This window comes from Marinomonas vulgaris, from assembly GCF_018145875.1.
Lineage (GTDB): Bacteria > Pseudomonadota > Gammaproteobacteria > Pseudomonadales > Marinomonadaceae > Marinomonas > Marinomonas vulgaris.
The window spans coordinates 1-56741 of sequence record NZ_JAGSSV010000012.1; the positions used below are offsets into that span (position 1 = coordinate 1).

The following is a 56741-nucleotide window of genomic DNA, read 5'->3' on the forward strand; positions in this document are numbered from 1 at the left end:
AATTTAATAACGGGTTGCCACCTGCCAAAGCAGAAGAGCAACCTAATTTACTGTCCGGAATTAGTTGACCACTACAGATTTGAGCGTCCTTTTGTTTTTGCTGTCGGCTCACGTTTTCGTGGATCATGCTCATTGTCATGTCGACGCTCCACTGTCAATGTAGGCTTATCAATGTCTTGGCCTATATCACCTATCTGTAATCCAACGACTTCACCTACGCGAAAACCTGTTTCATTGAGAATTTGTACTATCAGATAATTTCGAAAGCGAACTGCTTTATTTTTAAACGGATTATATTTGGAATAAGGATCGGCTACCGATACAAAGTCTTCAAATGCGTCGTCGGGTATCGTTGAACGATCAAACTTCAACTTTCTAGCTCTAAATTTTGGTAAGCCACTCTTAAGCAACTTAGACATTTTATCCAACTGATCAAATAACATTGTGGCTGTTGGCTTATGCTTGACTCTTTCTTGCCCGATGAAATGCAGATAATCTGTAATGTGGCCAATTCTAGTAACGTACTGTACTGTCCTCTACTTATTGTGGGAAGGTCTTCAACTGTTGATGAGCTGTATTTAGACATATCAACAACTTTACTAGCCTTATCAATTTCAAGCGACGTCGACCTTAGGTAACAGTGTTCTAGGATACGTTTAATATCTTCCCGATTAGGGACTTTTCCTTCATAGATCTCTTCAAGCAAATCCCTATCATTGATCTGTTCCCATTTTTTCAAGTGCCTGATGTTCGTCAAATATCCATCTATAGTCCGAGCAGCCGAGTTTTTTCGGAGCTTCTGGGTCACGAAATGCGTCACCCAAAAGTCAGGCGTACCATCTTCTTGTAGTAGAAAAGGATACCTCTCACCGCTTTTGAACTTGACCATCTCGATACGCATAGCCTAACCTTTTTTTACATTATTTTTTGTCTATGATCTCAATGGTAGTTTGTGAATTGTTATTTGACAAATTTTTTTTAACAAAAACAAAAAAGCCCCGATATACGGGGCTTTCAAGGATATTTTTTTACATCTTAGATTTTGTCTTTGATCAGAACGGAATGTCGTCATCAAAGTCATCAAAGTTTGGCGCCGGTTGAGGCTTAGACTCTGGTGCTTGCTGCTGAGGAGCGGCTTGCTGAGGCGCTCGCTGTTGCGGTGCTGGCGCCGTCTGCTGTGGCGCATTGCCTCCCCAACTACCAAAAGATTGCGGTTGTGCAGGCGCTTGCTGAGGTGCGGCTTGCTGTGGTGCATTGCCATAACCTTGCGGCTGATTAAAACCTTGAGGTGCTTGCTGAGGAGCTTGACCGTATCCACCTTGTTGAGGCGCAGACTGCTGTGGTGCATTGCCGTAACCGCCTTGCATGGAATCGTAACCGCCCTGTTGGCCGCCACCGTTGTTATTGTCGCGACCATCAAGCAATTGCATTTCGTTGGCGATGATTTCGGTCGTATAACGCTTAATACCGTCTTTTTCCCACTCACGCGTACGCAAAGAACCTTCGATATAGACCTTCGAACCTTTTTTAATAAAATCGCCCGCAATTTGTCCTAGACGATAATTGCCGCGGTCCATAAAGGCCACTCGGTGCCATTCGGTGCGCTCTTGCATTTGACCGCTTTGCTTATCGCGCCAGCTTTCTGTTGTTGCCAAGCTTACGTTAGCAACCGCTGCACCCGATGGCATAAAACGCACTTCGGCATCGTTGCCAGCGTTACCAATTAAAATTACTTTATTTATTCCACGTGCCATGACGTTGTTCTCCAACTAAAATTCGATAATTGCGTTTTTCAAAGACGCACTTGTGGGGCTATACGCAACAAAGCGTCTTTATCTAATAATTTTTTATCTACTTTCAGATAAGCCGTTTGCTCATCTTGAAATATCTGCATACCTTCCACTCCTTGGACGTCAGCAAGTTGATCCGACAACTTGGATAATGATTCTTTGGTCATATCAGGCAGGCTAAACGCAAGACTGGTTAATTGACGTGGGGCAGGTTGCGCCGCACACACCAAAGACCAAGCCAGAAAGGCGACACCTACTACCCAGAATAAGACACCGCCGTTTGGCTCGTACTGCAATAACCAGCCACCACCAACACCGCCGATAAATGACCCCATAAATTGGTGTGTTGAGAACACCCCCATTGCCGTGCCTCGATACCCAACTGGAGCCAGTTTACTCACCAAAGATGGCAGTAAAGCTTCCAGTGAATTAAAGCCGACAAAATAAAGCCACAAAAGCACACCAAATACCCATAAATGAGGCGCCCAATGCAGCAAGATTGCGCTTACACCTAACAAGACAAGCACAATGGTTAACACGCCTTTCATCTTGCCTTTTGACTCTGCAACAATCACCAATGGTAGCATACCTACAAAGGCAAAACCCATGATGAGCAGGTACAGCCAGCTATGCTCATCCAGTGATAATCCATAGGATTGAATCAACATATTCGGTACCGTCACAAACAACGCAGTAAGACTGGCATGCAACAAAAGTACACTGATATTCAAAAACCATAAGCGGGCATTTTTTAGCACAGCCCCCAAAGCTTGCAAGCTTGGCGTGGTGTCTCGTCGAAAAGCATGTTGAACGCTGTTAGGCACGGCAAAGACCACAAGCGCAATACCGAGAAAGGCCAAAATAAACGATAAGTAAAATAGCCCAGAAAAACCAACCAAGCCGAATATCCAAGGGCCAAGTACCAAGGACAGCATAAAAGATGCCCCTATGCTCACTCCAACCATCGCCATGGCTTTACCACGATTCTGCTCACGAGTAACATCACTAAGTAGAGCCATTAAAGTGCTGGCAATCGCACCAGCGCCCTGCACTGCTCGCCCAACTATCAGCGTATTAATGTCGTCCGCATTGGCACAAATTAAGCTGCCTACGGCAAACATCAAGAGACCAATCACAATGACTCGTTTACGGCCAATTTTGTCAGACCACATGCCCATTGGAATTTGCAAAGTGGCTTGCGTCAGTCCATAAATACCAATCGCAGTACCAATCAAGGCAGCATCTGCACCAGTCAGCCCATCGGCTGCCACACTGATAACAGGCATAATAAGAAACAGGCCTAGCATCCTGAACAAGTAAACAAGCGCCAAGGCAAGCACAGAACGTCGTTCGAGTAGATCCATAAGGAAGTTACAACCACTTGACTTAAAGGATTAGGAAAAAGATAGCCATTTTACAAAAAATACCGTTGAAGCTCCATTTCAACTACTGTAAAAATAGACAGTTATTTCATTTACTAGCAGATTTCTGTCTGTTGACCGACTTCACATGGGAGACTCATGGATACCATTACCATACGCGGGGCCCGCACTCACAATTTAAAAAATGTGGACCTAGACATTCCAAGAGACAAGCTGGTCGTCATTACTGGTTTATCAGGCTCTGGGAAATCCTCTCTCGCCTTCGATACGTTATACGCTGAAGGCCAGCGTCGTTATGTAGAATCGCTTTCGACCTACGCAAGACAATTTCTTTCCATGATGGAAAAACCCGACATTGATCACATTGAGGGTTTATCACCTGCTATTTCCATAGAGCAAAAATCCACCTCGCATAACCCAAGATCTACCGTCGGAACCATCACCGAAATATACGATTATTTACGTTTACTCTTTGCCCGTGCAGGACAGCCTCGCTGCCCAGATCATGGCGAGCCGTTGGAAGCGCAAACCATATCACAGATGGTTGATAAAGTTATATCGCTGCCAGAAGAAACTAAAATGATGCTGCTCGCTCCGATCGTCAAAGACCGAAAAGGCGAACAGCTACACGTTATCAGCGACTTGCTTTCAAAAGGCTTTATTCGCGCCAGAATAGATGGCATTGTCGTCGATCTGGACGATGCACCAGCACTTGAGAAAAACAAAAAACATACCATCGAAGTGGTAATCGACCGTTTTAAAGTACGCTCAGATTTGCAACTTAGATTAGCGGAATCCTTCGAAACCTGTCTTGGTTTATCCGATGGCATCGCCAAAGTGATCAACATGGACGATGACAAAGAAGAGTATATTTTTTCTAGCAAATTCGCTTGCCCCGTCTGTGGTTACAGCCTCACAGAGTTGGAACCACGCCTTTTCTCGTTCAATAATCCGAACGGCGCTTGTCAGACATGTGATGGCCTAGGCACCCATCAAATGTTCGACCCTGAGCGTATCATTCAGGATGAGACCCTGACCCTAGCCGAAGGCGCAATACGCGGCTGGGGGCGTCGAAGTATCTTCTACTTTCAGCAACTCAATGCACTGGCCAAACATTATGACTTTGACATCGAACTGAAATACCAAGACATACCGACTCAATTTAAAAAACGAATTTTGCACGGCTCAGGAAAAGACGACATAGATTTCGTGTATATCAACGAACGTGGCGACAAAATGACCCGCTCTCATCCTTTTGAGGGCGTTATTCCGAATTTACAAAGACGCTACCACGAGACGGAATCCGACAGCGTACGTGATGACTTATCTCAATACATCAGCGTGCAACCTTGTCCCGACTGTCATGGCTCACGTCTAAACCGATCTGCCCGTAATGTCTTTATTAACGAACAAACCTTACCAGAGGTCGTCACCTACCCTATTGCTGAATGTCTGCGCTATTTTGAAGCCTTAGATTTGCCCGGCGCTCGCGGTGAGATTGCATCAAAAATACTCAAAGAAATCCGCGATCGTCTCACTTTTTTGGTGAACGTAGGATTAGATTACTTAACTCTAGACCGAAAAGCCGATTCTCTTTCTGGTGGCGAAGCTCAACGTATACGCTTAGCAAGTCAAATTGGTGCCGGCTTGGTGGGTGTCATGTACATTCTTGATGAGCCCTCAATCGGGCTTCATCAGAGAGACAACGAGCGCCTGATCGCGACATTGACACGACTTCGCGACCTTGGAAACACAGTTATTGTCGTGGAACATGATGAAGATGCCATTCGTGTAGCTGACTTTGTCGTCGACATCGGCCCAGGAGCCGGTATTCATGGGGGTAAAGTAATCGCTAGCGGCACGCCTGAAGACATTATGAATTGCGCAGAGTCAGTCACCGGTCAGTATTTAACAGGCAAACGTAAAATAGAAGTTCCGAGTATTCGACATCCCGCAAAAGATCAGCAATTCTTGCGTTTAATCGGCGCAACAGGCAACAACTTAAATACGGTCAACTTGAACATACCGGTCGGCGTAATGACCTGTATAACAGGCGTGTCTGGCTCGGGTAAATCCACATTGATCAACGGGACACTCTACCCACTAGCGGCGACGGCGCTAAACGGTGCAACCACACTCAAAGCGGCACCCCATGAAAAAATTGAAGGTTTAGATTTATTCGATAAATGCGTCGACATAGATCAAAGCCCAATCGGAAGAACGCCGCGTTCAAACCCTGCAACCTACACAGGAATTTTCACACCGATGCGTGAACTGTTTGCCGCCACACAAGAGTCTCGTTCTCGTGGTTACAAACCAGGTCGATTCAGTTTTAACGTAAAAGGTGGACGCTGTGAAGCTTGCCAAGGTGATGGTGTAATCAAAGTGGAAATGCACTTTTTACCAGATGTCTATGTGCCGTGCGATACCTGTAAGGGCAAACGATATAACCGCGAAACCCTAGAAATTTCATACAAGGGTAAAAACATCCATGAATGTTTAGAAATGACCATTGAAGATGCCAGAGAATTTTTTGACGCTGTGCCATCTGTCGCTAGAAAACTTCAGACACTGATAGATGTTGGCCTTGGGTATATCCGTCTAGGGCAAGCGGCGACCACCTTGTCTGGTGGAGAAGCGCAACGTGTGAAATTAGCCAAAGAGTTGTCTAAACGTGACACAGGAACAACACTCTATATTCTAGATGAACCAACAACAGGATTGCATTTTGCCGACATTGAACAGCTTTTAAAGGTTCTACATAGGTTAAGAGACCACGGTAATACCGTAGTGGTGATTGAACACAACCTAGATGTCATCAAGACCGCTGATTGGATTATTGATCTAGGACCAGAAGGCGGCAGTGGTGGTGGCTATATTATCGCGGAAGGCACGCCAGAGGCGGTAAGTGAGGTAGCAACATCTCATACAGCACGCTTCTTGAAACCTATGTTGAGCTAAGATGTAGATTACTTTTCTAAAGCACAAAAAAAGCCGAGCTAATAGCTCGGCTTTTTTATTACAAACTGATATTACTCAGCGGCTTCTGTAACTGGACGATCGACCAATTCAACATAAGCCATAGGCGCATTGTCACCAGAACGGAAGCCACATTTAAGAATGCGAACATAACCGCCAGGACGAGCTTGGTAACGAGGACCAAGTTCAGAGAACAATTTACCTACTGCATCTTTGCTACGAGTACGAGCAAAGGCTAGACGACGATTCGCAACGGAATCAACTTTCGCCAATGTGATCAAAGGCTCAGCAACACGACGCAATTCTTTTGCTTTAGGCAATGTAGTCTTAATGACTTCATGCTCAAACAAAGAAGCTGCCATGTTTTTAAACATAGCTTTACGGTGTGAGCTAGTACGGTTTAAGTGACGTCCACTCTTACGATGACGCATTTTACATTCCTTACCAAACTACGGTGGTCAGGGAACAATGACCTAGCGAGCTAGAACTTTGCTATCGTCTTTCAAACTAGCCGGTGGCCAATTTTCTAAACGCATTCCCAAAGACAAACCACGCTGTGCTAAAACATCTTTGATTTCAGTTAACGACTTCTTACCTAGGTTAGGCGTCTTTAGAAGCTCAACCTCAGTGCGTTGAATCAAATCACCGATGTAATAAATGTTCTCTGCTTTTAAACAGTTAGCACTGCGAACGGTCAATTCAAGATCATCAACCGGGCGTAGCAAAATTGGATCAATCTCATCCTCTTCTTCTACAACAGGTGCTTCGCTTTCGCTTTCAAGGGCGACGAACACAGCAATTTGTTGTTGTAGAATAGTCGCTGCACGACGAATTGCTTCTTCAGGGTCGATTGTACCGTTAGATTCGATGTCTAAGACTAACTTATCTAGATCAGTACGTTGCTCTACACGAGCATTATCGACACTGTAAGCAACACGGCGAACAGGGCTGAATGAGGCATCCAGTTGCAAGCGACCGATTGGACGAGTCTCATCGTCGCCAGCAACACGAGCATCAGCAGGCTCATAACCACGACCACGAGCGACTTTGATCTGCATAGTTAACTCTGCAGTATCATCCAAGTGCGCAATTACATGATCAGGGTTAGCGATCTCTGCATCAGCAACCAACTGAATATCACCAGCCGTTACGATACCAGGACCTTTTTTACTTAAAGTAAGAGTTGCTTCATCTTGCCCGTGTAGAGCGATCGCAACTCCTTTCAGGTTAAGAAGAATTTCAATTACATCTTCCTTAACCCCTTCGATTGCGCTGTATTCGTGTAATACACCGTCGATTTCAACTTCAACAATCGCACAACCTGGCATTGAAGAGAGAAGAATACGACGCAATGCGTTGCCTAAAGTATGACCAAAACCACGTTCAAGCGGTTGCAGTGTAACTTTAGCGCGAGTATTGCCCAATTCCTGCACTTCAATGTTGCGTGGGGTTAACAATTCGCTCACTGAACGCTGCATAGATCCACCTATTTCTTAATCCTAATTACCGACTTACTTAGAGTAAAGTTCGACAATTAGGTTCTCATTAATTTCAGCTGATAAATCGGCACGTTCTGGAACAGCTTTGTAAGTTGCTTCCAGTTTAGTTGCATCAACTTCGATCCAATGGATCGGTGCACGACCTTTAGATAGCTCTAGTGCGCTTTGTACACGCAATTGCTTCTTAGCTTTTTCACGAATTGACACAACGTCACCAGCTTTCACTTGGTAAGACGGGATGTTAACCGTAGCGCCATTTACTAGAATGCCTTTATGGCCTACTAGCTGACGAGCTTCCGCACGAGTAGAACCAAAACCTGCGCGATATACAACGTTGTCTAAACGTGATTCTAAAAGTTGCAGAAGGTTTTCACCAGTTGCACCTTTGATACGAGCAGCAGATTTGTAGTAATTACGGAATTGCTTTTCTAGCACACCGTACATACGACGTACTTTTTGTTTTTCACGTAACTGTAAGCCGTAATCAGAAAGACGACCGCGACGTGCGCCATGCACACCTGGTACTGTCTCTGCTTTACATTTCGACTCAAGAGCGCGTGAACCGCTCTTCAATTGCAAGTCGGTACCTTCACGACGAGACAACTTACAAGTTGGACCTATATAACGAGCCATGTATCTGTCTCCTCAATTAAACGCGACGTTTCTTAGGTGGACGGCAACCGTTGTGCGGGATTGGCGTCACATCTGTGATGTTGTTAATACGTAAACCTAAAGAGTTCAATGCGCGAACTGCAGACTCACGACCAGGACCAGGGCCCTTAATCATTACATCAACGTTTTTAAGGCCAAATTCTTGTGCGACAGTACCGGCACGCTCCGCTGCTACCTGAGCTGCGAAAGGCGTACTTTTACGGGACCCACGAAAACCAGAACCACCGGCAGTAGCCCAAGACAATGCATTGCCTTGACGGTCAGTGATAGTCACGATCGTGTTATTAAATGAAGCATGTACATGAGCAACACCATCGACGACCGTCTTTTTGACTTTCTTCTTAGTGTTGCGCGTAGCTGGCTTAGCCATATTGCACTTTCCTATTTAATGCTCAGCTCTAGCGAACTTAGTGGCTAGAGCGAAACGCGTTCAAATTACTTACGAATAGGCTTACGAGGACCTTTTCGTGTACGGGCGTTCGTTTTGGTACGTTGACCACGAACTGGTAGGCTGCGGCGATGACGAATCCCGCGGTTGCAACCCAAGTCCATCAAACGTTTGATAGACATACTGACTTCACGACGTAAGTCACCCTCTACAGTATACTTAGCAACTTCGCCACGAAGTTCATCAAGGATAACATCACTTAATGAACCGATTTTCGCGGTTTCTGCAACACCTGTAGCAGCGCAAATAGCGCGTGAACGAGTGCGACCGATTCCGAAGATGTAAGTCAGAGAAATGACCGCATGTTTATTGTCAGGAATATTGACACCGGCTATACGAGCCATTCACTTTACTCCGTTGTTATTGATGATTAAATGTTAATTCATCATTTTACTTTCATGAGGGCGGCTGATTATGCCTATCTTTAGGCCATAAATCAACCACCCTTTCCTATCGTCGAGCTAACTCGCTATTAACCTTGACGCTGTTTGTGACGAGGCTCAACGCAAATCACTCGAACTGAACCGTTACGACGAACGATTTTGCAGTTACGACAGATTTTCTTTACAGATGCACGTACTTTCATGTTCAACTCCAACCTATGCATAGCGCTTTAGCGCATTAGGCCATTTGGACCATAACCAGTCAGATTTGACTTCTTCATTAATGACTCGTATTGCTGACTCATCAGATGACTTTGAACCTGCGACATAAAGTCCATGACAACTACCACTACGATTAACATAGAAGTACCGCCAAAGTAGAATGGAACATTCCACGCAACAACAAAGAATTGAGGCATCAGTGACACAAGCGTGATGTATAAAGCACCAAACAAGGTCAAACGCGTCATTACACCATCAATATACCGAGCTGTATGATCGCCTGGACGAATACCCGGCAAGAAAGCACCGGATTTTTTCAGATTATCTGCCACATCTTTAGGGTTGAACACTAGCGCTGTATAGAAGAAGCAAAAGAATACAATTGCTATCGCAAACAACAGCACATAGAGCGGTTGCCCCGGAGCTAGAGCCAAAGAGATATTTTGCAGCCATTCCATTCCTTCTCCTTGACCAAACCATTGGCCGATAGAAGCGGGGAACAAAAGGATACTTGAAGCAAAAATGGGCGGAATAACACCCGCCATGTTCACTTTAAGAGGCAAATGACTCTTTTGCGCGGCAAATACTTTTTTACCCTGCTGACGCTTAGCGTAATTAACCGTAATACGACGTTGACCACGCTCGATGAATACAACGAACGCGATAGTCGCGATGGCCAACACACCAATCAACAACAAAGCTAAAATATTGATATCACCTTGACGTGCCGATTCGAATGAACGACCTAAAGCAGAAGGAAGACCAGCAACGATACCAGCAAAGATAAGAATGGAAATACCATTACCAATACCTTTTTCAGTAACTTGCTCACCCAACCACATTAAGAAGACAGTACCAGCAACAAGAGTAACAACAGCGACAGCATAGAACTCTATACCACTACTGAACGAAATCCCTTGGCTTGCCAAGCCAACTGCCATACTGGCAGACTGAACAAGAGCAAGTAATACGGTACCGTAACGGGTGTACTGAGTAATCTTACGACGACCCGCTTCACCTTCTTTCTTAAGCTGCTCTAGCTGCGGACTCACAACGGTCAATAACTGCATAATAATAGAGGCAGAAATGTAGGGCAAAATCCCAAGCGCAAAAATACTCATGCGTTCGAGTGCGCCCCCTGAGAATACATTGAATAAACTCAGAATTGTGCCTTCATTTTGATCAAACAACGCAGACAATCTGTCTGGATTAATTCCAGGAACAGGAATATGCGCACCGATTCGGTATACAATAATTGCCAGAAACACAAAACGAATTCGAGACCAAAGCTCGCTTAATCCGTTTTGCATACCAGCGGGTAGTGAGCCACGCTTTGCCATTTATTCCTCGACTTTTCCGCCAGCTGCTTCAATAGCGGCACGAGCACCTTTAGTCACTTTAAGACCACGAACTGTGATAGCTTTGTCGATAGAACCTGACAAAATAACACGTGCTGTCTTAATTTGATGACCAAGAATGTCGGCGCTTTTAAGAGCAGCCAAATCTACAACTTCAGCATTTACAGCAGCAAGCTCGTTTAAACGAACCTCAGCAACATACTTTGCCTGACGTGAAGTAAAACCAAATTTTGGCAGACGACGCTGCAAAGGCATTTGACCACCTTCAAAACCAGGTTTCACTGAGCCACCAGAGCGAGACTTAAGACCTTTATGGCCACGTCCACCTGTTTTGCCCAAGCCGCTACCAATGCCGCGACCAACACGTTTAGGAGCATGTTTGCTACCTTCGCCAGGACGAAGTGTATTTAAGAACATGTTATTCTCCTACCACTTTAACCATGTAATAAACTTTATTAACCATACCGCGAACAGCAGGAGTATCTTCCAACTGACGAGTTTGGCCAACTTTACGTAAACCCAAGCCTTTAACAGTTTCACGGTGCTTTGGAAGACGACCGATCGGGCTGCGGGTTAGTTGAACTGTGATGGTATTATTCGCCATAACACATTACCCCAAAATTTGATCGACTGACTTACCGCGTTTAGCCGCGATTTGTTCAGGTGCTTTCATATCCTGCAAACCTTTGATCGTAGCGCGAACCACGTTTACTGGGTTTGTAGATCCGTAACATTTAGCCAAAACGTTGTGAACGCCAGCGATTTCAAGAACCGCACGCATTGCACCACCGGCAATAATACCAGTACCTTGTGACGCAGGCTGCATGTATACCTTAGACGCGCCGTGGTTTGCTTTAACAGGATACTGAAGAGTATCTCCGTCAAGTTTTACAGAAACCATGTTACGACGAGCCTGTTCCATTGCTTTTTGAATGGCTTGAGGAACTTCACGCGCTTTACCGCGACCAAAGCCAACTTTACCATTACCATCACCAACAACTGTCAAAGCGGTGAAAGAGAAGATACGACCACCCTTCACAACTTTAGCAACGCGGTTTACTTGAACTAGCTTCTCTTGGAGGTCGCTAGTTTGTTGATCATTAACTGCCATTTGCTACCCCTTAAAACTCTAGACCGGCTTCACGTGCCGCGTCAGCAAGTACTTGAACGCGACCATGATATTTGAAGCCAGAACGGTCAAAAGCGACCGAAGTGACACCTGCTTCTTTCGCGCGAGTAGCAATCAAAGTACCGACTTGTTGAGCCGCTGCTTTATTACCAGTCGCTGTAGCACGTAGAGCTTCTTCAAGAGTAGAAGCGCTTGCTAGCACTTTACTACCACAAGGAGAAATCACTTGAGCATACATATGGCGTGGTGTGCGATGTACAGTAAGACGATTCGCACCTAAGTCACGAATATGCAAACGAGCACGACGTGCACGACGAATCCGAGATTGTTTTTTAGTGTTCATGAATGCCTACCTACTTCTTCTTAGCTTCTTTACGACGAATAACTTCGTCAGAATAGCGAACACCTTTGCCTTTGTATGGCTCTGGTGGACGGAAACCGCGAACTTCTGCAGCGACCTGACCAACGGCTTGTTTACAAATGCCTCGGATCACGACTTCTGTTTGTGAAGCACATTCAGCTGTGATGCCTTCAGGAAGTTCGTAGTCAACTGGATGAGAAAAACCCAGAGACAGGTTAAGTACATTGCCTTTAAGCGCAGCACGGTAACCAACACCTTGAAGAAACAATCTTTTCTCAAAACCCTGACTAACACCAACAACCATGTTGTTAACCAAAGCACGAGTAGTACCAGCTAAGGCACGGCTTTGTTTTGCACCATCGCGCGCAGCGAAAGTGATTACATTTTCTTCTTTAGACACAACAACGCTTGTGTGAACATTAAACTCCAAAGAACCTTTGCCGCCTTTTACAACAACATTTTGGCCATTAAGAGTCAAATCTACACCACTAGGAAGCGTCACGGGACTATTAGCAACTCGAGACATACTAACTCCTAGAATACAGTGCAGATTACTTCGCCACCAATACCAGCAGCGCGAGCTGCACGGTCTGTCATCACACCTTTAGAGGTTGAGATGATTGCAACACCAAGACCGGCTTCTACTTTAGGTAGAGAGGCAGAGCCTTTGTATTGACGCAAGCTTGGGCGAGATGCGCGTTTAATTTGTTCAATAACCGGCTTACCTTCGTAATATTTTAATTCGATAGTAAGTGTAGGTTTCACTGCTTCGTCTACAGAAAAGTCACCAACGTAACCTTCTTCACGTAGAACAGCAGCAATTGATGACTTCATTTTTGATGAAGGCATGCTCACAGAAGTCTTTGCAGCCATCTGTGCATTACGAATACGTGTAAACATATCCGCAAGGGTATCTTGCATACTCATTTAAGAGCTCCTAATTTAAAAACCATTGTGCAGCAAATAGAGCTCGCGCATAGTACACAGCAGCGAGCAGAATGTCCAGTATTTAGACACCCCACTCACTGCAATGTATTATGATCGCGCTCTACTTGCTTACCAACTAGCTTTCTTCAAGCCTGGTACGTCACCACGCATCGCTGCTTCACGCAACTTGATACGAGACAGACCGAAGCGACGGTATACACCGTGCGGACGACCTGTAATTTGACAACGATTACGCTGGCGTGAAGAAGATGAATCGCGAGGAAGCGCTTGCAATTTAAGCGTCGCTTCCCACTTTTCATCGTCCGATGCATTAACGTCGCTAATGATCGCCTTTAGAGCAGCACGCTTTTCAGCGAACTTAGCTACTAATTTAGTGCGTTTTGCTTCGCGCTGAATCATTGATATTTTAGCCATGATTCCTACCTCTTATTTCTTGAAAGGGAAACTAAAGGCGGCTAGCAAAGCACGACCTTCTTCGTCGGTACGAGCAGTCGTTGTGATAGTAATATCCATACCACGTACACGATCTACTTTGTCGTAATCGATCTCAGGGAAGATGATCTGCTCTTTAACACCCATACTGTAGTTACCACGACCATCGAAAGACTTAGGGTTAAGTCCACGGAAGTCACGGATACGTGGGATAGCTACATCAACCAAACGGTCGAAGAAGTCCCACATACGCTCACCACGTAGAGTCACTTTACAACCGATCGGGTAACCGTCACGGATTTTAAAGCCTGCTACTGATTTGCGTGCCTTAGTTACTACAACTTTCTGGCCGCTAAGTGCTTGAAGATCATTAACCGCATGCTCAAGAAGTTTCTTGTCTGCGATTGCTTCACCAACACCCATATTTAGTGTGATTTTAGTGATTTTAGGCACTTCCATCACATTTTTGTAACTGAACTCTTCAGTAAGAGCCGCTACAACTTTGTCTTTATAAACTTGCTTAAGTCTCGCCATGGCTATAATTCTCGCTCTTAGGCGTCGATCGCTTCACTATTTGATTTGAAAATACGTACTTTTGTACCATCTTCATTCAATTTAAAGCCGACGCGATCCGCTTTACCCGTAGCATTGTTAAAAATGGCTACATTAGAAACCTGGATAGGTGCTTCTTGTTCAACGATACCACCAGTTGAACCCTTCATAGGGTTTGGTTTCTCGTGCTTCTTAACAGTGTTAATGCCAGAAACTAGAACTCGGTTTTCGTCTACTACCTTAACAACTTTACCGCGTTTGCCTTTGTCTTTCCCAGCAATCACGATTACTTCGTCGTCACGTTTGATTTTGCGCATAATGTCCCCTCTCTCTCTTACAGCACTTCTGGTGCAAGAGAAACAATTTTCATGAACTGCTCTGTACGCAATTCACGTGTTACAGGGCCAAAGATACGAGTACCAATAGGCTGTCCTGAAGCATTCAATAGAACCGCTGAGTTTACATCAAAACGGATAACTGAACCATCGGAACGACGAACACCTTTCTTAGTTCTAACGACAACTGCGTTAAGAACCTGCCCTTTTTTAACACGACCACGTGGGATCGCTTCTTTCACTGTGACCTTAATAATGTCACCGATAGCAGCATAACGACGATGTGAGCCACCCAGTACTTTAATACACTGAACACGCTTTGCGCCGCTGTTATCTGCAACATCAAGCATCGATTCTGTTTGAATCATTACTGCTCTCCAATCAAATTAGATAACAAGTCTCACGAAGGAAGGAGCAGCTTATACAGCTGCTGCTTTCTCAACAACTTGTACAAGATTCCAAGTCTTAGACTTAGAGTAAGGACGTGTTTCCACAACCTTAACGGTATCACCGATCTGACATTCGTTGTTTTCATCATGAGCGTGTAGTTTAGTCGAACGTCGTACGAACTTACCGTATAAAGGGTGTTTTTCTGTACGCTCAACTAGCACTGTAATGGTTTTATCCATCTTGTCGCTAACTACTTTACCAGTAGCTGTACGCGCTTTTGTTTCTGCCATCTTAGTTACCTGCCTTATCATTTAGCACGGTTTTAACACGTGCGATATTGCGGCGAACTTGCGAGAGCAAATGAGTTTGCGCTAACTGACCAGTGGCCTTCTGCATGCGCAGAGTAAATTGCTCACGTAGTAGTTCAATCAAGGTCGCTTGTAGCTCAGCTACAGACTTTTCTTGCAGTTCTTTTGCTTTCATCTACATCACCGTACGCGTTACGAAAGTTGTGGACAGAGGAAGCTTAGCAGCAGCCAACGCGAATGCTTCGCGAGCTAACTGTTCTGAAACGCCCTCAACTTCATAAAGCATTTTTCCAGGTTGAATCTGAGCAACCCAGTATTCTACGCTACCCTTACCTTTACCCTGACGCACTTCTAGAGGCTTCTGAGTAATCGGCTTATCAGGGAAAACACGAATCCAAATTTTACCACCACGTTTGATGTGACGAGTCATTGCACGACGCGCCGCTTCAATTTGACGAGCAGTAAGACGACCACGTTCTGTGGACTTCAATCCGAATTCACCAAAGCTGACTTGGTTCCCGCGAAGTGCTAGGCCGCGGTTACGGCCTTTTTGCATCTTGCGGAACTTAGTACGTTTCGGTTGTAACATGACTTACCCCCTACTTAGACTTCTTCTTTTGTGCGCCTTTATCAGCACGCACTTGTTCAATACCGCCCAAGATCTCACCTTTGAAGACCCACACTTTAACGCCAATGATGCCGTAAGTAGTAGCTGCTTCATAAGTAGAGTAGTCAATGTCAGCGCGTAGAGTGTGTAGAGGTACACGACCTTCACGGTACCACTCAGCACGTGCAATTTCAGCACCGCCCAAACGACCACTAACCTGAACCTTGATACCTTTCGCGCCTGCACGCATAGCGTTTTGTACTGCGCGCTTCATAGCACGACGGAACATAACACGACGCTCAAGTTGGCTAGCAATATTTTGCGCAACCAATTTCGCATCCATTTCAGGCTTACGAATTTCTTCGATGTTAATATGAACTGGCACGCCCATCATTTCTGATACAGCATTGCGTAGTTTCTCAACATCTTCACCTTTCTTACCAATCACAATACCTGGACGGGCTGTGTGAATTGTAATACGGGCTGTCTGAGCAGGACGCTGAATCTCGATACGAGAAACAGATGCCTGAACCAATTTTTTCTCCAAGTACTTACGAACCTGAAGATCGTTTAATAACAGCTTAGAGTAGTTTTGATTATTCGCATACCAAGTAGAAGTATGATCTTTAACTATCCCTAGGCGTATACCAGTTGGATGAACCTTCTGACCCATTGGGTTTCTCCTAATTAGTCAGCGACTTTAACTGTGATATGGCAACCGCGTTTTAGAATACGGTCAGCACGGCCTTTGGCACGTGGCATAATACGTTTCAGAGTCATAGCCTCATCAACGTAAGCCGTAGACACACGCAAGTCATCTACATCAGCACCTTCGTTATGCTCAGCGTTAGCAATAGCAGACTCTAGTACTTTCTTGACAATTACTGCCGCCTTTTTAGGACTGAACGTTAAAATGTTCAGTGCTTCGCTAACAGATTTGCCGCGGATTTGATCTACAACCAAACGGGCCTTCTGCGCTGAGAGGCGAGCACCCTTCAATGAAGCGCTTACTTCACTCATGTTAATACCCCTTATTACCGTTTGGCTTTCTTGTCCGCAGCATGACCACGATATGTACGGGTCGGAGCGAACTCACCCAATTTATGACCGACCATATCTTCAGTTACTAGAACTGGAACATGCTGGCGACCATTATGGACAGCGATAGTCAACCCTACAAAATCAGGGAAGATAGTAGAACGGCGCGACCAAGTCTTAATTGGACGACGATCTTTTTTCTCTACCGCAGCCTCTACCTTTTTCAACAAATGAAGGTCGATAAAAGGACCTTTTTTTAGTGAACGTGGCACAGTCGTTTCCTCTTATTACTTAGTACGGCGACGTACAATAAGTTTATCAGTACGCTTGTTGCTGCGCGTTTTGTAACCTTTAGTAGGCACACCCCATGGTGTAACTGGGTGACGACCACCTTTGCTACGACCTTCACCACCACCATGTGGGTGATCAACTGGGTTCATCGCCGAACCGCGAACGGTAGGACGAACACCACGCCAACGCGTAGCACCAGCTTTACCAAGAACTCGTAAGCTATGCTCAGAGTTTGATACTTCACCTAAAGTAGCGCGACATTCAGTCAAGACTTTACGCATTTCACCTGAACGTAGGCGAAGAGTAACGTAACGACCTTCACGAGCAACTAGCTGAGCAGAAGCACCAGCGGAACGGGCAACTTGTGCACCCTTACCTGGCTTAAGCTCGACACAGTGTACGGTACTACCAACTGGGATATTTTGCAGAGGCAAAGTATTACCCGCTTTGATAGGCGCATCTGCACCACTAAAAACAACATTGCCAGCTACCATACCTTTGGAAGCGATAATGTAACGACGCTCACCATCAGCATACATAATTAATGCAATGTTTGCAGAACGGTTTGGATCATATTCCAAACGCTCAACTACCGCAGGAATTCCGTCTTTATTACGACGAAAATCAACCATACGATAATGCTGCTTATGACCACCACCTACGTGACGCGTAGTGATGCGTCCGTTATTGTTACGTCCACCCGATTTGCTTTTCTTATCAAGCAAAGGTGCATATGGTGCGCCCTTGTGCAAATCGTTGTTAGTAACTTTAACAACGTGACGACGGCCTGCAGACGTTGGCTTACTTTTAACAACAGCCATTGACCTATCTCCCCTTATTCAGCGACCATGAAATCAATGTCTTGACCTTCAGCCAAACGTACATACGCTTTCTTAACGTCGTTACGCTTACCTAGGCCACGTACTGTGCGCTTTGTTTTACCTTTTTGGTTCAACGTACGGACAGACTCAACTTTGACTTCAAACAGTGCTTCGATAGCTTGTTTGATTTCAGGTTTTGTTGCATCACCTGTAACACGAAAAACGTACTGACCATTACCTTCGGCTACGATCGTTGCTTTTTCGGAAATATGTGGACCCAACAGAACTTTATAAATACGTTCGCCGATCATGCTAGTGCCTCCTCAACTTGTTTCAGGGCACCAACTGTCACCAACACTTTGTCGTAAGCAATCAAGCTAACAGGGTCGATAGACGCTGCATCACGTACATCTACGTTAGGAATATTGCGAGCCGCTAGGAACAAATTATCATCCAAGTCATTAGAGATAATCAAAGCGTTCTCAAGATTCAATTCAGCCATTTTTGCAATGAAGAGCTTAGTTTTTGGAGCTTCCAATTTAAGTTCTTCAACCACAACAAGACGGTCTTTACGTACAAGTTCAGACCAGATGGTGCGCATTGCTGCACGGTACATCTTCTTGTTCACTTTCTGAGAGTGATCCTGTGGTTTCGCAGCGAAAGTAACACCACCAGAGCGCCATAGAGGGCTACGGATAGTACCTGCGCGTGCACGACCAGAACCTTTTTGTTTCCAAGGTTTGCGTCCACCACCTGCTACTTCAGAGCGAGTTTTTTGAGCGCGTGAGCCTTGACGAGCGCCAGCCAAGTAAGATGTCACTACTTGGTGAACTAGTGCTTCGTTGTATTCACGAGCAAAGGCTACATCAGAAACTTCTACTGTTCCTTCTGCGCCTGTTAGATTCAAGTTCATTGTCTACCCCTCTTAGCGAGCTTTAACAGCTGATTGAAGAATAACATCACCATTTACTGCACCAGGTACGGCACCTTTCACAAGGATAAGGTTACGTTCTGTGTCTACACGAACCACTTCTAGTGATTGTGTAGTAACTTGTGCAGCACCCATATGGCCAGCCATCTTCTTGCCTTTCCAAACACGACCAGGTGTTTGACATTGGCCGATGGAACCAGGTGCACGGTGAGACAATGAGTTACCATGTGTAGCGTCTTGCATACTGAAATTATGACGCTTAATGGCACCTTGAAACCCTTTACCCTTTGATTGACCAGTTACATCAACCATTTGGATAGATTCGAAATCAGCAACAGTCAGCTCATCACCAACATTGATTTCTTTTTCGTCACCCGCCAGGCGGAACTCCCACAAACCACGACCTGCTTCAACGTTTGCTTTTGCGTAATGACCTGCAGCAGCTTTGTTAACGCGGCTCGAACGGCGAGAACCTACAGTAACTTGAATAGCTTGGTAGCCATCAGTTTCTGCTGTTTTCACCTGAGTAACGCGGTTCGGTTCAACCTCGATGACGGTTACTGGCACGGATACACCATCTTCATTGAAGATGCGTGTCATTCCGGCTTTGCGTCCGACTAATTGAATAGTCATTTTTTACCTCATTTGCCAGTTGTGTATGGGGCTATCACCCGCTACGGCTGACCATTCCAGATCATTCCACTAATGTGCATAAGCCGACTGATATCCAGCCGGTTCTCGCACCCCAAACTTTAAGCTATTAACCTAAAGAAATTTGTACTTCCACGCCTGCCGCAAGATCTAGCTTCATCAATGCATCAACAGTTTTTTCTGTCGGCTCAACGATGTCTAGAACACGTTTGTGTGTACGGATTTCATACTGATCACGCGCATCTTTGTTTACGTGTGGAGAAATCAATACTGTATAACGCTCTTTGCGAGTAGGAAGTGGAATCGGTCCACGTACTTGCGCACCTGTACGTTTCGCTGTGTCCACAATTTCTTGTGTTGAAGCATCAATCAGACGATGATCAAATGCTTTCAGACGAATACGGATTTTTTGGCTTTGCATTTCCAACTCCAAATACAATGTTTTAATGACTTAACTGTATATTTATTAAGCCACTATCCTTTTTTAAGGACGGCGAATCTTAGCCATTCACAAACTGGTTGTCAAGTAACCAATTTATGAACAAACAAAATAAACCGCATAATAAAAAAGCCACTCGATTAGCGAGTGGCTTTTTTTAAATCAAAGCAAATAAATATTTCTATTTATTACTTAAGGATTTTAGCTACAACACCAGCACCAACTGTACGACCGCCTTCACGGATCGCGAAACGTAGACCTTCGTCCATCGCGATTGGGTGAATCAGTTCAACAGTCATTTGGATGTTATCACCAGGCATAACCATTTCTACGCCTTCTGGAAGAGAACAAGCACCAGTTACGTCAGTTGTACGGAAGTAGAACTGTGGACGGTAGCCTTTGAAGAATGGAGTGTGACGACCACCTTCATCTTTACCCAACACGTATACTTCTGCTTCAAACTCAGTGTGAGGAGTGATTGAACCAGGCTTAGCCAATACTTGACCACGCTGAACGTCTTCACGCTTAGTACCACGTAGAAGAATACCACAGTTCTCACCAGCACGACCTTCGTCTAGAAGCTTACGGAACATCTCAACACCAGTACAAGTTGTTTTCGTAGTATCAACGATACCAACGATTTCAACTTCTTCTTGAATTTTGATGATACCACGCTCAACACGACCAGTAACAACAGTACCACGACCTTGGATAGAGAATACGTCCTCGATAGGCATGATGAAAGCACCATCGATAGCACGCTCTGGCTCAGGAATGTACTCGTCTAGAGTCTCAACCAATTTCTTAACGGCAGTAGTACCCATTTCGTTGTCGTCTTCGCCGTTCAATGCCATCAAAGCAGAACCTGGGATGATTGGAGTATCATCACCTGGGAAGTCATATTCGGAAAGAAGGTCACGTAGTTCCATCTCAACCAATTCTAGCATTTCTGCGTATTCTTCAGAATCCGCACCACCACAGTCTTCAGCCAACAAGTCAGACTTGTTAAGGAAAACTACGATGTATGGAACACCTACTTGGCGAGAAAGAAGGATGTGCTCACGAGTCTGAGGCATAGGGCCGTCAGTCGCGCCACAAACAAGGATAGCGCCGTCCATTTGAGCAGCACCAGTGATCATGTTTTTAACATAATCGGCGTGTCCTGGGCAGTCTACGTGTGCGTAGTGACGAATTGGAGAATCATACTCTACGTGTGAAGTAGAGATAGTGATACCACGCTCACGCTCTTCTGGCGCATTATCGATACCATCAAAAGCAACAGCTGTTCCGCCGAATACTTCTGCACATACACGAGTCAATGCTGCAGTTAGAGTTGTTTTACCATGGTCAACGTGACCGATAGTGCCAACGTTAACGTGCGGTTTATTACGTTCAAATTTACTCTTTGCCATGATACATACACCTTAAGAATTAGTAAGTATGATGATTAATCTTCATTTTTGATGATCGCGTCTGCCACACTAGCCGGTGCTTCAGCGTATTTCTCAAACTCCATTGCATAACTCGCACGCCCTTGCGACAAGCTACGCACGTCAGTTGCATACCCAAACATCTCCCCTAAAGGCACTTCTGCTCGAATAATTTTCCCTGACGGGGAATCGTCCATCCCCTGAACAAGACCACGACGACGATTCAGGTCACCCATCACATCGCCCATGTATTCTTCAGGAGTCACAACTTCCACTTTCATTACAGGTTCAAGAACACAAGGATCAGCATCTGCCGCTCCTTTTCTTAATCCCTGAGAAGCTGCAATTTTAAAGGCCATTTCATTGGAGTCAACATCATGGTATGAACCATCGAATAACACCACCTTAACACCCAATAAAGGGTAGCCAGCGATAACGCCATTCTTCATTTGCTCCGAAACACCCTTTTCTACTGCAGGGATGTATTCTTTAGGAATAGCACCACCAACAATCTCGTTAACAAACTCAAGCCCATCCTTATCGGTTGGAATCAACTTCATTACGACGTGACCGTATTGACCACGACCACCGGATTGACGCACAAATTTGTGATTAACCACCACTTCTTTGCGAATTTTCTCCCGATAGGAAACCTGAGGCTTACCAATGTTCGCCTCTACCTTAAACTCACGACGCATACGGTCGACAAGAATATCAAGGTGCAGCTCACCCATACCGGAAATAATTGTTTGACCTGTCTCCTCATGCGTCTCCACACGAAAAGAAGGATCTTCTTGCGCTAGCTTACCTAACGCAACACCCATTTTATCTTGGTCTGCTTGAGACTTGGGCTCAACGGCCACAGAAATAACAGGCTCTGGAAACTCCATACGCTCAAGCACAACAACATCATTCATGTCACAAAGAGTATCTCCTGTGGTGACAAACTTCATCCCCACGGCAGCAGCAATATCGCCTGCCAACACTTCTTTGATCTCTTCACGATTATTAGCATGCATCTGCACCATGCGCCCAATACGCTCACGCTTCTGCTTAACAGAATTGTAAACGGCATCACCGGAACGCAACATACCTGAATACACGCGCATAAATGTCAATGTGCCCACAAAAGGATCGGTTGCAATCTTAAACGCCAATGCAGAGAACGGAGCCTCATCATCAGCGACTCGAGCAACAGGTGTTTCTCCATCCTCTAGCGTCCCTTCTATCGCTTTTACTTCAAGCGGAGAAGGCAAATATTCAACAACAGCATCCAGAACAGCCTGAACACCTTTATTTTTAAAGGCGGAACCGCAAGTTACCAACACAATTTCGTTGGCTAATGTACGAATTCGTAGACCACTCTTAATCTCATCAATGGAAAGCTCACCTTCTTCAAGGTATTTCTCCATCAACTCATCGTTCGCTTCTGCGGCGGCCTCAACCATCTTTTCACGCCACTCTAATGCTTCATCAAGCAAATCAGCAGGTATATCCTCAAGAGAGAATGTCATACCATGATCTTCTTCATTCCACATTATGGTCTTCATCAACACCAAGTCGATAACGCCTTTGAAATCTTCTTCAGCGCCGACGTTGATCTGAATAGGGACAGCATTTGCACCTAGACGAGTTGCCAGCTGACGAACAACTGAAAAATAATCGGCTCCGGTACGGTCCATCTTATTGACGAACACCATACGCGGGACTTCATATTTATTAGCTTGACGCCAGACTGTCTCAGTTTGAGGCTGCACACCCGAAGAACCACACAACACAACAACAGCACCATCCAGAACACGCAAAGAACGCTCTACTTCAATCGTAAAGTCTACGTGCCCAGGTGTGTCTATAATATTGACACGATGCTCATCGAACTGCTTATTCATTCCACTCCAGAAGCAGGTTGTTGCTGCTGAAGTTATCGTGATACCGCGCTCTTGCTCTTGCTCCATCCAATCCATAGTGGCTGCACCATCGTGCACCTCACCAATCTTGTGGGACAGACCTGTATAGAAAAGAACGCGTTCAGTTGTCGTCGTTTTACCTGCATCAACGTGCGCACAAATACCAATGTTTCGGTAGCGGTTGATAGGTGTTTTACGTGCCACTGTGTATCCTTCTGGGGATGATTAGAAACGGTAGTGAGAGAATGCTTTGTTAGCTTCTGCCATGCGATGAACGTCTTCACGTTTCTTAACAGCAGAACCTTTATTTTCAGCAGCATCTAGGATTTCACCTGCAAGACGCAAAGCCATGGATTTTTCACCACGCTTACGTGAAGCATCAACCAACCAACGCATAGACAAAGCTGCGCGACGTGCTGGACGTACTTCAACAGGGACTTGATAAGTCGCACCACCAACACGGCGAGACTTAACCTCAACCATTGGCTGGATGGATTCTAGTGCTTTTTCGAAGATCGCCATTGGCTCTTCAGTTTTAGCACGTGTTGCAACAGTATTTAGAGCATTGTAAACAATGCTTTCTGCAACAGATTTCTTGCCACTAACCATTACGTGGTTAATGAACTTAGCAAGAAGCTGGCTTCCGTGTTTAGGATCCGGAAGGACTTCACGCTTGGCGACAACGCGTCTTCTAGGCATTGCAATATCCTCTTCAGGTTCGCCCGAGACAATGAAATATTGCTCGGCCTTACTGTATTAAAAAATTATGTCTAAACGATAAATTAAGCAGCTTTAGCTTACTTAGGACGTTTAGTACCGTATTTAGAACGGCCTTGCTTACGATTTTGTACGCCTGAAGTATCCAAGCTACCACGTACTGTGTGGTAACGAACACCAGGAAGGTCTTTTACACGACCGCCGCGAATCAGCACTACACTGTGTTCTTGCAGGTTGTGACCTTCACCACCGATGTAGGAAGTTACTTCAAAGCCGTTAGTCAAGCGAACACGACATACTTTACGCAAAGCCGAGTTAGGCTTTTTAGGAGTAGTAGTATATACGCGAGTGCAGACACCGCGGCGTTGCGGACAAGCTTGTAACGCAGGAACGTCACTCTTTGCCACTTTACGTTTACGTGGTTTACGAACCAACTGGTTAACGGTTGCCATTAGACAAGCTCCACAAATCCAATTCTTATGGCGGAAATCGCCAAAATTAAGGAGGCGCAAGTGTAATTTGCGCCTATAAAACAGTCAATAGGGAGGCGACTAAAAAATCACCTCCCCTGCGATTTAACAGCAAATAACTAGTCTTTCAGTGCTGCACTCAATGCTTCTTCCACATCGGATGCACTTACTGTCGAACTTCCTTCCTTCGCTGCCAACGCAAGCTCTTTCTTACGCTTGCGCTCATTGTGGTATGCCAAACCTGTACCTGCTGGTATCAAGCGACCTACTACAACGTTTTCTTTAAGGCCACGTAAGTGATCTTTCTTACCAGTTACTGCACCTTCGGTTAAGACTCGAGTTGTCTCTTGGAAAGAAGCGGCTGATATAAAGGACTCCGTTGCCAAAGAAGCTTTGGTGATACCTAGAAGCACACGTTCAAACTTAGCTGGGAATTTACTCTCTGCTTCCGCTTTCTCGTTTGCGTCCAATAATTGAGTGTACTCAACTTGGTCACCTTGAATAAGATCTGTATCACCAGACTCACCCACTTCCACTTTACGTAACATTTGGTTAACGATAACTTCAATGTGCTTATCGTTAATCACAACGCCCTGTAAGCGGTAAACTTCTTGCACTTCATTCGTAATGTAGTCAGCTAATGCCTCTACACCTTGAAGACGCAAGATATCATGAGGGCTCAAAGGACCGTCGGCAATAATCTCACCTTTTGCTACTTCTTCACCATCAAATATGTTGATTTGACGCCATTTCGGAATCAAAGTCTCCACTGGGTCATCACCGTTTTGTGGCGTGATCACCAAACGAATCTTACCTTTAGTTTCTTTACCAAAGCTCACCACACCACTTGTCTCTGCCATTACAGCAGGATCTTTTGGACGGCGCGCTTCGAACAAATCTGCCACTCGTGGCAAACCACCGGTAATATCTTTGTTACCTTGAGATTCTTGTGGAATACGAGCCAACACTTCACCAGATTTAACCGTTGCACCATGATCAAGGCTCAACAACGCTTTTTCTGGCAGCATGTATTGCACTGGAGAATCCGTACCAGGAATCAACACAGGATTACCTTCTGTGTCTACCACTGCAATCATCGGGCGCAAGTCTTTACCTGCCGCTGGACGATCACGCACTTCCATAACCTCAATGGTGGTTAAACCGGTCATTTCGTCAGATTGACGACGGATAGTGACGTTTTCTTCCATACCGCTAAACTCTAGACGGCCTTCCATCTCAGATACAATTGGGTGTGTATGCGGATCCCAGTTAGCAACGATTTGACCTGCTGTTACTTGATCACCTTCACGAACACTCAACACGGCACCGTAAGGAAGCTTATAACGCTCTTTCTCACGACCTGCCTCATCGGCAATAGCCAACTCTGAAGAACGAGACGCAACGACTAGGTGACCAGTATGACGCTCAATACTCTTCATTTTGTTGAAACGAACCGTACCAGCACTCTTCACTTGAACACTGTCGACTGCAGACGCTCGAGACGCCGCACCACCGATGTGGAAAGTACGCATCGTCAACTGTGTACCAGGTTCACCGATGGATTGTGCTGCCACAACACCGATCGCTTCACCAATGTTCACCTGGTGACCACGAGCCAGATCACGGCCATAACATTTCGCACAAACACCATGACGCGTATCACAAGTGATAACAGAGCGAATGATCATCTCATCCACACCCGCAGCCTCGATAGTACGAACATCATGCTCATCGATCAAAGTACCAGAAGATAAAACAAGGTTGCCTTTCGCATCCAATACGTCTTGAGCAACAACACGCCCTAGTACGCGATGACCTAGAGGCACAACAACGTCACCCCCTTCAATCATAGCCGCCACGGAAATACCGTTTGTCGAGCCACAATCTACCTCGGTAACAACCAAATCCTGCGCTACGTCAACAAGACGACGGGTTAAGTAACCGGAGTTCGCTGTTTTCAATGCCGTATCAGCAAGACCCTTACGCGCACCGTGAGTAGAGGTAAAGTACTGCAGTACAGACAAACCTTCACGGAAGTTCGCAGTGATCGGTGTTTCGATGATGGAACCATCTGGTTTCGCCATCAAACCACGCATACCGCCAAGCTGACGCATCTGAGCCACACTACCACGGGCACCAGAGTCGGCCATCATATAAACTGAGTTAAAAGATTGTTGTTCAACCGTTTCACCCGCTTTATTGACAGTGGTCTCTTTTGCCAAGTTTTTCATCATGGCTTCAGTAACGGTTTCGTTAGTACGAGACCATAAATCGATTACTTTGTTGTACTTCTCGCCTTGTGTAACAAGACCATCCGCATATTGATATTCGATTTCTTTTACTTCTGCTTCGGCTTTCGCAATGATGTCAACTTTTTCTGGTGGAATAACAAAATCATCCACACCAACAGAAGAACCTGACGATGTTGCGTAAGCAAAACCTGTGTACATCAATTGGTCTGCAAAGACACAGCTCTCTTTCAAGCCAACTTTACGGTAACACTCGTTGATTAGGTTAGAGATCGCCTTTTTCTTCATGGTTTGGTTAACCACAGAGAAGGGAAGACCATCAGGAACGATATCAAACAATAGTGCACGACCAACTGTTGTGTCAGCAACGAACGTCGACGGCACTTTGTCACCATCAAGCGTAGTATCCACTTGGCTAATACGAACTTTTACTTTCGCATGCAATTCAACTTGTTTCGCACCATACGCACGGTGTACTTCTTTGATGTCAGAAAACGCCATGCCTTCACCTTTGGCATTGATTTTCTCACGAGTCATGTAGTACAGACCCAATACAACGTCCTGAGAAGGTACGATGATCGGCTCGCCGTTTGCTGGTGAAAGGATGTTGTTCGTAGACATCATCAAAGCACGGGCTTCAAGCTGCGCTTCAATAGTCAACGGAACGTGAACCGCCATTTGGTCACCATCGAAGTCGGCGTTGTAAGCTGCACAAACTAATGGGTGCAACTGAATCGCTTTACCTTCGATCAACATAGGTTCAAACGCTTGGATACCCAAACGGTGAAGTGTTGGCGCACGGTTCAACATCACTGGATGTTCGCGGATAACCTCATCAAGGATATCCCACACTTCAGGTGTTTCGCGCTCAACCATCTTCTTCGCTGCTTTGATCGTCGTTGCCATGCCACGAAGTTCAAGCTTAGAGAAAATGAATGGCTTGAACAGCTCAAGTGCCATTTTCTTAGGTAGACCACACTGATGTAGACGCAGTGATGGGCCTACAGTGATTACCGAACGACCAGAATAGTCAACACGCTTACCTAGCAAGTTCTGACGGAAACGACCCTGCTTACCTTTGATCATATCAGCCAAAGATTTTAGAGGACGTTTGTTAGAACCGGTAATCGCGCGGCCACGGCGACCATTATCAAGCAATGCATCAACAGACTCTTGCAACATACGCTTTTCGTTACGCACGATGATGTCTGGAGCAGAAAGCTCAAGTAGACGTTTTAGACGGTTGTTACGGTTAATCACACGACGGTAAAGGTCGTTCAAATCAGACGTCGCAAAACGGCCACCTTCCAGTGGTACCAATGGACGAAGATCTGGCGGAAGAACAGGCAATACGTCCAACACCATCCATTCTGGGTTATTTCCAGAATGATAGAAAGCTTCTACCAGCTTAAGACGCTTAGACAACTTCTTAATACGAGTTTCAGAATTCGTGCTGTTTAGCTCTTCACGCATGCTCTCAATTTCAGCAGGCATGTCTAGGTCGCGCAACAACATTTGAACCGCTTCAGCACCCATGCGGGCATCGAATTCGTCACCGAACTCTTCTAGCGCTTCGAAATATTGCTCGTCGTTCAACAACTGGCCTTTATCAAGCGTTGTCATACCTGGATCAATCACGATGAAAGATTCAAAGTACAAAACACGCTCAATGTCACGCAAGGTCATATCCATGATAAGACCGATACGTGATGGAAGCGATTTTAGGAACCAAATGTGAGCAACTGGCGAAGCAAGCTCGATGTGACCCATGCGTTCACGACGCACTTTAGACAGAGCCACTTCAACGCCACACTTCTCACAAATAACACCACGGTGTTTTAAACGCTTGTATTTACCACACAAACATTCGTAGTCCTTGATAGGACCAAAGATTTTTGCACAAAACAAACCGTCACGTTCTGGTTTGAACGTACGATAGTTGATGGTTTCCGGCTTCTTAACTTCACCGTAAGACCATGAACGAATCATATCTGGTGACGCCAAGCCAATGCGGATCGCATCAAACTCGTCAGATTGTCCTTGTGATTTTAGAAGACCTAATAAGTCTTTCATGTAGTATTCGCCCCACTCATAAGGCCGGGGAGTCTTGCTCCCCAGCAGGTCAAATGTGATTCGTGCTTATTCGGTTTCCAACTCGATATCGATACCAAGAGAACGAATCTCTTTGACCAATACGTTGAAGGACTCAGGCATGCCAGGCTCCATTCTGTGATCACCATCGACGATGTTTTTATACATCTTCGTACGGCCATTCACATCATCGGACTTAACAGTCAACATTTCTTGTAGCGTGTAAGCGGCACCGTATGCTTCTAGTGCCCATACCTCCATCTCACCGAAACGCTGACCACCAAACTGTGCTTTACCACCCAGTGGCTGCTGAGTAACCAAACTGTAAGAACCGGTAGAACGTGCGTGCATTTTGTCGTCAACCAAGTGGTTCAACTTAAGCATGTACATGTAACCAACTGTTACAGGGCGCTCGAAAGCATCACCAGTACGACCATTAAATAACTTAACTTGGCCACTCTCATTAATGCCAGCCAATCGAAGCATACGCTTGATTTCAGCTTCTTTCGCACCGTCGAAAGCACCAGACGCCATTGGAACACCACCTTTAAGGTTGCCTGCCAAAGTCAAAATTTCTTCGTCTGTAAAGCTGTCTAGGTCTTCAGTGCGGGCACATTTCAAGTCGCCTTCGTAGCCATTGTAGATTTCGTCAAGGAAGCTACGCAGTTCTGCAACGGCCTCAGCTTTCTCACGCTCTACGGCTAACATTTCGTTGATCTTACGGCCCAAGCCTTTAGATGCTGCACCTAAGTGAGTCTCCAAAACCTGACCTACGTTCATTCGCGATGGAACACCAAGTGGGTTCAACACGATATCAACTGGATCACCGTTTTCATCGTACGGCATGTCTTCCACTGGCATAATTTTAGAAATTACACCCTTGTTACCATGACGACCGGCCATTTTATCGCCCGGTTGGATACGACGCTTAATTGCAACATACACTTTTACGATTTTCAGAACGCCAGGTGCAAGATCGTCACCTGTTTGTAGTTTGCGTTTCTTATCTTCGAATTTAGCGTCAAGCTCTTTACGGCGCTCAATCAAAGCCGCTTGCGCTTTTTCAAGCTGTTCACTGGCTTCTTCATTAGCAACACGAATCTTAAACCACTCTGGGTGATCTAGGTTCGCCAAGTATTCTTCCGTAATAATCGCATTGCGAGCCAAGCTAGGACCGCCTTCTGCTTGCTGACCCACTAGGGCTTCAGCTAAACGTTCAAACGTTGCTTTCTCAACAATACGGAACTCTTCGTTCAAGTCTTTACGAACTTGGTCAAGCTGCGATTTCTCGATGAACTTAGCACGGTCATCTTTTTCGATGCCGTCGCGTGTAAATACTTGCACATCGATAACGGTACCGCGTGTGCCAGTTTTTACGCGCTGTGACGTGTCTTTCACGTCAGACGCTTTCTCACCGAAGATAGCTCGCAATAGCTTCTCTTCAGGGGTAAGTTGTGTTTCACCTTTTGGTGTCACCTTACCGACCAAAATATCGCCCGGCTCAACTTCTGCACCAATGTACACGATGCCAGATTGATCCAGTTTAGACAGCGCACCTTCACCCACGTTAGGGATGTCAGCGGTAATCTCTTCTGGCCCAAGCTTAGTATCACGCGCCACACAGGTTAATTCTTGAATGTGGATAGACGTGAAACGATCTTCCTCAACAACGCGCTCAGATACTAGGATCGAGTCCTCGAAGTTGAAACCGTTCCAAGGCATGAAGGCAATACGCATGTTTTGACCTAGCGCCAAATCACCCATATCAACAGAAGGGCCATCGGCCATAATGTCACCAGAAGCTACCTTCTCACCCTTCATTACCAAAGTACGCTGGTTGATACAGGTGTTTTGGTTAGAGCGCACGTATTTCGTCAGATTGTAGATATCTACACCCGCTTCACCGGCGATTGTTTCTTCTGAGTTCACACGAACAACGATACGGCTCGCATCAACAGACTCAATCACACCACCGCGAGACGCGACGATACAAACACCAGAGTCCTTCGCGACGTTCTTCTCCATACCTGTACCCACAACTGGCTTATCTGCCTTAAGTGTCGGTACGGCTTGACGTTGCATGTTCGATCCCATCAAGGCTCGGTTAGCATCATCGTGTTCTAGGAACGGAATCAAAGACGCCGCCACAGACACAACCTGACGTGGAGAAACGTCCATTAGATTTACTTTTTCTTTTGGAATCAAAGTGGTTTCGTGCATATGACGCACTTGAACCAACTCATCAACCAAACGGCCTTCGCTATCAACGTTCGCTGACGCTTGGGCAATAACGTATTTCGCTTCATCAATCGCAGAGATATAAACGGTATCATCCGTCATCTTGCCATCAACAATCTTACGGTATGGCGTTTCTAAGAAGCCGTAGCTGTTAGTACGCGCATAAGTAGACAGAGAGTTGATCAGACCGATGTTTGGTCCTTCTGGTGTTTCGATCGGACAAACACGACCGTAGTGAGTCGCGTGTACGTCACGCACCTCAAAGCCAGCACGTTCACGAGTCAAACCACCAGGCCCTAACGCTGAAACGCGACGTTTGTGCGTCACTTCAGACAAAGGATTGTTTTGGTCCATGAACTGAGACAATTGGCTAGAACCAAAGAACTCTTTAATCGCCGCCGCTACTGGCTTCGCATTAAGAAGATCTTGAGGCATCAGACCATCAGCTTCCGCCATAGACAGACGCTCTTTAACCGCTCGCTCAACACGAACTAGACCAACACGGAATTGGTTCTCGGCCATTTCGCCAACAGAACGAACACGACGGTTACCTAGGTGATCGATATCATCCACCATGCCGTTACCGTTACGGATATCTAGCAGGGTTTTCAATACAGCAACAATGTCGTCGTTGTCTAGAATGCCTGGACCCGTATCTTCATCACGACCTAAACGGCGGTTGAATTTCATTCGACCAACGCCAGACAAATCATAGCGATCTTCTGAGAAGAACAAACCTTGGAACAAGCCTTCGGCTGATTCTTTAGTTGGCGGCTCGCCAGGGCGCATCATGCGGTAGATTTCAACCAATGCTTCCAACTGATTACTGGTTGGGTCGATGCGAAGCGTGTCAGAAATAAATGGACCATTGTCCAAATCATTCGTGTACAGCGTTTCTACTTCTGAGATACCAGAAGCTACTAGCGCTTCCAACAAATCAACAGACAATTCAGTGTTCGCTTCAGAAATCAATTCGCCGGTTGAAGGGTGAACCAAGTTCTTTGCTGTTACCTTGCCAAGCATGTACTCAAGCGGAACAGATAGGCGCTCAAGACCGGCCTTTTCCATTACGCGAATATGCTTAGCCGTAATACGACGGCCTTCTTCTACAATCAGCTCGCCATTGGCATCAGCAATGTTAAACAGTGCCGTCTCGCCACGTAGACGATTCGCCACCAAATCCATTTCAAATCCATCACGTTTCAAGTAGAAGCGTGTTGTTTCAAAGAAAGCATCCAGAATTTGTTCAGTACCATAACCCAAAGCGCGCAACAAAATAGTTGCCGGCAGCTTACGACGACGGTCAATACGAACGAAGACACAATCTTTTGGATCAAACTCGAAGTCCAACCAAGAACCGCGATAAGGAATAATACGAGCAGAGTGCAATAATTTGCCTGAAGAGTGCGTCTTACCACGGTCGTGGTCGAAGAACACACCAGGTGAACGGTGTAATTGAGAAACAATAACACGCTCAGTACCATTAATTACAAACGTACCATTGTCTGTCATGAGTGGAATTTCACCCATGTAGACTTCTTGCTCGCGTATGTCTTTAATTGCTTTGTTAGAGGACTCTTTATCATAAATGATGAGTCGAACTCGAACGCGAAGAGGCGCCGCGTAAGTAACACCACGCAACTGACACTCTTTAACATCAAAGACTGGCTTGCCTAAACGGTAATCGACGTATTCAAGCGCCGCATTGCCGGAAAAGCTGACCATTGGAAAGACAGATTTAAAGGCCCCATGCAGACCTAATTCCCCACGCTCTGCTAGGCTTTTGCCTTCTTGCAGAAAATTACGGTAGGATTCAAGCTGAATTGCCAGCAAGTATGGCACATCCAAAACGGGCGGCAGTTTACCGAAATCCTTACGGATACGTTTTTTCTCAGTATATGAGTAAGCCATCAGCATTCCCCAGCTTGTGCACATTGACGCAAAAGGCCCAAATCAGGCCTTACCATATATGGGAGCATTATCTCCCACGTGAAAATTCTTTAAGTTTTATTTGAGTTTTAGAAACCCAAAAAGGCCGGTGACAATAATGTCACCAGCCATTTCGACTATTGGTCGAAATCTGGAAATACAAGTATCATTACTTGACTTCGACAGAGGCACCAGCTTCTTCAAGCGCTGCTTTAAGAGCGGCTGCGTCGTCTTTAGACACGCCTTCTTTAACAGCCATTGGAGCGCCGTCAACGATTGCTTTAGCTTCTTTCAAGCCAAGACCAGTCGCTGCACGTACTGCTTTGATTACGTTAACTTTCTTCTCGCCTGCGCCAGTAAGAATAACGTCAAATTCCGTTTGTTCTTCAGCAGCAGAGCCTGCATCAGCAGCAGGACCCGCAGCAACAGCAGCTGCTGCAGATACGCCGAATTTTTCTTCCATTGCTGAAATTAGTTCAACAACGTCCATCACAGACATTTCTGCTACTGCATTGATGATATCTTCTTTAGTTAGAGCCATGACTCAGATTCCTAGCATTCTTTAAAATTACCCGAAGGCAATAAAACAAAATATTTATCAAGAAACGATACGATAACTCGTATTACGCCGCTTCTTGCTCTTTTTGATCGCGAACCGCTGCAAGAGTACGTACAAACTTGCTTGTTGCGCCCTGAATAACACTCATCAGTTTCGCAATAGCTTCGTCGTATGTAGGCAGTGTTGCCAAACGATCAATGTCGCCAGCTGGGATCAACTCACCGTTGAACGCCAACGCCTTCACTTCAAATTCTTTGTTGCCTTTAGCAAACGCTTTTAACAAACGAGCGGCCGCACCTGGGTGCTCGTTAGAGAAAGCGATCAACGTAGGACCAACAAAGCTCTCAGCTAGACATTCGAAGTCAGTGCCTTCTACTGCACGGCGAGCCAATGTGTTACGTACTACACGTACATAAACACCTGCTTCACGCGCTTCTTTACGTAGTGCTGTCATATTGCCCACGGTAACACCGCGAGAATCAGCAACTACTGCAGACAATGCAGTTTTAGCAACTTCGCTAACTTCGGCGACAATGGCTTTTTTGTCTTCTAGACCTAATGCCACTGGTTTTCTCCTGGATTAGCAGGGAATAAATTCCCCTATTTTTTACCAACTCTCCGATTACTCGAAGTACTTGCTGGTGAGTTAGATCCAGTTTATCTGAATCGGGCCACACCATCTGCGCAGGACAAACATTTTTCAACGTTGTTATTAAACCCCAAAAGGTTCCTGCGGTCTTTGACGGCCTGCTCAACAAATACATGAAGGCAGACCCCAAAGCGCATAATCTAAATGCTTACTTCGTGGAAGTAAGAGCACCTAGATCAATTTGTAGACCAGGTCCCATTGTAGAGGACAAAGTCACTTTTTTCAGGTAAATACCTTTAGATGAAGCAGGTTTAGCACGACGCAAGTCAGCCAATAGCGCTTCTAGGTTACCTCGGATAGCATCCGCTGCGAATTCGATAGAACCGACTGCTGCATGGATGATACCGTTTTTGTCTGTACGGTAACGTGCTTGACCTGCTTTTGCGTTTTTAACCGCAGTTGCAACATCAGGCGTTACTGTGCCAACTTTTGGGTTAGGCATTAGACCACGTGGGCCTAAGATTTGACCCAATTGACCAACGATTCGCATTGCATCTGGAGAAGCAATAACCACGTCGAAATCAAGTTCGCCAGCTTTAACTTTTTCAGCCAAGTCTTCGAAACCAACAACATCAGCGCCAGCTTCTTTAGCCGCTTCTGCATTTGCACCTTGTGCGAACACAGCAACGCGAACGTCTTTACCTGCACCGTGAGGCAATACAGTAGAACCACGAACAACCTGATCAGATTTACGTGGGTCAACGCCTAGGTTTACAGATACGTCGATAGACTCTTTGAATTTAACAGTAGAAATTTCAGACAAAAGTGCAACAGCCTCTTCTACAGAGTACATTTTTGTCGCTTCTACTTTTTCTGCGATCAAGCGAGCGCGTTTTGTTAATTTAGCCATTAGTTCACACCCTCAACTTCTAGACCCATAGCGCGTGCGCTACCAGCAATTGTACGAACTGCTGCGTCCATGTTAGAAGCAGTCAAATCAGCCTGCTTAGCAACAACGATCTCTTCTAGTTGAGCACGAGTAACCGTACCAACTTTCTGAGTGTTTGGACGTGGAGAACCACTCTTCAAGCCAGCTGCTTTTTTAAGCAATACGGCTGCAGGAGTAGACTTCGTTTCGAATGTGAAACTACGGTCACTGTAAACAGTAATAATAACAGGTGTTGGAAGACCTGGCTCAACGCCTTGTGTTTTGGCATTGAACGCTTTACAGAATTCCATAATGTTCACACCGTGTTGACCAAGTGCTGGACCAACTGGTGGACTTGGGTTCGCTTGACCCGCTTTAACTTGTAGCTTGATGTAAGCTTGGACTTTCTTAGCCATTTTCTAACTCCAATTGGGTCACAGCCCTAAGGCTACCCGTTCAACAAAATCAGGCTTTTTCAACCTGACTAAATTCCAAATCAACTGGTGTAGAGCGCCCAAATATAAGCACCGCCACCTTGATTCGGCTTTTATCGTAATCCACTTCTTCAACCACACCGTTAAAGTCAGCAAATGGCCCTTCGTTAACACGAACCACCTCACCCACTTCAAACAAGGTCTTAGGACGAGGCTTATCAACACCGTCACTAACTCGCTGAAGAATGGCATCCGCTTCACGACTTGTAATTGGAGAAGGCTTGTCTGCCGTTCCACCAATAAAACCAAGTACGCGAGATGTACCTTTAACCAAATGCCAAGAGCCATCATTCATATCCATCTGAACTAATACATAACCTGGATAGAACTTTCTTTCACTCTTGCGCTTTTTGCCATCTCGAATTTCAACCACTTCTTCGGTTGGAACCAAGATGTCACCAAAATTCTCTTCTTGCCCCATAACCTGCACCCGCTCAATAAGCGAACGCATTACGTGCTTTTCGTACCCTGAGTACGCTTGTACTACATACCATCGTTTGGTCACGAGCAACTCCTAACTTATTACCGAGGAAACGATCCAACCAAGGAGCGAATCCACCCCCCACAGCACGAGAGACATAAAAATAACAACCGCCAACACTATTAAAGTAGTTTGCACAGTCTCTTGTCTGGTCGGCCATACAACTCTGCGAATTTCAGTCTTGGCTTCTTTTGCTAAAGTAAAAAAAGACTTTCCTTTCACGGTTTGTAGCGCAATATAACCAGCAACACCGGCCAACACTAAAATAGCTATCAAGCGATACAATAGTGACTCAGCAGAATAATAGTTATTGCCAATCACGCCTACCGCAACTAGCAGAACAACAATCGCCCACTTAAACACATCTCCGCGAGATGCTTGAGCTTCAGTACTCGAACTCATACTTCAGGTGATCCCTAACAAAGAAATAGGATACGAAAGATGGCAGGCCAAGAGGGACTCGAACCCCCAACAGCCGGTTTTGGAAACCGGTGCTCTACCAATTGAACTATTGGCCTACATTCGTATGGGCGGAGGATGATACCTAAACAAGCTTTACTAAGCAAGGGTATCTGCCCAAAAAACAGACAATAAAAAAGGCGGTAACACCACCTATCTTTTGCATTGAAATGCTGGAGCTCACGAGCAGATTTGAACTGCCGACCTCACCCTTACCAAGGGTGTGCTCTACCAACTGAGCTACGTGAGCATTGGAGCGGGTAGCGGGAATCGAACCCGCCTCTTCAGCTTGGAAGGCTGAGGTAATAGCCACTATACCATACCCGCAAATGGTGGAGGGAGGTGGATTCGAACCACCGAAACTTTCGTGGCAGATTTACAATCTGCTCCCTTTGGCCACTCGGGAACCCCTCCACGAACTCAGCGCTACAACGCAACACCCCAAAAGGTGGGAGCCATTATATGAATCGCTTTGCCAATTGCAAGCGCTAGCAAGGATTTTTTTCTACTTTTATCATTGTCTTAGTCAGATCAAAGCGCGAGGTAAACTGCTCCCAGTCTCTTTCATCAATCGCCTCGCTCACATCGATTTGCTGAATAGGTACATTTCGAAGATGTTCATACACATCAACAGCATAACCAGAAGCATTTTGGATTTTCTGTCGCGACGCTTCAGCCCGAGCCTTCGATGAATATAAACCCAAAGAAATGCGGTTTTTCATTTCAGCACGGTTAATTACAAAACTATCAATAGACTTTGCCGCCAGCTCTTTGACAATACGCTCAGCAAGCGCTGGTGTATCAGGCGCAGCAATATACAGCCAAAATTTAGGGCGTTTACCTGTTATTTCTCGCTCTTGATAAGGCCAGCCCAGTGCGTTTAGTGCTTGAGTGATTTGCCTTTTATCATCTTGTCGTTCCGTTTCTAAGCGCGGACAGAATACATCGGACGCATCATCAGCCAAACGATCCGCATTGGCTAATGCTTGGCTCAAGGCCGTCTCGATGTTGTTCTTCACCACCATACCCGCACTGTAGTCTTCGTCTGACACCGCAGAAGGCTCTGACAACAGGTGAATCTTCTCACTGACAGGAGGACCATATACAGACTCTACCTTTTGTTTAGGCTTATCTTGGACAAAGCTGTGCCAGCTTAAAAATCCTGCGTTCAGCAGCACAATAAACAAAAAGAACCATTTCATGGATTGCCTCGCAATTTCTCACTTCCCACCAATGTCGCTCCGTATGCGACCAAATGCGGCTCGTAAACCAAGGGCACACCCAAAGAAGCCAATAATGCTCGAGCGTCACCGCCCGTCACGACCCAAGTATAATCCGTATAACGATGATATAAACGCTCTAAGAACCCCAATGCCATTTCGTAACACCCTTCCGTCACCGCGCGCGCTGTGGAATCAGGCAAACCCTGCCCTGAGATCACTTCCCCAGCGTCGTAACGAATTTTGGCGGTGTTCGCTAACAAGGTCGTCTCCATCAATGCTAAGCCCGGAGTAATGTACCCTCCCAAATGCTCACCAATTTGGTTCACCACATCCACCTTAATCGCGGTGCCAGCATCTACAATCACCACCTTACCTTTAATCACATGATGGGCCGCCACCACGCCGAGCCAACGGTCAACACCTAAGCGGCTTGGTTCATGATAGGCATTTTTGACCCCACAAGCGGTTTTTTCACTTTGGACATGACACCAACGGCTCGCTGGAAAGTGCGCGGCAAGATCGGCATGCAACAAGGCGCTCTGTTCTTGCGAGCGCACACTGGCGAAATAAATCACACTGGGCACAAACTCATCCAATGCAGGCAGACAATCATCACGCTGCACCCACAACACCTCATTGCCCTCAAAAGCAGTAAATTTGACGCTGGTGTTTCCCGCATCCACTACTAATACTTTCACTGCATCGGACACACTAGCCACGTCGCACACTGATTTCCCCTCCGTGCAACGCTACTAGTTCACCATTCTCTTCTAACATCAGCGCGCCTTTGCCATCGATACCGCGCGCAATACCTTGGCGCTGTTGCGAAACCGTACTCACGGTAACCAACTGATTAAACAACACATCATAGGCTTGCCAATGATGCTGAAAATGTTTCATACCATTGCCCTCTTCAAACAAGCGGCACACCTCTATTAGCTCTTTAGTGAGTTCAGCTAAAATTTCATTGCGACTCGGACGATCCGCCAAACGCGACACCAAATCCGTCCACGGCTGATCCACTTGGGTCATGAAACTGGCGTCCATTTCCACATTTAAGCCGATACCGATAATCACATGACACACGTCTTGATCCGCGACCATTTCCAACAAAATACCGCAAATTTTTTGCCCATCGATTTGCACATCATTCGGCCATTTTAACCCGGGGTTTGGCACACCGATCTTTTTTAACACTCGAGCCACCGCCACGCCGACAGCCAAACTCAAGCCTTCGGTCACACTAGGGCCATTATCGAATCGCCACGCAAACGACAATGTGAGGTTTTTCGCCACACCAGACTCCCACTGACGACCGCGACGCCCTTTGCCATGGGTTTGTCGCTCTACTGACATCAATACAGGCAAAGGCGCGCCCTGCGCAATGTACTTTTTCGCATCGTCGTTGGTGGATTCCGTCTCGAACGATAATCCTAACGCTACCGATTCCGGCACACCCAGTTCACGCAGTCTCGCTTGTGATAACAGCTCAATCGGCGACGGCAAGCGATAACCTCGACCTTTTACCGAATGCACTGTAACGCCAATACTTTCCAATTTTTTTAGTTTCTTCCATATCGCGGCACGGGTCACCCCCAAGGCCGCCCCCAAGGCTTCACCTGAGTGGAATTCATTGTCACTAAGCAGGGCTAGAACAGCTTGCATCCAGATTCTCCAATGGCCCTATCGGCCATCACTTATTTATGTTCGTTTGTAAAAAAATAGTCACTTCTTGCATGAGCTCATCAAAATGCGGATTCCACGATACGCGCGCCGCATGCGGGCTTTTTTCTGTCAGCGCAATGGAACGCTCACCAAACCAATTATTCGTATCCGTGCGACACGCCTGATATTGAGTCGCATCCGACAAATACCAACCACAAATGCGATATTCGCCCGTCGCGCCATAATAAGGATTATTCGGATGGCCGTGAATCGCCATATGCGACAAACCAAGAATTTGCTCATCAGGCCAGTGGCTATTATGCACGCTCAAGCGCGCTGTTTTGATATTTTCTTGGCTTTGGCTGTAGATCACCATCTGGCTGTTTTCGCTGATCATGCCGGTATCGAAAACCTCTTGGGAAACCGAGGAATCCACGGTTTGATCTTCATCCGATAAGGCAATAAACACCGGCACATGCTTGGGGTTGTCCGTCACCTCGGTTCTCACTTCTTTTGCCAAGTGATAAATCTCTGCGATGGCTGGTACAGGAATAGATGCATACTTGGCAAAATCGTCGCTGGGTTCTTTATCCAGCCAGTCTTTTACCAGCGCCAGCCAAGGGGACAACCAATCGATGCCGCTGTTGACCTTAAACGCAGGCGCAAACAGTACCGCGCCTGCCACACTGTCTTCGTGTTGCCAAGCGTATTCTGTTGCCAAAGCGCCTCCCGTTGAGAAGCCCCCTACGTACAAGGTATCCACTTCTTGACTGAACTTATTGGCCCCATGGCGAAATGTGTCACGCCAATCATCTCGCGTCACATCAAGCAAGTCTTCCGCTCGCGTTCCATGGCCGGGCAATAAAACAACGCGCACCTGATAACAGGCTTGTTGCAGCGCGTAAGCAGTATCGCGCATAGAAAATGGTGAATCTGATAAACCATGGGACAGCAAAACACCGACGCTAGGTGTCTGCGCGCATTGCTCTGCGTCTGGCAAAAGTTCAAACGGCATCACCGCCGCCAGTTCCCTTGCCTTATCCTCTTCATTGATCCACACCTTATGCGCTATCAAATGCCGCTCTGCCCGCTCGATATAACGTGAAAAAGGCTCATCGGCCTCATATACGAAAGCGGCCTGGCTCGCCGCACTGAGCGTCATCAGCATAGGAAACACCCATACCCGCTTGTGCCATTGCGCCATTTTAGTTTGCATACTAATTCTAGGTTGCATAATTCGCCTTTTGAATAAAAGCCAGCGTGCTATCATCGCGTGACAAAGCCACCAACATCACCACACTGATTAAAACATGCCAATATCCTACCCTAATGCCGAGCGAGTTCCTTCTCTTTGGTTTCCTCTGGTCAAAAAATTCTACCAAGCGCACTATCCGAGTGGAAAACCCAATAAAGCCGACCCTATCTGGGTGATCAAACACAAGGGCGCTATTTTGTGTGCTGTTAGATTAAAACAACTCGGCGATGACCAGTTGCTCACGGCCATGGTGACTGAGCCAAGCCAGAGAAATCAAGGTCTAGGCGGTCATTTACTCGGCTGTATAAAAAAGGCGCTCAGTGAGCGCCCTTGTTATTGTTTTGCTTTTACACACCTTGAAGATTTTTATACAAAACACCATTTCGTTGCGCTCACGGCTGCACAACTGCCACCAGTGCTGCGAAGTCGGTTTTTAGCCTACACGGCACAAGGGCGAGCTCTAACGCCGATGCGCTATTGCCCGCCCGATTCCTTGAATATCGACTAGTCGACTTATTTTAAATGACCAGCATTGTGTAATTCGCGGTCTTCTACCGGCGGCGGTGTCCATTGGTACTGCCATGTTTCGGTTAACGGCTGACCATTGGCTTCTAAGTACACACGCATGTTAATCGGCTTTGGTGTGCCCTCTTCGCTGGGCGGTACCAAATCAAACATAGCGCGATAACCATCGATAGAGTGCAAAGGGCGCGCAGACTCGATCTCAGTTCGCCCATCCGACGTGGTAATCACGGCGTTTACCTTGGCATCTTGTCCTAACATGGCCAAAGAGCCACCAGCAAAGTCAATCACAAAACGCTTACTGTAATAGTCACGCTTTTTACCAATCACGCCACCAATACCGGTAAAGGTGTCTACCACACGAGCACGGTTCGACTGCACCGGCGGTTGACTGCCCCAATACATCTTGTAGCTGTATAGCAGCTCTTGACCTGCTTCGACCGGTTCGGCTGGGTTCCAAAACGCCACTATATTGTCGAAGGTTTCATCCAGTGTGGGAATTTCCACTAGCTGCACGGACCCCTTACCCCAATCACCCAGTGGCTCTATCCATAAACTAGGACGTTTTTCATAAAACACACCGTCGTCTTGATAATGGTCGAAATTACGATCACGCTGCATCAAACCAAAGCCTTTCGGGTTTTCATCGCTGTAGGCATTAAAACGCAACTGCTCAGGGTTGCCCAGCGGCCGCCAGATCCATTCCCCCTTACCCGTTTGCATCGCTAATCCATCGGAGTCATGAATCTCGGCGCGCCAATCATAATTAGTACGACGATCGTTTTCGCCAATCATAAACATGCTGGTCATGGGCGCTACCCCTAGGCGTTCAATCGATTCACGAGGGTAAATCGCAGAATCCACCTTCATGGTGTAGGGCTCGCCCGGCGACATATCAAAGCGGTACGCGCCCGACACACTTGGGGAATCCATCAAGGCATACACAGTCACTTTATCGGAGCCAGGTTCCGGCTTTTCTAACCAGAAGTCAGTAAACACCGGGAACTCTTCTGGATGTGGCATGGCCGTGTCCACCGCCAAACCACGTGCCGACAAGCCGTATTGCATTTCGCTGCCTACCGCGCGGAAATAGCTCGCACCCAAAAACGCCACCACGTCTCGCTGCCAGTCTGTCGAAAATTGCATTCTAAAACCGGCAAAGCCTAAGTCTTTCGGCAGCGCTTCGCCGTCCACTTGGGACTTGCCGTAATCAAAAGCAGCGGGGGAATACGGAATCGGCGTCGATTCACCGTTTTCCAACTCGTTCATGTGTATTGGCGTATCGAAGCCCAATCCCAAATGAAACCATTCCGCCCGAAACTCAGACGGCTCATCACGCCATACAGCAGCGTCTTTTTTGAAGTGCAATTGTTGGTAATCGTCCCAATCTAAGCGCTTTAAGCTATCAGGCAACTCCCCCTGATGACTTTGATAAGGCTGCGCCGCCAATTGACGCGCATGCCCCTTCAGCCAAGCAAAGTCGAACACTTCCCCTTCTTTAGGCTGGGCGGCCGAAGATTGGGCACGTGACGAAGCATCTGTGTGCAATGAGCTTGCACACGCCGTCATGCTAAACAAGACACCCACCGTAAAGAGCGAACGACTGGCCAAACGCTGCAAACGATTAGCCGGCGAAAGCATTGAAGAAACTGGATGATAACTAGACATAATAAACACTCTATCTGCTAAAAGTTATTGCCTATGTTAGCGAATTGCGCCACCAGTAAGTGTTCAGATAGAGTAAACATTTAAGACATTCGTTTGGAAAACACTCAGCAAACTGACAGTCTAGTGAGTTTAAAAAGCATGACTTTCTGGCGCTCGCCTGTTGTTGTCTATAAAATCGCGACCACTCAATAAAACGATGCAAATACCACAAGGAATCCCACCATGAAAAATGCCGTATTAGGCGTTCAGATGCTGTTTGTTGCATTTGGCGCGCTTGTACTTGTTCCTTTATTAACCGGACTTGACCCTAACGTAGCGCTGTTTGGTGCCGGAATCGGAACCCTGTTGTTTCAATTGACCACTCGACGCAGTGTGCCGATTTTCCTCGCTTCATCCTTCGCCTTTATTGCGCCCATTATGTATGGAGTACAAACCTGGGGCATTCCCGCTACCATGGGCGGCTTAATGGTCGCCGGTTTAGTCTATGTAATACTGGGCGGATTTATCCGCATCAAGGGGGCAGGGTTTATTCATAAACTGCTACCGCCAGTGGTTATCGGTCCTATCATCATGGTGATTGGCTTGGGGTTAGCACCCGTTGCTGTCAACATGGCGCTAGGCAAAAGTGGTGATGGTTCTTTGCAGCTAGTCGATGGCGATATAGCGATCTGGATCGCCTTAGCGTCTTTGCTGACGACCGTGTTGATCAGTGTGTTTGCTAAAGGCATGTTGAAACTCTTGCCCGTGTTCGGCGGCATTGTCGTGGGCTACGTGTTGAGTTTGTTTTGTGGCATTGTCAGCTTCGACGCGATTCACAACGCCGATTGGTTTGCTGTGCCAAACTTCACCGCACCAGAATTTAATATCAACGCGATTCTGTTTATGTTGCCCGTCGCCATCGCGCCTGCCGTAGAACACGTGGGTGATATTTTGTCGATCTCCAACGTGACTGGGAAAAACTACCTGAAAAAACCGGGGTTACACCGTACCATTGCGGGCGACGGCATTGCCACCATGGCTGCGGCTATGGTCGGCGCGCCACCAAACACCACCTACAGTGAAGTAACTGGCGCTGTCATGCTGACCAAAGCCTTTAATCCTGTGATCATGACCTGGGCCGCCATTGCCGCCATTGTGTTGGCATGGATGGGTAAACTCGGCGCGGCACTGCAAACCATTCCGCTACCTGTAATGGGCGGCATTATGATTTTGCTGTTTGGTTCCATCGCGGCGGTGGGCTTAAACACCCTGATCAAAAACCAAGTGGACTTGCACAAGTCGCGTAACCTAATCATTGTCGGCGTGACCTTGGTATTTGGCATCGGTGGCATGGCGTTTGGCATTGGCGAATTCAGCCTGCAAGGCATCAGCTTGTGCGGTATCGTCGCGATTACCTTGAATCTGATTTTGCCGAAAGACATCGGCGACAGCCAAATTGTCGATAAAGCGCAAATGGAAGACTAATCGCTTTTCTTTAACGCTATAAAACTCTCTCAGAACAGCCTCCATCGAGGCCGTTTCCTTACTTTTATCCTTAGTTAATGCTCAATAGCCTGCTTGATCTTCCCTTGTGTTCCACTCATATTATTTAATTAGTTTTTATATAAGGGAAACACGAATGACCAAATACCTCGGTGTTGTGTTTATGGCGCTCTTGCTTAGCGCTTGCTCCACCAATGACAATTGGCGCACAGCGAGCCGCGAACCGGCTGGTATTGCCCCATCGCCCAGTGAAGAAAAAGCCGCGGTGATCGAGTTCTACGCCGCGGACGCCTTTAGTTGGCGCGGTTGGTTTGCGGTGCACACTTGGGTTGCGATCAAAGAAGCCAACGCCGCAGAATACACTGTGTACGAAGTCACTGGCTGGCGAGTACGTCGCGGCTTACCGGCGCTGTCTGAATACACCACAACCACACCCGATCGCTACTGGTTCGGCGCCAAGCCTGAAAAAGTACTGTCAATCATTGGCCCCAAAGCCGACGAACTGATCCCACGCATCCGCGATGCAGTAAAGCGCTACCCTTGGGCGGATGAATACACAGTGTTTCCTGGCCCGAACAGCAATACCTTTCCTACCTGGATTGGCCTACAAGTACCAGAGCTCAACCTAGACATGCCTTTCAGCGCCATCGGCAGCGGTTACGCCGACAACGACTAATCGTAGGCAGGAACGAATTGTAGACACAAAAAAACGGATTCTCTGTGAAGGGAATCCGTTTTTTGTATGACCGTTTTTAAGACAGTAACAACACCTTAGACACTCAGTGCTTGGTCATACCCGGATTAGGAATAAAGTTAATCACTACTTCTTCGGCGTCCGGCGCGCTGCTGTGTGGCGCGTTTACCCGAGTAGGAATTTCCGTCGGCTGGGCTTGCACTACGGTCGACTGCACATCGGTGAAACCACATGCAATGCACTCACGAAACTGCTTTTCTTCTTCGTCATCGCGCCAAGCACGAATCTTGTCCATTTCACTGCAGCGGGGGCAAACGGCACCCGCAATAAAGCGTTTTACTGTCATAACCTTGTCACCTCTGACGACTTACGCCGCAATACCGCTGTGTCTAAGTAATGCGTCTGTGCTTGGTTCGCGTCCACGAAATGCAGCGAATAATTCCGCCGCTGGGCGTGAACCACCATTTGCTAATATAGTATCACGGAAGTGTGCGCCTGTTTCAGTGTTAAAAATGCCGTCTTCTTCAAATTTCGAAAACGCATCGGCCGACAAGACTTCAGCCCATTTGTAGCTGTAATAACCCGCCGCGTAACCCCCCGCAAAGATGTGCGAAAAACTGGTTTGGAAGCGGTTAAACTCAGGCGGCGTCGTTACCGCCACTTTACTGCGCACATCGTCGATAACGGATTGCACCGACATACCCGCTTGGTATTCACGGTGTAAACGGAAATCAAACAAGGAAAACTCCAGCTGTCGCATCATTTGCATGCCCGATTGGAAGTTCTTCGCCGCCAGCATTTTATCGAGTAAATCCTGCGGTAACGGCTCACCTGTTTCATAATGACCCGCAATGTGCGCCAGCGCTTCTGGCTCATAACACCAGTTTTCCATAAATTGGCTCGGCAACTCTACTGCGTCCCACGCCACACCATTAATACCCGATACGGACGACACATCTACTTGGGTCAGCATATGATGCAAACCATGACCAAATTCGTGGAACAAGGTGGTGACTTCGTCGTGTGTGAGCAAAGCCGGTTTGTCGCCGATCGGTGGCGTAAAGTTACACACCAAATACGCAATCGGCAGCTGCAAACGCTTATCGCTTAAACGACGACGTGTACGACACGAATCCATCCAGGCCCCGCCGCGTTTGGCTTCGCGAGCGTATGGATCGAGGTAAAAACGCGACACATCTTCACCGTCCTTGCTGATGGTGAAAAGCTGCAAATCTTTGTTGTAGGTATCGAAGTCTTTTTCTTCGCGAATGTCCACGCCAAACAGAGTTTGCGCCACATAAAACAAGCCCGACAATACCTTGTTCATTGGAAAATACGGACGCAACTCTTCTTGAGAAATGCTGTATTTGTGCTGACGCAGTTTTTCCGCGTAATAGGTCATGTCCCAAGAGTTTAGGGTATCGACGCCATTTTCTTCTTTGGCGAAGGCTTTGAGCTGTGCCAAATCGTCTTCCGCTGCGCTTTTAGATTGTTTACCCAACGTCTCTAAAAAGTCGATTACTTGCTGGCCGTTTTCCGCCATCTTGGTCGCCACGGACAATTCTGCGTAGTTGTCGAATCCTAAAATCTGCGCCATTTCGTGACGCAACGACAAGATTTCGTCGATCAAGGGCGCGTTATCGAACTTGATGTCGCCACTCTGATCCGAAGCTCGTGTGGCGTAAGCACGGTACATTTCTTCGCGCAACTCGGCGTTATCCGCGTAGCTCATCACCGGAATGTAAGACGGTAAATCCAGCGTAAACAACCAGCCTTCTTGATCTTTGGCTTTGGCCATTTGCTGGGCTTGCGCCAAGGCAGATTCTGGCAAACCAGATAGCTCGCTTTCGTCGGTAATTAGCTTGCTCCATGCTTGTGTGGCATCCAACACATTCTCACCGAACTGGCTGCCCAATTCAGACAAACGCTGGCTGATTTCGCCGTAGCGGGTTTTGGCTTCGCCTTCTAAGCCCACACCAGACAATTCAAAATCGCGGATGGTTTGGCTCAAAGCTTCTGTTTGCGCCACGCTTAGCGCTGTTGCCGCGTCGCTTTCTGATAAGCTTTTGTACGCCTGATACAAGGCTTTGTTCTGGCCTAAATCTGTGTAGAACTGAGTCAACTTTGGCAAGCAAGCATTGTACGCCGCGCGCAGTTCGGGCGTATTTTTGACGGAGTTTAAATGCCCGATCGGCGACCAGAAGTTGTTCAAATCGTCATGCAGTTGATCTAATGGTAATACCAAGCTTTCCCAAGTTAGGTGAGTGTTTTCTGACACGCAGGCCTCAATGGCTTCTTGGTTGCGTTTCAAAAGAGCGGTTAAATCCGTTTCGATGTTGGCAACGTCCACTCCGGTAAAGTCCGGTAAACTGGTCGCATCCCATACAGACTGTGACATATCGTGATATCCTTCGAGGTAAGGTTAAGGCGTTTGATGTGGCAGTTTGCCTTCTTACTCTGTCGCCTTAACAAGGCAAAATAAGACGCGAATTTCGCTTCACTGTGCCTAATAAGATAGGTGGTCTTTGTCGTTTTTCAATGCGCTTATCGCTATTGTGTTAATAGTTTCTTCATTTTATGAGAAAAATCATCTGTTAGGAGAGAATTTATGGTGATGAAAGCGTTTCGTGGCAAAACGCCACAGTTGGGCAATCGTGTTTGGGTAGATGACAGCGCCGTACTGATAGGCGATGTCACCATCGGCGAAGACAGCTCCGTGTGGCCATTAGTCGCTATTCGGGGCGACATGCACCGCATTACAATCGGCGCTCGCACCAGCATTCAAGATAACTCCTGTCTACACATTACCCACGCCAGCACCTACAAACCCGAAGGCCACCCGCTAACCATTGGCGACGATGTCACCGTGGGTCACATGGCCATGTTGCATGGCTGCGCTATCGGCAACCGTGTTTTGGTTGGCATGGGCACCACGATTCTCGACGGTGCCGTGGTCGAAGACGAAGTCATCATCGGCGCTGGTTCCTTAGTGCCACCGGGCAAGCGTCTTGAGTCAGGCTTTATGTACCTAGGCTCTCCCGTCAAACAGGTTCGTCCTTTGAACGCAAAAGAAATCGAGTATTTTCAATACGCTGGGCTTAACTACGTCAAACTAAAAGACGAGTACATCGCTGAAGCTAACGAGCCTTCATAAAATAATTTAAAAATAATGCAGAGACCTTGTAAGAAATCGTCATGCAAGGTCGTCCTATTACAGCTAACGCTTTGAGGCTTCAATGACAAATGCGACCCTCTCTGTTGAAATGGATTCTTCAGCAGCCAGCAACATCTTTCAAGATGGGGCTTTTATCGAAGAATTACGTGTGCAAATGCTGAAGTTTGCACGATTACAGGTGCGGGATATTCAGTTAGCAGAAGACGCGGTGCAAGAAGCCATGCTGTCGGCGTATCAACACATTGATCGTTTTGCCAGACAGTCGGCGTTTAAAACCTGGGTGTTTTCCATCCTAAAGAATAAGGTCATAGACTTATTGCGCAAGGAAAAGCGTCATGTGGTCGCCAGTCAATTAGAAGATGGGCCAAACCTTAGTGGTGAGGCTCTTATTGAACACTTATTCGAAGAAAATGGTCACTGGCAAAAGGACGAACGTCCCAAAAAATGGGATCAGCCAGATCACGGTGTGGAAAACGAACATTTTTGGCGAATATTCGACGCCTGCCTAGAGGCTCTACCGGCCAAATACGGTCGACTGTTTATGATGCGAGAATTTCTCGAAATGGAAACTCCCGAGATTTGTCATAACGAAGACGTATCGGTCACCAGCCTCAATGTCACCTTATATCGCGCCCGTTTACGTTTGCGGGAGTGCTTAGAGGACAATTGGTTTGGAAAGGAGAAGTCATAAATCATGATGAATTGTAAGCAAGCAGCCCAAATGCTCTCGGAAAAATTAGATCGCCCCTTGAGTGCCAAAGAAAAAATGGCGCTGACATTGCACACGACAATGTGTCCTCCTTGTCGTTTATTTGGTAAACAAATGGGCAGTTTAAGAGATCTATCCAAAGCTTATACTAAGCCTAAAGATCAGCACGAAGAAAAAAATTGAGTTTGTTGTGTAATAAACTCTTTGGCCGTAACGTCAAAGAATTCGTAACACAACTATGAATTGATTTTCCCTTTATTAAAAACGTGAGGCTCTGATTATGAAAAACACAAAAGCAACTCTATCTCTTGCTCTAGGTACGGCCATCGCTCTTTCTGCTGTTGCTGTAACAGCGCCAGCAGAAGCGGCCAGCAAAGAAAAATGTTACGGCGTTGCCTTGGCAGGGCAAAACGACTGCGCAGCGGGCCCAGGAACGTCATGCGCGGGCACCTCAAAAACCGATTACCAATCCAACGCGTGGAAACTAGTGCCAGCAGGCACTTGCGTGGATACCGCCTCTGAAACATCGGCGACGGGCCACGGCCAACTAAAAGCCTTCTAAGCGACCCAATGAACCTGCCTTTTTCTGTTCAAAAAAGCCAAGACGCCACGGCGTCTTCTGGCTTTTTATCCGCATCCGGTGTGAGTTTAAAACCGGCTTATTATCACGACATTTTAAATGCTCTGCCCGCCCTGGGCTTCTTCGAGATTCACGCCGAAAACTACCTGAGTCAAGGCGGCCCCGCGAAACATTATCTGCACAAGATCCGTGAACACTATGACATGACCGTTCATGGGGTTGGCTTATCCATCGGCGGCGCATTGCCTCTGGACAAATCACACCTAGCACGCGTGGTGCAACTGGTTAACGATCTACAGCCTGCGGTGTTTTCTGAGCATCTTGCTTGGTCAACACACGATCAAGGCTTTTTCAATGACTTATTACCTGTCGCCTACGACAAAATCTCTCTGCAGCGAGTGTGTGATCATATCGATCAATTGCAAAACGCGCTTCAACGCCCAGTGCTGATTGAAAACCCGTCCACCTATTTTGAATTTACCCACAGCGATTTTAGCGAAATCGATTTTATAACCGCCATGGTAAAGCGCAGTGGCTGTGGTTTATTGCTCGATATCAACAATGTAGAAGTGTCTTGCTTTAACCGTCAGGCCAATCCATACGACTATCTAGATGCTTTCCCTACCCACGACGTTGGACAAATCCATTTGGCGGGTCACACACTCGACCAAAATCCAAATGTGCCGCTCAAAATAGACAGCCACGACCAAGCCGTGTGCGATCAAGTTTGGGCATTATACGAGCACGCTCTTACTCGCATGGGCGATCGTCCCACATTGATTGAAAGAGATGGCAACCTTCCCTCTTTCGAGCAGTTATTCGCCGAAGCGCAACAGGCCGATCAGGTGCGCAGCCGCATCAAGCGAGGACAACCCCATGCATAAAGCGTTTGCAGCTAGTTTACTGCATCAAAATGATCAGGTGTATTCGCGGATCAAAGGCCAAAGCAACGACGAAAAGCACACGCGTTTCAATGTGTATCGTAACAATGTGTTTGTCTCTCTGATCGATGCTTTAGCCGATATTTTTCCTGTGACGCAACAACTGGTCGGCGATGAATTCTTCCGCGCCATGGCTCGTGAGTTTGTGCAAAACAACCTTCCCAGCTCGCCGGTCATTAGCGATTACGGACAAGAATTTGACGCCTTTATTCGTGGCTTTACTCCGGCGGACAGCGTGCCTTTTTTGGCCGACATAGCCGCGCTAGAGCATCAATTATTGGCGCTCACGCACACCGCTGAATACCCAACGCTCGATCACGAGCAGGTTTCCGCCGCCTTTAGTCAAGTAGAAGACCCTAGCGCCCTACGCTTGTCGTTACCGCCAAACGCACACATTGTCGTGACGACTTTTGCTATTGGCTCTTTGTATCTCGCTCATAAAAACCAACAACACAACATCATAGCGACGCTGACCATCGATGCAAACGAGCATCTATTACTGGCAAAATCTGACTTGTATGCCGAATTGCGCGTGATCAGCCCGGCTGAATCTGAATTTATAAAAAACCTGATGGAAGGCAAAACATTGGGCGATGCCATTCCTGACGATGACACCTTTGATCTTGGCTCTAGCCTAGCCAAAATCATTGAATGGCAATTGCTGACACACATCAGCTAGGCGCCATCGAGACTAAATACACCCACCATAACGCGACCAATAAGAGGAAATCACATGGTTACTTCCATGCTGCGACTATCAGAAATCATGTTTAAGAAAATACCAGAATCCTTGATTCTGTTTATCGCGCGATTCTCCATCGCGGCGGTGTTTTGGAAATCTGGTCAAACCAAAATAGAAGGCTTCTCTCTTGATCTCATTAGCATGGAAGCACAATTAGGCTGGCCGCAACTGAAAGAATCCACCTTGTTTTTATTCGAATACGAATACAATTTGCCGTTGATTTCCGCCAGTCTCGCGGCACTATTGGCGACGATTGCCGAGCACCTCTTGCCTATTTTGATTCTAACGGGGTTTTTCACGCGCTTTGCAGCGTTTGGTTTGGCGGGGATGACGCTGGTGATTCAGTTTTTAGTGTATCCAGATGCGTACCCGACTCACGGAACATGGTTGGTCATTGCCTTGTTGCTCATGTACCGCGGTGCGGGGATGTTCTCGTTGGACCATTTGCTATTGAAAAGACAAGCCTCTAACGCGTTGGCAGAGTAAAGGTCGACGTGGCTTCTTGCGTTTGAGCCGCCGCACCAGACAAGGCGTCGGTCAGTGTACTCAACCGCTTAGAAGTTTGCTCATTGCTTACCGTGACTTCCACAATACGAGTCACGTGTTCGGCAATGTCATTGGCTTCACGGGCTTGCTGCTGCGCTAAGCCAGACAAATCATCCAGACTGCTTAAGGATTTCGCTGAATCCAGTTCCAATTGACGCAAAGGCGTCACCACATCTTCAATTTGCGCCACACCGTGACGCATTTTCTCTTGGCCTTTCGCCATTTCATTGGAGATCTGCAACGACAAACTGCTGATTGTAGTAATGACCTTATCGATCGACGCGGTTACCTCGGCAGTATTGGTCGCTAAATTGCGTACCTCATCGGCCACCACGGCAAAGCCTCGACCACTTTCACCGGCACGGGCGGCTTCGATCGACGCGTTCAGTGCCAACAGATTCGTTTGCTCTGCCACGTTACGAATACTGTTCACAAACTCGGTCACCGTGCTGGCACTTTCGTTTAATTCCGCCACCGCATGGGAAGTTTCTTCAATATACGCCGCCACGTCGGTAATGTCCGTCGCCGCTGAGGTAATCACTTGCTTGCCATGTTTGGCCAAGTCGTGAGCGGCTTCCGCCAAATTACGCGAAATACTGACATGATCGGCCATCACTCGCGCCGCATTGGATAACTCACTGACCGAACCTTGAATGTCGCTCGCCATCACGGCTTGAGTATTTGACCCTTGGTTCACATCGGCCACACTGGTGCGAATCTCGTCCGACGCACTGACCACGGTTTTAGCACTTTTGTCGATTTTTTTAATCACGCCAGCCAAGCTGATTTGCATGCGTTTTACGCTGTCGAGCAAGCGACCAATCTCACCGGTTTGTTCCGTAGTAATGGATTGCGATAAATCACCATGGGCAAATTTATCCAGCAAGGTCACCACGTAATCTAATGGCCGAACGATGCTACGAGTAATCAATATAGACATCACCATGCCAATTAAAATAGCCAAAATACCAACACCAACAATCAGCCAAATAGCCCAATCGGATTCTGATAACACCTCTTGCTGACTGGCTTGCATGATGTTGCGCTCATATTCACCCAGCGCTTTGGTTTGCGTAAGAAAGGTTTGTAGCTCGTCGCGAGTGGACCCAGCCATCAATTGCTTTGCGTCGTCGAGTTCGCCAAATTCCAGCGCTTCTACCGTAGACTGTAGCGCTGCTTGGTAAACTTTTCGCTGAGCTTTAAGGTCTTCAATAATGCGGATTTCGTGGTCGGATTTGACCAACGCAGACATGATTTCTAAGTTGTCGTCTAAGTTTTTATTGCGCGCGTCTATCTCTTTGTAAATGGCGACGCGGGCGTCGCGCTCTTCCAAAACAAACAGCAACAATAAGCGGCTGGCGAGACTTTCGGCGTCTACGTTAAGCTCACCGGTTAATTCTACCAAGGCGGCGTTTTCGTCAACGATGCTGCGAATGCTGCCCGACATCAATTGAAAGCGACTCACCGATAACATCACTACCACAACCAACAAGGCGATCAACACCAAATAGCTCGCGCTAAGACGACCTCGTATACTGGAAAAACCCGGCATTCATACACCTCTTCTTTATGGTTAAGCCAAGGATAAACACACCATGGCGTTGACTTTGACTTGATCTAAACACATTAGACGAAGAGATATCCACTTTTGTTACGAAAACTAACCCAATCGTTTGAACGGCAAACTGTAAGCCAGCAAAAACAAAAAAGCGGCACACACCACAACACTTGGGCCCGTCGGCGTATCCCAATGATAAGACGCCCACAAGCCACCACACACCGACAAACAGCCAAGCACACTGGCAATGGACGCCATTTGCACCGGTGTATTCGAGAGTTTACGCGCCGTCGCGGCGGGGATAATCATCAAGGAAGTAATCAACAAAACGCCGACGATCTTCATCGCCACGGCAATCACTAAAGCCACCAGCAACATCAGTAACAAACGAATCGCCTCGACGGGATAACCTTCCACTTTGGCCAGCTCTTCGTTAACTGTGACCGCCAGCAACGGCTTCCAAAATATCACCAGTAAAGAAATCACCGCCAAGCCACCGCCGTAAATCCAGTACACATCGGTTTGGCTGATCGCCAGCAAATCACCAAACAAATACGCCATCAAATCGATGCGAATATTATCGAGAAAACTCACCGCCACCAAACCCAGAGACAAGGCCGAATGCGCCAAAATCCCCAATAAAGTGTCTGTGGCAATAATATGTTTTTTCTGTAGCGTCACCAGTACCAGTGCCAAGCCCACACACAATACAATGATGGCCAAATTCAAATTAATGTCGAACAAGAACCCCAGCGCCACACCCAATAACGCTGAATGCGCCAGCGTATCGCCAAAATAGGCCATGCGTCGCCACACCACAAACGCCCCTAACGGCCCAGCGACGGACGCTACCCCTAATCCGCCGATTAAGGCTCTAAACAAAAGATCTAACATGGTTTTACCAACTCCAAACGAAATATCGGTCTTGTCGTATTGCTGCTTTTAAGAAATGGTTAAGAGTGATGACAATTGGCGTGAGCGGATGTCGCACCCTTGTGGTTTGCATCCTCGCTCTCAGACAACACATCACCGTGCTCGTCGTGAACATGGTCGTGCTGGTGAGCGTAAATCGCAATGGATTCATCCGCACCGGGCACACCAAACAAGGCTTGATACGCCGGATGACCAGTCACGTGCTGTGGACTGCCAGAACAACACACGTGCTGGTTGATGCACACCACGGTGTCAGTTTTCGCCATCACCAAGTGCAAATCGTGGGACACCATCAAAACACCGCAGCCTAACTCATTGCGAATACCTTCGATCAAGTTATACAGCTCCACCTGACCGTTCACATCTACCCCTTGCACCGGTTCGTCCAGTACCAATAAGTTGGGGTTGTTCAGCAAAGCTCGTGCTAGTAAAACGCGTTGTGTTTCCCCGCCCGATAACACGTGCACTTGCGAACTGAGCAAATGCCCAATGCCAACTTTCTCCAACGTGGGAACGATTTTCGCCTTATCGACGCCTCGTACCAAGGCCAAAAAGTGCTTCACTGTTAGAGGCAAGGTGGGGTCTATGTGTAACTTTTGCGGCATATAACCAATGCGTAAACTCTTGTGACGAATCACTTCGCCAGATGTCGCCGTTTGTAGTCCGAGCAAGGTGCGAATCAAGGTACTTTTACCACTGCCGTTAGGACCAATCAGGGTAACGATCTCCCCTTCACTGATGCTCATGTCGATGCTGTTCAGCAATACACGCCCATTAAAAGTAATACCGATTTTATCGAATGCAACCAATTGCTGACTCATGCTGACGCTCCTGCTGACGCAGCCGCACTCTGGCAGCTTGCACACAAACCAATCAATTCGATAGTCTCAGAGCGCAGCTCAAACCCTTGCTGCGCGGCTTTTTCAATCAGCGAGGCGTGAATGTCTTGGTAGTCGAACTCCATCACATTGTGGCATTGATCACAAATCAGAAAGTATCCTTTGTGTGCCTTGTCGGCATGAGCACAACCTAAGTACGCATTCATCGATTCCACCTTGTGAATCAAGCCCGCATTCAACAGGAAATCCAACGCTCGATACACAGTCGGTGGCGCAGAATTGAAGCCTTCCTCGGCCAATTTTGCCAATAACTGATAAGCACCAAGCGGGCGATGGCTTTCCCAAATCAGTTCCAGTGCGCGACGACGCACCTTGGTCAAGCGCTGCCCCTGCTCCGTACACAGCGTCTCGGCTGTGGCCAAGGCGGTTTTAATGCACTGGTTGTGATTGTGATGTGATTGTGAATTATCGTGAATCATTAAAAAGCCCTTCCTGCGTTACCTAGGTAACTCCAAATCATCGACACACTGATGATGACCAAAGCCAAAGCGGCTACAAAACCAAATAAACGGGTTACTCGTTGACGCCATACTTGGTGCTCGTTGCTCATGGCAAACCCCGTGTCGCGCACAAACACGCTGACTGCCGCCAAAGCCGCCACCGTGATGGCCGTGCCCAGCGCCATGGCAAATGTCGCCACTAAGCCCCAAACGAAAATATTGGCACTTAACGAAAACAACAAAACGAGAATCGCCCCAGTACAAGGACGAATCCCCACCGCGGCCACCATGGCCCATAAACCGCGACGCGCCGCATTGGCTTCTTGAGTCTGCTCGTTGTGGTGAGCATGATCGCAACACGAACCTGTGTGCGCCTGTTCTGAGTGAGCATGTTCTGCATGCCCGTGCTTGATATGAGAGTGACTGGCGTGATCGTGCACATGGTCTTGCGAATGGTCGTGCCCACAGCTGGATTTGCCTCGCGACAAACGCACCAGCATCCACACACCAATCAAACCAACTGCGGCGAAACTCGCCACTTCAAAAAACTGACTGATCTTCATTGCTTTGCCCGCCAAAGAAAACACTTGACTCAGCACCACAATGATCACCACGGCCATCACAGCCTGCACGCCCGCGCACAAAAACGCTAGGCTGATACCACGACGCAACGGCGCTTTGCTGGCCAGCATATAGGCAGAAATCACCGCTTTGCCATGCCCCGGCCCCGCTGCATGAAACACACCATAAAAGAAACTGGTGGAGATTAACCCCCATAACAACGCGGGGCTGCCACCTTTACTGATAGAGCGAACCAGCGTCACCAATTCACGATGAAAGGTTGCCTGTTGAGCAATCACCCACTGGATAAAATCTTGATACGCCGTGAGACCGCTCGCAGCATAAAGAGGAGAACTAAGGCACAACAGCGATAAAGCCAAAAACACGACGCGCTTAAACATACAAACTTGACCGACAATAGGTAGAGTTTTGTTATGGTATAACAATTAAAACCTAAGGAGAAGTCATGCCGACGCGGCGTCGCTGTTTATCATTATTTGATCGATATTTTAGATAGCAATTAAAGAGGAATCGCCACCGGCTGTAAAAAACCCATCACGCCACTCATAAAGATTTGCGCGGCCATAGCGGCGAGGATCAAACCAGTTATTTTTGACAGAACATTCAGGCCGGTGCGTCCG

At 47.0% G+C, this 56741-nt stretch carries 66 protein-coding genes and 4 tRNA genes (1 of these 70 running past the window's edge); 11 read left to right on the forward strand and 59 right to left on the reverse strand.

Annotated elements, in window-relative coordinates; translation table 11 throughout:
* Positions 1-1052: 1052 nt before the first annotated feature.
* Both ssb and J9B83_RS10310 read right to left on the reverse strand, forming a co-directional pair.
* Positions 1053-1754, reverse strand: coding sequence for a single-stranded DNA-binding protein (gene ssb, locus J9B83_RS10305; RefSeq protein WP_211536678.1), 702 nt, complete (start codon positions 1752-1754; stop codon positions 1053-1055).
* 38 nt (positions 1755-1792) lie between these two features.
* Positions 1793-3154, reverse strand: a complete 1362-nt coding sequence (locus tag J9B83_RS10310; RefSeq protein ID WP_211536679.1) for an MFS transporter — start codon at positions 3152-3154, stop codon at positions 1793-1795.
* A gap of 156 nt (positions 3155-3310) precedes the next feature.
* Here J9B83_RS10310 and uvrA point away from each other — a divergent pair, with 156 nt between their 5' ends.
* Positions 3311-6133 (forward strand): excinuclease ABC subunit UvrA, encoded by a 2823-nt coding sequence (uvrA, locus tag J9B83_RS10315; RefSeq protein ID WP_211536680.1) that lies wholly within the window; start codon positions 3311-3313, stop codon positions 6131-6133.
* A 71-nt stretch (positions 6134-6204) separates the two neighbouring features.
* On the opposite strand, the gene rplQ is transcribed toward uvrA, so the two are convergent.
* The 48 genes from rplQ to J9B83_RS10555 form a co-directional block, all read right to left on the reverse strand.
* The gene (gene rplQ / locus J9B83_RS10320; RefSeq protein WP_168826668.1) at positions 6205-6582 is read right to left on the reverse strand and encodes a 50S ribosomal protein L17; all 378 of its coding nucleotides are present in this window, start codon (positions 6580-6582) and stop codon (positions 6205-6207) included.
* 42 nt (positions 6583-6624) lie between these two features.
* Positions 6625-7629: a DNA-directed RNA polymerase subunit alpha gene (locus J9B83_RS10325; RefSeq protein WP_114412694.1), complete on the reverse strand. Its 1005-nt coding sequence runs from the start codon at positions 7627-7629 to the stop codon at positions 6625-6627.
* 33 nt (positions 7630-7662) lie between these two features.
* A complete protein-coding gene (rpsD, locus tag J9B83_RS10330) occupies positions 7663-8283 on the reverse strand; it encodes a 30S ribosomal protein S4 (protein WP_211536681.1) in 621 nt (206 codons plus the stop codon).
* Between the two features lie 16 nt (positions 8284-8299).
* Positions 8300-8692, reverse strand: coding sequence for a 30S ribosomal protein S11 (rpsK, locus tag J9B83_RS10335; protein WP_148834676.1), 393 nt, complete (start codon positions 8690-8692; stop codon positions 8300-8302).
* A gap of 65 nt (positions 8693-8757) precedes the next feature.
* On the reverse strand, positions 8758-9114 hold the full coding sequence (gene rpsM / locus J9B83_RS10340) for a 30S ribosomal protein S13 (protein WP_148834679.1): 357 nt from the start codon (positions 9112-9114) through the stop codon (positions 8758-8760).
* Positions 9115-9242: 128 nt separating this feature from the next.
* Complete coding sequence (gene rpmJ, locus J9B83_RS10345; RefSeq protein WP_012071915.1) at positions 9243-9356, reverse strand: 50S ribosomal protein L36; 114 nt, start codon at positions 9354-9356, stop codon at positions 9243-9245.
* A 27-nt stretch (positions 9357-9383) separates the two neighbouring features.
* Positions 9384-10715, reverse strand: coding sequence for a preprotein translocase subunit SecY (gene secY, locus J9B83_RS10350; RefSeq protein ID WP_211536682.1), 1332 nt, complete (start codon positions 10713-10715; stop codon positions 9384-9386).
* Complete coding sequence (rplO, locus tag J9B83_RS10355; RefSeq protein WP_100637475.1) at positions 10716-11150, reverse strand: 50S ribosomal protein L15; 435 nt, start codon at positions 11148-11150, stop codon at positions 10716-10718.
* Between the two features lies 1 nt (position 11151).
* Entirely contained in the window at positions 11152-11337 is a 186-nt protein-coding gene (gene rpmD, locus J9B83_RS10360; RefSeq protein WP_110577378.1) for a 50S ribosomal protein L30, read from the reverse strand.
* 6 nt (positions 11338-11343) lie between these two features.
* Entirely contained in the window at positions 11344-11844 is a 501-nt protein-coding gene (rpsE, locus tag J9B83_RS10365; protein WP_110577377.1) for a 30S ribosomal protein S5, read from the reverse strand.
* A 10-nt stretch (positions 11845-11854) separates the two neighbouring features.
* Entirely contained in the window at positions 11855-12205 is a 351-nt protein-coding gene (gene rplR / locus J9B83_RS10370) for a 50S ribosomal protein L18 (protein ID WP_211536683.1), read from the reverse strand.
* A gap of 10 nt (positions 12206-12215) precedes the next feature.
* The gene (rplF, locus tag J9B83_RS10375) at positions 12216-12749 is read right to left on the reverse strand and encodes a 50S ribosomal protein L6 (protein ID WP_211536684.1); all 534 of its coding nucleotides are present in this window, start codon (positions 12747-12749) and stop codon (positions 12216-12218) included.
* Between the two features lie 8 nt (positions 12750-12757).
* Positions 12758-13150 (reverse strand): 30S ribosomal protein S8, encoded by a 393-nt coding sequence (rpsH, locus tag J9B83_RS10380; RefSeq protein ID WP_211536685.1) that lies wholly within the window; start codon positions 13148-13150, stop codon positions 12758-12760.
* Between the two features lie 129 nt (positions 13151-13279).
* Positions 13280-13585, reverse strand: coding sequence for a 30S ribosomal protein S14 (gene rpsN / locus J9B83_RS10385; protein ID WP_110577373.1), 306 nt, complete (start codon positions 13583-13585; stop codon positions 13280-13282).
* A gap of 12 nt (positions 13586-13597) precedes the next feature.
* Entirely contained in the window at positions 13598-14137 is a 540-nt protein-coding gene (gene rplE / locus J9B83_RS10390) for a 50S ribosomal protein L5 (RefSeq protein WP_211536686.1), read from the reverse strand.
* Between the two features lie 17 nt (positions 14138-14154).
* Positions 14155-14472: a 50S ribosomal protein L24 gene (gene rplX, locus J9B83_RS10395; protein WP_211536687.1), complete on the reverse strand. Its 318-nt coding sequence runs from the start codon at positions 14470-14472 to the stop codon at positions 14155-14157.
* Between the two features lie 17 nt (positions 14473-14489).
* The gene (gene rplN / locus J9B83_RS10400) at positions 14490-14858 is read right to left on the reverse strand and encodes a 50S ribosomal protein L14 (RefSeq protein ID WP_067020125.1); all 369 of its coding nucleotides are present in this window, start codon (positions 14856-14858) and stop codon (positions 14490-14492) included.
* 51 nt (positions 14859-14909) lie between these two features.
* Positions 14910-15170: a 30S ribosomal protein S17 gene (gene rpsQ, locus J9B83_RS10405; protein WP_013797833.1), complete on the reverse strand. Its 261-nt coding sequence runs from the start codon at positions 15168-15170 to the stop codon at positions 14910-14912.
* A 1-nt stretch (position 15171) separates the two neighbouring features.
* Positions 15172-15363, reverse strand: a complete 192-nt coding sequence (gene rpmC / locus J9B83_RS10410; protein ID WP_110577370.1) for a 50S ribosomal protein L29 — start codon at positions 15361-15363, stop codon at positions 15172-15174.
* The gene (gene rplP / locus J9B83_RS10415) at positions 15364-15777 is read right to left on the reverse strand and encodes a 50S ribosomal protein L16 (protein ID WP_110577369.1); all 414 of its coding nucleotides are present in this window, start codon (positions 15775-15777) and stop codon (positions 15364-15366) included.
* Positions 15778-15787: 10 nt separating this feature from the next.
* Complete coding sequence (rpsC, locus tag J9B83_RS10420) at positions 15788-16468, reverse strand: 30S ribosomal protein S3 (protein ID WP_211536688.1); 681 nt, start codon at positions 16466-16468, stop codon at positions 15788-15790.
* Positions 16469-16482: 14 nt separating this feature from the next.
* Positions 16483-16815: a 50S ribosomal protein L22 gene (rplV, locus tag J9B83_RS10425; protein ID WP_110577367.1), complete on the reverse strand. Its 333-nt coding sequence runs from the start codon at positions 16813-16815 to the stop codon at positions 16483-16485.
* A gap of 14 nt (positions 16816-16829) precedes the next feature.
* A complete protein-coding gene (gene rpsS / locus J9B83_RS10430) occupies positions 16830-17105 on the reverse strand; it encodes a 30S ribosomal protein S19 (RefSeq protein ID WP_036163121.1) in 276 nt (91 codons plus the stop codon).
* Positions 17106-17120: 15 nt separating this feature from the next.
* A complete protein-coding gene (rplB, locus tag J9B83_RS10435) occupies positions 17121-17945 on the reverse strand; it encodes a 50S ribosomal protein L2 (protein ID WP_211536689.1) in 825 nt (274 codons plus the stop codon).
* Between the two features lie 14 nt (positions 17946-17959).
* Entirely contained in the window at positions 17960-18256 is a 297-nt protein-coding gene (gene rplW / locus J9B83_RS10440; RefSeq protein WP_211536690.1) for a 50S ribosomal protein L23, read from the reverse strand.
* Positions 18253-18858, reverse strand: a complete 606-nt coding sequence (gene rplD / locus J9B83_RS10445; protein WP_211536691.1) for a 50S ribosomal protein L4 — start codon at positions 18856-18858, stop codon at positions 18253-18255. Before rplD ends, rplW begins: the two co-directional genes overlap by 4 nt.
* Positions 18859-18870: 12 nt before the next feature.
* Complete coding sequence (gene rplC, locus J9B83_RS10450) at positions 18871-19509, reverse strand: 50S ribosomal protein L3 (RefSeq protein WP_211536692.1); 639 nt, start codon at positions 19507-19509, stop codon at positions 18871-18873.
* Positions 19510-19636: 127 nt separating this feature from the next.
* Complete coding sequence (gene rpsJ / locus J9B83_RS10455) at positions 19637-19948, reverse strand: 30S ribosomal protein S10 (RefSeq protein ID WP_012071937.1); 312 nt, start codon at positions 19946-19948, stop codon at positions 19637-19639.
* Positions 19949-20154: 206 nt separating this feature from the next.
* Entirely contained in the window at positions 20155-21378 is a 1224-nt protein-coding gene (tuf, locus tag J9B83_RS10460) for an elongation factor Tu (RefSeq protein ID WP_211536693.1), read from the reverse strand.
* 35 nt (positions 21379-21413) lie between these two features.
* A complete protein-coding gene (gene fusA / locus J9B83_RS10465; RefSeq protein WP_211536694.1) occupies positions 21414-23507 on the reverse strand; it encodes an elongation factor G in 2094 nt (697 codons plus the stop codon).
* Between the two features lie 21 nt (positions 23508-23528).
* Entirely contained in the window at positions 23529-24002 is a 474-nt protein-coding gene (rpsG, locus tag J9B83_RS10470; protein WP_211536695.1) for a 30S ribosomal protein S7, read from the reverse strand.
* A gap of 98 nt (positions 24003-24100) precedes the next feature.
* The gene (gene rpsL, locus J9B83_RS10475; protein WP_013659444.1) at positions 24101-24472 is read right to left on the reverse strand and encodes a 30S ribosomal protein S12; all 372 of its coding nucleotides are present in this window, start codon (positions 24470-24472) and stop codon (positions 24101-24103) included.
* A gap of 137 nt (positions 24473-24609) precedes the next feature.
* Positions 24610-28812 carry a DNA-directed RNA polymerase subunit beta' gene (rpoC, locus tag J9B83_RS10480; protein WP_211536696.1) on the reverse strand — a complete coding sequence of 1401 codons (4203 nt, stop codon included), beginning with the start codon at positions 28810-28812 and terminating at the stop codon, positions 24610-24612.
* Positions 28813-28878: 66 nt separating this feature from the next.
* Positions 28879-32979 (reverse strand): DNA-directed RNA polymerase subunit beta, encoded by a 4101-nt coding sequence (gene rpoB / locus J9B83_RS10485; protein ID WP_211536697.1) that lies wholly within the window; start codon positions 32977-32979, stop codon positions 28879-28881.
* A gap of 187 nt (positions 32980-33166) precedes the next feature.
* Positions 33167-33538 (reverse strand): 50S ribosomal protein L7/L12, encoded by a 372-nt coding sequence (gene rplL / locus J9B83_RS10490; protein WP_211536698.1) that lies wholly within the window; start codon positions 33536-33538, stop codon positions 33167-33169.
* Positions 33539-33620: 82 nt separating this feature from the next.
* A complete protein-coding gene (gene rplJ, locus J9B83_RS10495; RefSeq protein ID WP_211536699.1) occupies positions 33621-34121 on the reverse strand; it encodes a 50S ribosomal protein L10 in 501 nt (166 codons plus the stop codon).
* 232 nt (positions 34122-34353) lie between these two features.
* The gene (gene rplA / locus J9B83_RS10500; protein ID WP_211536700.1) at positions 34354-35055 is read right to left on the reverse strand and encodes a 50S ribosomal protein L1; all 702 of its coding nucleotides are present in this window, start codon (positions 35053-35055) and stop codon (positions 34354-34356) included.
* The gene (rplK, locus tag J9B83_RS10505; protein WP_211536701.1) at positions 35055-35489 is read right to left on the reverse strand and encodes a 50S ribosomal protein L11; all 435 of its coding nucleotides are present in this window, start codon (positions 35487-35489) and stop codon (positions 35055-35057) included. The genes rplA and rplK overlap by 1 nt, the downstream gene beginning before the upstream one ends.
* Positions 35490-35538: 49 nt before the next feature.
* The gene (gene nusG, locus J9B83_RS10510) at positions 35539-36072 is read right to left on the reverse strand and encodes a transcription termination/antitermination protein NusG (protein WP_211536702.1); all 534 of its coding nucleotides are present in this window, start codon (positions 36070-36072) and stop codon (positions 35539-35541) included.
* Positions 36073-36081: 9 nt separating this feature from the next.
* Positions 36082-36450 carry a preprotein translocase subunit SecE gene (secE, locus tag J9B83_RS10515; RefSeq protein ID WP_211536703.1) on the reverse strand — a complete coding sequence of 123 codons (369 nt, stop codon included), beginning with the start codon at positions 36448-36450 and terminating at the stop codon, positions 36082-36084.
* Between the two features lie 40 nt (positions 36451-36490).
* Positions 36491-36566: transfer RNA gene (locus tag J9B83_RS10520), tRNA-Trp, on the reverse strand.
* A gap of 115 nt (positions 36567-36681) precedes the next feature.
* A tRNA-Thr gene (locus J9B83_RS10525) sits at positions 36682-36757 on the reverse strand.
* A gap of 2 nt (positions 36758-36759) precedes the next feature.
* Positions 36760-36834: transfer RNA gene (locus tag J9B83_RS10530), tRNA-Gly, on the reverse strand.
* Positions 36835-36837: 3 nt separating this feature from the next.
* Positions 36838-36921 (reverse strand) — tRNA-Tyr (locus tag J9B83_RS10535).
* 74 nt (positions 36922-36995) lie between these two features.
* Positions 36996-37709 (reverse strand): SPOR domain-containing protein, encoded by a 714-nt coding sequence (locus J9B83_RS10540; protein ID WP_211536704.1) that lies wholly within the window; start codon positions 37707-37709, stop codon positions 36996-36998.
* Complete coding sequence (locus tag J9B83_RS10545) at positions 37706-38458, reverse strand: type III pantothenate kinase (protein ID WP_328797730.1); 753 nt, start codon at positions 38456-38458, stop codon at positions 37706-37708. The genes J9B83_RS10540 and J9B83_RS10545 overlap by 4 nt, the downstream gene beginning before the upstream one ends.
* Entirely contained in the window at positions 38442-39395 is a 954-nt protein-coding gene (locus tag J9B83_RS10550; RefSeq protein ID WP_211536705.1) for a biotin--[acetyl-CoA-carboxylase] ligase, read from the reverse strand. The genes J9B83_RS10545 and J9B83_RS10550 overlap by 17 nt, the downstream gene beginning before the upstream one ends.
* Positions 39396-39423: 28 nt before the next feature.
* Entirely contained in the window at positions 39424-40629 is a 1206-nt protein-coding gene (locus tag J9B83_RS10555; protein WP_236037249.1) for an alpha/beta hydrolase, read from the reverse strand.
* Positions 40630-40705: 76 nt separating this feature from the next.
* On the opposite strand from J9B83_RS10555, the gene J9B83_RS10560 reads away from it, so the two are divergent.
* The gene (locus tag J9B83_RS10560) at positions 40706-41158 is read left to right on the forward strand and encodes a GNAT family N-acetyltransferase (RefSeq protein WP_211536706.1); all 453 of its coding nucleotides are present in this window, start codon (positions 40706-40708) and stop codon (positions 41156-41158) included.
* A 5-nt stretch (positions 41159-41163) separates the two neighbouring features.
* Here J9B83_RS10560 and J9B83_RS10565 read toward each other — a convergent pair whose 3' ends face one another.
* A complete protein-coding gene (locus tag J9B83_RS10565; RefSeq protein WP_211536707.1) occupies positions 41164-42840 on the reverse strand; it encodes a glucan biosynthesis protein in 1677 nt (558 codons plus the stop codon).
* A 222-nt stretch (positions 42841-43062) separates the two neighbouring features.
* On the opposite strand from J9B83_RS10565, the gene J9B83_RS10570 reads away from it, so the two are divergent.
* Both J9B83_RS10570 and J9B83_RS10575 read left to right on the forward strand, forming a co-directional pair.
* On the forward strand, positions 43063-44304 hold the full coding sequence (locus J9B83_RS10570) for a uracil-xanthine permease family protein (RefSeq protein WP_211536708.1): 1242 nt from the start codon (positions 43063-43065) through the stop codon (positions 44302-44304).
* Between the two features lie 154 nt (positions 44305-44458).
* Complete coding sequence (locus tag J9B83_RS10575; RefSeq protein ID WP_211536709.1) at positions 44459-44998, forward strand: DUF3750 domain-containing protein; 540 nt, start codon at positions 44459-44461, stop codon at positions 44996-44998.
* Positions 44999-45101: 103 nt separating this feature from the next.
* On the opposite strand, the gene J9B83_RS10580 is transcribed toward J9B83_RS10575, so the two are convergent.
* Together J9B83_RS10580 and prlC are read right to left on the reverse strand one after the other, a co-directional pair.
* Positions 45102-45362 (reverse strand): YheV family putative zinc ribbon protein, encoded by a 261-nt coding sequence (locus J9B83_RS10580; RefSeq protein ID WP_211536710.1) that lies wholly within the window; start codon positions 45360-45362, stop codon positions 45102-45104.
* 21 nt (positions 45363-45383) lie between these two features.
* Positions 45384-47414 carry an oligopeptidase A gene (gene prlC / locus J9B83_RS10585; RefSeq protein ID WP_211536711.1) on the reverse strand — a complete coding sequence of 677 codons (2031 nt, stop codon included), beginning with the start codon at positions 47412-47414 and terminating at the stop codon, positions 45384-45386.
* A gap of 210 nt (positions 47415-47624) precedes the next feature.
* On the opposite strand from prlC, the gene J9B83_RS10590 reads away from it, so the two are divergent.
* The 7 genes from J9B83_RS10590 (at position 47625) to J9B83_RS10620 (ending at position 51649) form a co-directional block, all read left to right on the forward strand.
* Positions 47625-48170 (forward strand): gamma carbonic anhydrase family protein, encoded by a 546-nt coding sequence (locus J9B83_RS10590; RefSeq protein ID WP_211536712.1) that lies wholly within the window; start codon positions 47625-47627, stop codon positions 48168-48170.
* 82 nt (positions 48171-48252) lie between these two features.
* Positions 48253-48882, forward strand: a complete 630-nt coding sequence (locus J9B83_RS10595; RefSeq protein WP_211536713.1) for an RNA polymerase factor sigma-70 — start codon at positions 48253-48255, stop codon at positions 48880-48882.
* A gap of 3 nt (positions 48883-48885) precedes the next feature.
* A complete protein-coding gene (locus J9B83_RS10600) occupies positions 48886-49083 on the forward strand; it encodes a zf-HC2 domain-containing protein (protein WP_211536714.1) in 198 nt (65 codons plus the stop codon).
* A 97-nt stretch (positions 49084-49180) separates the two neighbouring features.
* A complete protein-coding gene (locus tag J9B83_RS10605) occupies positions 49181-49462 on the forward strand; it encodes a BufA1 family periplasmic bufferin-type metallophore (RefSeq protein ID WP_211536715.1) in 282 nt (93 codons plus the stop codon).
* An 8-nt stretch (positions 49463-49470) separates the two neighbouring features.
* Complete coding sequence (gene bufB / locus J9B83_RS10610) at positions 49471-50364, forward strand: MNIO family bufferin maturase (protein ID WP_211536716.1); 894 nt, start codon at positions 49471-49473, stop codon at positions 50362-50364.
* A complete protein-coding gene (locus J9B83_RS10615) occupies positions 50357-51100 on the forward strand; it encodes an HvfC/BufC N-terminal domain-containing protein (protein WP_211536717.1) in 744 nt (247 codons plus the stop codon). Before bufB ends, J9B83_RS10615 begins: the two co-directional genes overlap by 8 nt.
* A 54-nt stretch (positions 51101-51154) precedes the next feature.
* Complete coding sequence (locus tag J9B83_RS10620; RefSeq protein ID WP_211536718.1) at positions 51155-51649, forward strand: DoxX family protein; 495 nt, start codon at positions 51155-51157, stop codon at positions 51647-51649.
* On the opposite strand, the gene J9B83_RS10625 is transcribed toward J9B83_RS10620, so the two are convergent.
* From J9B83_RS10625 to J9B83_RS10650, 6 genes are all read right to left on the reverse strand, one after another.
* The gene (locus J9B83_RS10625; protein WP_211536719.1) at positions 51630-53261 is read right to left on the reverse strand and encodes a methyl-accepting chemotaxis protein; all 1632 of its coding nucleotides are present in this window, start codon (positions 53259-53261) and stop codon (positions 51630-51632) included. The genes J9B83_RS10620 and J9B83_RS10625 overlap by 20 nt on opposite strands.
* Before the next feature lie 108 nt (positions 53262-53369).
* Complete coding sequence (znuB, locus tag J9B83_RS10630; RefSeq protein WP_211536720.1) at positions 53370-54161, reverse strand: zinc ABC transporter permease subunit ZnuB; 792 nt, start codon at positions 54159-54161, stop codon at positions 53370-53372.
* 59 nt (positions 54162-54220) lie between these two features.
* A complete protein-coding gene (gene znuC, locus J9B83_RS10635) occupies positions 54221-55021 on the reverse strand; it encodes a zinc ABC transporter ATP-binding protein ZnuC (RefSeq protein WP_211536721.1) in 801 nt (266 codons plus the stop codon).
* Positions 55018-55518, reverse strand: coding sequence for a Fur family transcriptional regulator (locus J9B83_RS10640; protein ID WP_211536722.1), 501 nt, complete (start codon positions 55516-55518; stop codon positions 55018-55020). The genes znuC and J9B83_RS10640 overlap by 4 nt, the downstream gene beginning before the upstream one ends.
* A complete protein-coding gene (locus J9B83_RS10645) occupies positions 55518-56501 on the reverse strand; it encodes a nickel/cobalt transporter (protein ID WP_211536723.1) in 984 nt (327 codons plus the stop codon). The genes J9B83_RS10640 and J9B83_RS10645 overlap by 1 nt, the downstream gene beginning before the upstream one ends.
* A gap of 119 nt (positions 56502-56620) precedes the next feature.
* Positions 56621-56741, reverse strand: partial view of a MarC family protein gene (locus J9B83_RS10650; protein WP_211536724.1) — the 3' portion only. 497 nt of this gene lie beyond the right edge of the window; only the last 121 of its 618 coding nucleotides appear in the window; the start codon falls outside the window, past its right edge; it ends in the stop codon at positions 56621-56623.

Bases quoted from the DNA above. Each gene is read 5' to 3' on its own strand.
- rpmJ (WP_012071915.1), bottom strand. From the start codon at position 9,356: ATGAAAGTACGTGCATCTGTAAAGAAAATCTGTCGTAACTGCAAAATC.
- rpmC (WP_110577370.1), bottom strand. From the start codon at position 15,363: ATGAAAGCAAAAGAACTGCAAGAAAAGTCTGTAGCTGAGCTACAAGCG.
- J9B83_RS10555 (WP_236037249.1), bottom strand. From the start codon at position 40,629: ATGCAACCTAGAATTAGTATGCAAACTAAAATGGCGCAATGGCACAAG.
- rpsK (WP_148834676.1), bottom strand. From the start codon at position 8,692: ATGGCTAAGCCAGCTACGCGCAACACTAAGAAGAAAGTCAAAAAGACG.
- J9B83_RS10615 (WP_211536717.1), top strand. From the start codon at position 50,357: ATGCATAAAGCGTTTGCAGCTAGTTTACTGCATCAAAATGATCAGGTG.
- rpsQ (WP_013797833.1), bottom strand. From the start codon at position 15,170: ATGGCAGAAACAAAAGCGCGTACAGCTACTGGTAAAGTAGTTAGCGAC.
- rpsC (WP_211536688.1), bottom strand. From the start codon at position 16,468: ATGGGTCAGAAGGTTCATCCAACTGGTATACGCCTAGGGATAGTTAAA.
- rplD (WP_211536691.1), bottom strand. From the start codon at position 18,858: ATGAACTTGAATCTAACAGGCGCAGAAGGAACAGTAGAAGTTTCTGAT.
- rplK (WP_211536701.1), bottom strand. From the start codon at position 35,489: ATGGCTAAGAAAGTCCAAGCTTACATCAAGCTACAAGTTAAAGCGGGT.
- ssb (WP_211536678.1), bottom strand. From the start codon at position 1,754: ATGGCACGTGGAATAAATAAAGTAATTTTAATTGGTAACGCTGGCAAC.
- secE (WP_211536703.1), bottom strand. From the start codon at position 36,450: ATGAGTTCGAGTACTGAAGCTCAAGCATCTCGCGGAGATGTGTTTAAG.
- rpsJ (WP_012071937.1), bottom strand. From the start codon at position 19,948: ATGCAAAGCCAAAAAATCCGTATTCGTCTGAAAGCATTTGATCATCGT.
- J9B83_RS10595 (WP_211536713.1), top strand. From the start codon at position 48,253: ATGACAAATGCGACCCTCTCTGTTGAAATGGATTCTTCAGCAGCCAGC.
- rplN (WP_067020125.1), bottom strand. From the start codon at position 14,858: ATGATTCAAACAGAATCGATGCTTGATGTTGCAGATAACAGCGGCGCA.
- rplR (WP_211536683.1), bottom strand. From the start codon at position 12,205: ATGAACACTAAAAAACAATCTCGGATTCGTCGTGCACGTCGTGCTCGT.
- J9B83_RS10580 (WP_211536710.1), bottom strand. From the start codon at position 45,362: ATGACAGTAAAACGCTTTATTGCGGGTGCCGTTTGCCCCCGCTGCAGT.
- J9B83_RS10550 (WP_211536705.1), bottom strand. From the start codon at position 39,395: ATGCAAGCTGTTCTAGCCCTGCTTAGTGACAATGAATTCCACTCAGGT.
- tuf (WP_211536693.1), bottom strand. From the start codon at position 21,378: ATGGCAAAGAGTAAATTTGAACGTAATAAACCGCACGTTAACGTTGGC.
- rplE (WP_211536686.1), bottom strand. From the start codon at position 14,137: ATGGCGAGACTTAAGCAAGTTTATAAAGACAAAGTTGTAGCGGCTCTT.
- J9B83_RS10645 (WP_211536723.1), bottom strand. From the start codon at position 56,501: ATGTTTAAGCGCGTCGTGTTTTTGGCTTTATCGCTGTTGTGCCTTAGT.
- rplQ (WP_168826668.1), bottom strand. From the start codon at position 6,582: ATGCGTCATCGTAAGAGTGGACGTCACTTAAACCGTACTAGCTCACAC.
- rplX (WP_211536687.1), bottom strand. From the start codon at position 14,472: ATGCGCAAAATCAAACGTGACGACGAAGTAATCGTGATTGCTGGGAAA.
- J9B83_RS10565 (WP_211536707.1), bottom strand. From the start codon at position 42,840: ATGTCTAGTTATCATCCAGTTTCTTCAATGCTTTCGCCGGCTAATCGT.
- bufB (WP_211536716.1), top strand. From the start codon at position 49,471: ATGAACCTGCCTTTTTCTGTTCAAAAAAGCCAAGACGCCACGGCGTCT.
- rpoC (WP_211536696.1), bottom strand. From the start codon at position 28,812: ATGAAAGACTTATTAGGTCTTCTAAAATCACAAGGACAATCTGACGAG.
- rpsG (WP_211536695.1), bottom strand. From the start codon at position 24,002: ATGCCTAGAAGACGCGTTGTCGCCAAGCGTGAAGTCCTTCCGGATCCT.
- rplO (WP_100637475.1), bottom strand. From the start codon at position 11,150: ATGTTCTTAAATACACTTCGTCCTGGCGAAGGTAGCAAACATGCTCCT.
- rpsD (WP_211536681.1), bottom strand. From the start codon at position 8,283: ATGGCTCGTTATATAGGTCCAACTTGTAAGTTGTCTCGTCGTGAAGGT.
- J9B83_RS10625 (WP_211536719.1), bottom strand. From the start codon at position 53,261: ATGCCGGGTTTTTCCAGTATACGAGGTCGTCTTAGCGCGAGCTATTTG.
- J9B83_RS10605 (WP_211536715.1), top strand. From the start codon at position 49,181: ATGAAAAACACAAAAGCAACTCTATCTCTTGCTCTAGGTACGGCCATC.
- rpoB (WP_211536697.1), bottom strand. From the start codon at position 32,979: ATGGCTTACTCATATACTGAGAAAAAACGTATCCGTAAGGATTTCGGT.
- rplB (WP_211536689.1), bottom strand. From the start codon at position 17,945: ATGGCTGTTGTTAAAAGTAAGCCAACGTCTGCAGGCCGTCGTCACGTT.
- J9B83_RS10570 (WP_211536708.1), top strand. From the start codon at position 43,063: ATGAAAAATGCCGTATTAGGCGTTCAGATGCTGTTTGTTGCATTTGGC.
- rpsH (WP_211536685.1), bottom strand. From the start codon at position 13,150: ATGAGTATGCAAGATACCCTTGCGGATATGTTTACACGTATTCGTAAT.
- J9B83_RS10325 (WP_114412694.1), bottom strand. From the start codon at position 7,629: ATGCAGCGTTCAGTGAGCGAATTGTTAACCCCACGCAACATTGAAGTG.
- rplL (WP_211536698.1), bottom strand. From the start codon at position 33,538: ATGGCTCTAACTAAAGAAGATATCATCAATGCAGTAGCAGAAATGTCT.
- rpsE (WP_110577377.1), bottom strand. From the start codon at position 11,844: ATGGCAGTTAATGATCAACAAACTAGCGACCTCCAAGAGAAGCTAGTT.
- rplC (WP_211536692.1), bottom strand. From the start codon at position 19,509: ATGACTATTCAATTAGTCGGACGCAAAGCCGGAATGACACGCATCTTC.
- rplF (WP_211536684.1), bottom strand. From the start codon at position 12,749: ATGTCTCGAGTTGCTAATAGTCCCGTGACGCTTCCTAGTGGTGTAGAT.
- rplW (WP_211536690.1), bottom strand. From the start codon at position 18,256: ATGATCGGCGAACGTATTTATAAAGTTCTGTTGGGTCCACATATTTCC.
- znuB (WP_211536720.1), bottom strand. From the start codon at position 54,161: ATGTTAGATCTTTTGTTTAGAGCCTTAATCGGCGGATTAGGGGTAGCG.
- J9B83_RS10310 (WP_211536679.1), bottom strand. From the start codon at position 3,154: ATGGATCTACTCGAACGACGTTCTGTGCTTGCCTTGGCGCTTGTTTAC.
- rpsM (WP_148834679.1), bottom strand. From the start codon at position 9,114: ATGGCTCGTATAGCCGGTGTCAATATTCCTGACAATAAACATGCGGTC.
- rplV (WP_110577367.1), bottom strand. From the start codon at position 16,815: ATGAGTGAAGTAAGCGCTTCATTGAAGGGTGCTCGCCTCTCAGCGCAG.
- prlC (WP_211536711.1), bottom strand. From the start codon at position 47,414: ATGTCACAGTCTGTATGGGATGCGACCAGTTTACCGGACTTTACCGGA.
- J9B83_RS10620 (WP_211536718.1), top strand. From the start codon at position 51,155: ATGGTTACTTCCATGCTGCGACTATCAGAAATCATGTTTAAGAAAATA.
- J9B83_RS10575 (WP_211536709.1), top strand. From the start codon at position 44,459: ATGACCAAATACCTCGGTGTTGTGTTTATGGCGCTCTTGCTTAGCGCT.
- J9B83_RS10640 (WP_211536722.1), bottom strand. From the start codon at position 55,518: ATGATTCACGATAATTCACAATCACATCACAATCACAACCAGTGCATT.
- rplA (WP_211536700.1), bottom strand. From the start codon at position 35,055: ATGGCTAAATTAACAAAACGCGCTCGCTTGATCGCAGAAAAAGTAGAA.
- J9B83_RS10600 (WP_211536714.1), top strand. From the start codon at position 48,886: ATGATGAATTGTAAGCAAGCAGCCCAAATGCTCTCGGAAAAATTAGAT.
- J9B83_RS10540 (WP_211536704.1), bottom strand. From the start codon at position 37,709: ATGAAATGGTTCTTTTTGTTTATTGTGCTGCTGAACGCAGGATTTTTA.
- J9B83_RS10560 (WP_211536706.1), top strand. From the start codon at position 40,706: ATGCCAATATCCTACCCTAATGCCGAGCGAGTTCCTTCTCTTTGGTTT.
- rpmD (WP_110577378.1), bottom strand. From the start codon at position 11,337: ATGGCGAATAATACCATCACAGTTCAACTAACCCGCAGCCCGATCGGT.
- J9B83_RS10590 (WP_211536712.1), top strand. From the start codon at position 47,625: ATGGTGATGAAAGCGTTTCGTGGCAAAACGCCACAGTTGGGCAATCGT.
- znuC (WP_211536721.1), bottom strand. From the start codon at position 55,021: ATGAGTCAGCAATTGGTTGCATTCGATAAAATCGGTATTACTTTTAAT.
- rplP (WP_110577369.1), bottom strand. From the start codon at position 15,777: ATGTTACAACCGAAACGTACTAAGTTCCGCAAGATGCAAAAAGGCCGT.
- rpsL (WP_013659444.1), bottom strand. From the start codon at position 24,472: ATGGCAACCGTTAACCAGTTGGTTCGTAAACCACGTAAACGTAAAGTG.
- uvrA (WP_211536680.1), top strand. From the start codon at position 3,311: ATGGATACCATTACCATACGCGGGGCCCGCACTCACAATTTAAAAAAT.
- secY (WP_211536682.1), bottom strand. From the start codon at position 10,715: ATGGCAAAGCGTGGCTCACTACCCGCTGGTATGCAAAACGGATTAAGC.
- rpsN (WP_110577373.1), bottom strand. From the start codon at position 13,585: ATGGCTAAAATATCAATGATTCAGCGCGAAGCAAAACGCACTAAATTA.